The 57671-nt window shown below is 63.0% G+C and carries 40 protein-coding genes and 2 pseudogenes (1 of these 42 running past the window's edge); 16 read left to right on the top strand and 26 right to left on the bottom strand.

Annotation, left to right across the window (positions count from 1 at the left end; all coding sequences use genetic code 11):
• From BBIA_RS04530 to BBIA_RS04500, 7 genes are all read left to right on the top strand, one after another.
• A protein-coding gene (locus tag BBIA_RS04530; RefSeq protein ID WP_033493166.1) for a DUF3043 domain-containing protein crosses the window boundary here: on the top strand, positions 1-397 show its 3' portion. It extends 215 nt beyond the left edge of the window; only the last 397 of its 612 coding nucleotides appear in the window; its start codon lies beyond the left edge, outside the window; the stop codon is at positions 395-397.
• 138 nt (positions 398-535) lie between these two features.
• Positions 536-2125, top strand: coding sequence for an FAD-dependent oxidoreductase (locus tag BBIA_RS04525; protein WP_081892007.1), 1590 nt, complete (start codon positions 536-538; stop codon positions 2123-2125).
• Positions 2126-2231: 106 nt separating this feature from the next.
• On the top strand, positions 2232-3047 hold the full coding sequence (locus BBIA_RS04520) for a DUF4191 domain-containing protein (protein WP_033493163.1): 816 nt from the start codon (positions 2232-2234) through the stop codon (positions 3045-3047).
• 283 nt (positions 3048-3330) lie between these two features.
• Complete coding sequence (glnA, locus tag BBIA_RS04515) at positions 3331-4767, top strand: type I glutamate--ammonia ligase (RefSeq protein WP_033493162.1); 1437 nt, start codon at positions 3331-3333, stop codon at positions 4765-4767.
• Between the two features lie 203 nt (positions 4768-4970).
• The gene (locus BBIA_RS04510) at positions 4971-5408 is read left to right on the top strand and encodes a DUF3592 domain-containing protein (protein ID WP_033493160.1); all 438 of its coding nucleotides are present in this window, start codon (positions 4971-4973) and stop codon (positions 5406-5408) included.
• 209 nt (positions 5409-5617) lie between these two features.
• Positions 5618-7420: an ABC transporter ATP-binding protein gene (locus tag BBIA_RS04505; protein ID WP_081892005.1), complete on the top strand. Its 1803-nt coding sequence runs from the start codon at positions 5618-5620 to the stop codon at positions 7418-7420.
• A gap of 1 nt (position 7421) precedes the next feature.
• The gene (locus BBIA_RS04500; RefSeq protein WP_033493156.1) at positions 7422-9338 is read left to right on the top strand and encodes an ABC transporter ATP-binding protein; all 1917 of its coding nucleotides are present in this window, start codon (positions 7422-7424) and stop codon (positions 9336-9338) included.
• Between the two features lie 66 nt (positions 9339-9404).
• Here the strand turns inward: BBIA_RS04500 and BBIA_RS04495 are convergent, their stop codons facing one another.
• Positions 9405-10553: an Mrp/NBP35 family ATP-binding protein gene (locus BBIA_RS04495; RefSeq protein WP_033493155.1), complete on the bottom strand. Its 1149-nt coding sequence runs from the start codon at positions 10551-10553 to the stop codon at positions 9405-9407.
• Between BBIA_RS04495 and BBIA_RS04490 the strand changes: the two genes are divergently transcribed.
• Together BBIA_RS04490 and ligA are read left to right on the top strand one after the other, a co-directional pair.
• Complete coding sequence (locus BBIA_RS04490; RefSeq protein WP_162179164.1) at positions 10533-12278, top strand: hypothetical protein; 1746 nt, start codon at positions 10533-10535, stop codon at positions 12276-12278. The two genes, BBIA_RS04495 and BBIA_RS04490, sit on opposite strands and share 21 nt — an antisense overlap.
• Positions 12279-12349: 71 nt before the next feature.
• Positions 12350-15160 (top strand): NAD-dependent DNA ligase LigA, encoded by a 2811-nt coding sequence (gene ligA / locus BBIA_RS04485; protein ID WP_033493151.1) that lies wholly within the window; start codon positions 12350-12352, stop codon positions 15158-15160.
• A 208-nt stretch (positions 15161-15368) separates the two neighbouring features.
• On the opposite strand, the gene BBIA_RS14585 is transcribed toward ligA, so the two are convergent.
• Entirely contained in the window at positions 15369-18932 is a 3564-nt protein-coding gene (locus BBIA_RS14585) for a tetratricopeptide repeat protein (protein WP_420796680.1), read from the bottom strand.
• Positions 18933-19162: 230 nt separating this feature from the next.
• Between BBIA_RS14585 and BBIA_RS04475 the strand changes: the two genes are divergently transcribed.
• The 3 genes from BBIA_RS04475 (at position 19163) to BBIA_RS04465 (ending at position 24213) form a co-directional block, all read left to right on the top strand.
• On the top strand, positions 19163-21445 hold the full coding sequence (locus BBIA_RS04475) for a glycosyltransferase (protein ID WP_238548439.1): 2283 nt from the start codon (positions 19163-19165) through the stop codon (positions 21443-21445).
• Between the two features lie 145 nt (positions 21446-21590).
• Entirely contained in the window at positions 21591-23240 is a 1650-nt protein-coding gene (locus BBIA_RS04470) for an aryl-sulfate sulfotransferase (RefSeq protein WP_033493263.1), read from the top strand.
• Between the two features lie 169 nt (positions 23241-23409).
• On the top strand, positions 23410-24213 hold the full coding sequence (locus tag BBIA_RS04465; RefSeq protein ID WP_033493149.1) for an ATP-binding cassette domain-containing protein: 804 nt from the start codon (positions 23410-23412) through the stop codon (positions 24211-24213).
• A 135-nt stretch (positions 24214-24348) separates the two neighbouring features.
• On the opposite strand, the gene BBIA_RS04460 is transcribed toward BBIA_RS04465, so the two are convergent.
• The 4 genes and pseudogenes from BBIA_RS04460 to BBIA_RS04450 form a co-directional block, all read right to left on the bottom strand.
• A complete protein-coding gene (locus BBIA_RS04460) occupies positions 24349-25362 on the bottom strand; it encodes a pyridoxal phosphate-dependent aminotransferase (RefSeq protein ID WP_420796679.1) in 1014 nt (337 codons plus the stop codon).
• Positions 25360-25566, bottom strand: a pseudogene (locus BBIA_RS15170) (pyridoxal phosphate-dependent aminotransferase); the annotation flags it as partial. The gene BBIA_RS04460 and the pseudogene BBIA_RS15170, both read right to left, overlap by 3 nt.
• A gap of 76 nt (positions 25567-25642) precedes the next feature.
• Positions 25643-26407, bottom strand: a complete 765-nt coding sequence (ppgK, locus tag BBIA_RS04455) for a polyphosphate--glucose phosphotransferase (RefSeq protein WP_033493146.1) — start codon at positions 26405-26407, stop codon at positions 25643-25645.
• A 300-nt stretch (positions 26408-26707) separates the two neighbouring features.
• The gene (locus BBIA_RS04450) at positions 26708-28207 is read right to left on the bottom strand and encodes an ATP-binding protein (protein ID WP_051923778.1); all 1500 of its coding nucleotides are present in this window, start codon (positions 28205-28207) and stop codon (positions 26708-26710) included.
• A gap of 313 nt (positions 28208-28520) precedes the next feature.
• On the opposite strand from BBIA_RS04450, the gene BBIA_RS04445 reads away from it, so the two are divergent.
• Positions 28521-28703: a hypothetical protein gene (locus BBIA_RS04445; RefSeq protein WP_033493144.1), complete on the top strand. Its 183-nt coding sequence runs from the start codon at positions 28521-28523 to the stop codon at positions 28701-28703.
• A 33-nt stretch (positions 28704-28736) separates the two neighbouring features.
• On the opposite strand, the gene BBIA_RS04440 is transcribed toward BBIA_RS04445, so the two are convergent.
• The 14 genes from BBIA_RS04440 to BBIA_RS04375 all read right to left on the bottom strand — a co-directional run bounded on the left by BBIA_RS04440 (position 28737) and on the right by BBIA_RS04375 (position 45970).
• Entirely contained in the window at positions 28737-29903 is a 1167-nt protein-coding gene (locus tag BBIA_RS04440; protein WP_033493142.1) for an acyltransferase family protein, read from the bottom strand.
• The gene (locus BBIA_RS04435) at positions 29890-30774 is read right to left on the bottom strand and encodes a beta-1,6-N-acetylglucosaminyltransferase (protein ID WP_033493141.1); all 885 of its coding nucleotides are present in this window, start codon (positions 30772-30774) and stop codon (positions 29890-29892) included. The genes BBIA_RS04440 and BBIA_RS04435 overlap by 14 nt, the downstream gene beginning before the upstream one ends.
• A gap of 45 nt (positions 30775-30819) precedes the next feature.
• Complete coding sequence (locus BBIA_RS04430) at positions 30820-32340, bottom strand: oligosaccharide flippase family protein (RefSeq protein WP_033493139.1); 1521 nt, start codon at positions 32338-32340, stop codon at positions 30820-30822.
• A gap of 4 nt (positions 32341-32344) precedes the next feature.
• The gene (locus BBIA_RS04425) at positions 32345-33337 is read right to left on the bottom strand and encodes a DUF6625 family protein (protein WP_033493137.1); all 993 of its coding nucleotides are present in this window, start codon (positions 33335-33337) and stop codon (positions 32345-32347) included.
• A 34-nt stretch (positions 33338-33371) separates the two neighbouring features.
• Positions 33372-34373, bottom strand: coding sequence for a glycosyltransferase family 2 protein (locus BBIA_RS04420; RefSeq protein WP_051923777.1), 1002 nt, complete (start codon positions 34371-34373; stop codon positions 33372-33374).
• Positions 34370-35383: a nitroreductase family protein gene (locus BBIA_RS04415; RefSeq protein WP_033493135.1), complete on the bottom strand. Its 1014-nt coding sequence runs from the start codon at positions 35381-35383 to the stop codon at positions 34370-34372. Before BBIA_RS04415 ends, BBIA_RS04420 begins: the two co-directional genes overlap by 4 nt.
• Before the next feature lie 48 nt (positions 35384-35431).
• Positions 35432-36565, bottom strand: coding sequence for a polysaccharide pyruvyl transferase family protein (locus BBIA_RS04410; protein ID WP_033493133.1), 1134 nt, complete (start codon positions 36563-36565; stop codon positions 35432-35434).
• Positions 36566-36575: 10 nt separating this feature from the next.
• On the bottom strand, positions 36576-37868 hold the full coding sequence (locus BBIA_RS04405) for a glycosyltransferase family 4 protein (protein WP_241512777.1): 1293 nt from the start codon (positions 37866-37868) through the stop codon (positions 36576-36578).
• Positions 37869-37885: 17 nt separating this feature from the next.
• Positions 37886-38488: a serine acetyltransferase gene (locus tag BBIA_RS04400; RefSeq protein ID WP_051923776.1), complete on the bottom strand. Its 603-nt coding sequence runs from the start codon at positions 38486-38488 to the stop codon at positions 37886-37888.
• Positions 38485-39669: a hypothetical protein gene (locus tag BBIA_RS04395; protein WP_152600503.1), complete on the bottom strand. Its 1185-nt coding sequence runs from the start codon at positions 39667-39669 to the stop codon at positions 38485-38487. The genes BBIA_RS04400 and BBIA_RS04395 overlap by 4 nt, the downstream gene beginning before the upstream one ends.
• The gene (locus tag BBIA_RS14800) at positions 39666-41540 is read right to left on the bottom strand and encodes a glycosyltransferase (protein ID WP_238548437.1); all 1875 of its coding nucleotides are present in this window, start codon (positions 41538-41540) and stop codon (positions 39666-39668) included. Before BBIA_RS14800 ends, BBIA_RS04395 begins: the two co-directional genes overlap by 4 nt.
• Entirely contained in the window at positions 41537-42850 is a 1314-nt protein-coding gene (locus BBIA_RS04385; RefSeq protein WP_081891999.1) for a glycosyltransferase, read from the bottom strand. Before BBIA_RS04385 ends, BBIA_RS14800 begins: the two co-directional genes overlap by 4 nt.
• Complete coding sequence (locus BBIA_RS04380; protein ID WP_051923775.1) at positions 42847-44295, bottom strand: tyrosine-protein kinase domain-containing protein; 1449 nt, start codon at positions 44293-44295, stop codon at positions 42847-42849. The genes BBIA_RS04385 and BBIA_RS04380 overlap by 4 nt, the downstream gene beginning before the upstream one ends.
• A 127-nt stretch (positions 44296-44422) precedes the next feature.
• The gene (locus tag BBIA_RS04375) at positions 44423-45970 is read right to left on the bottom strand and encodes a sugar transferase (protein WP_238548436.1); all 1548 of its coding nucleotides are present in this window, start codon (positions 45968-45970) and stop codon (positions 44423-44425) included.
• A 310-nt stretch (positions 45971-46280) separates the two neighbouring features.
• On the opposite strand from BBIA_RS04375, the gene BBIA_RS04370 reads away from it, so the two are divergent.
• From BBIA_RS04370 to BBIA_RS04360, 3 genes are all read left to right on the top strand, one after another.
• Positions 46281-47324, top strand: coding sequence for a LacI family DNA-binding transcriptional regulator (locus tag BBIA_RS04370; RefSeq protein ID WP_033493131.1), 1044 nt, complete (start codon positions 46281-46283; stop codon positions 47322-47324).
• A 331-nt stretch (positions 47325-47655) separates the two neighbouring features.
• Positions 47656-48987: an MFS transporter gene (locus BBIA_RS04365; protein ID WP_033493129.1), complete on the top strand. Its 1332-nt coding sequence runs from the start codon at positions 47656-47658 to the stop codon at positions 48985-48987.
• 239 nt (positions 48988-49226) lie between these two features.
• Positions 49227-50804 (top strand): glycoside hydrolase family 32 protein, encoded by a 1578-nt coding sequence (locus tag BBIA_RS04360; protein WP_033493127.1) that lies wholly within the window; start codon positions 49227-49229, stop codon positions 50802-50804.
• 304 nt (positions 50805-51108) lie between these two features.
• Here the strand turns inward: BBIA_RS04360 and BBIA_RS04355 are convergent, their stop codons facing one another.
• From BBIA_RS04355 to BBIA_RS14395, 6 genes and pseudogenes are all read right to left on the bottom strand, one after another.
• Positions 51109-51900 (bottom strand): isoprenyl transferase, encoded by a 792-nt coding sequence (locus BBIA_RS04355; protein ID WP_033493125.1) that lies wholly within the window; start codon positions 51898-51900, stop codon positions 51109-51111.
• Positions 51901-51905: 5 nt separating this feature from the next.
• The gene (gene recO / locus BBIA_RS04350; protein WP_033493123.1) at positions 51906-52637 is read right to left on the bottom strand and encodes a DNA repair protein RecO; all 732 of its coding nucleotides are present in this window, start codon (positions 52635-52637) and stop codon (positions 51906-51908) included.
• Positions 52638-52771: 134 nt separating this feature from the next.
• Positions 52772-54481, bottom strand: coding sequence for an alpha/beta hydrolase family protein (locus tag BBIA_RS04345; protein ID WP_033493245.1), 1710 nt, complete (start codon positions 54479-54481; stop codon positions 52772-52774).
• A gap of 336 nt (positions 54482-54817) precedes the next feature.
• Positions 54818-56026, bottom strand: coding sequence for a flavodoxin-dependent (E)-4-hydroxy-3-methylbut-2-enyl-diphosphate synthase (ispG, locus tag BBIA_RS04340; protein ID WP_033493121.1), 1209 nt, complete (start codon positions 56024-56026; stop codon positions 54818-54820).
• Positions 56027-56205: 179 nt separating this feature from the next.
• Complete coding sequence (gene dxr, locus BBIA_RS04335) at positions 56206-57387, bottom strand: 1-deoxy-D-xylulose-5-phosphate reductoisomerase (RefSeq protein WP_033493119.1); 1182 nt, start codon at positions 57385-57387, stop codon at positions 56206-56208.
• Positions 57384-57671: pseudogene (locus tag BBIA_RS14395) on the bottom strand (hypothetical protein); the annotation flags it as partial. The gene dxr and the pseudogene BBIA_RS14395, both read right to left, overlap by 4 nt.

Genomic DNA, 57671 nt, shown 5'->3' with positions numbered 1-57671 from the left:
GGCGATGCAGACCGGCGACATCAACCACATGCCCAAGGCGGAGCGTCTGCCGTGGCGCGTGTACATCCGCGATTATGTGGACGCGCGCTTCAACCTCGGCGAATTCTTCATTCCGGTCGCGATCGTGATCCTGTTCGGCTCGATGATCGTCACCACCGTGTACCCGCAGCTGTCGCTGCCGCTTATGATCCTCATGTACGTGTACCTGTTCGCGGTGATCATCGACGTGTGGCTCATGTGGCGCAAGCTCAAGGTCAAGCTCGTCGAGAAGTTCGGCGAGAAGTCCGTGGCCAAGGGCATGCGCTCCGGCACGTACGCCTGGAGCCGCGCGATTCAGGTGCGCCGCTGGAGGCTGCCGAAGCCGCGCTACCCCAAGCGTGGTCATTTCCCCGAGTGATCGTTCATGGCTCCCCTGTGCGGGGAGCCATTTTTTGGTTCTTGGCCCCCTCGGCTGAGGGGGCTGGCAGCGAAGCTGACTGGGGGAGCGTCAAAGCCAAGAACGTTCCAAAACTTCTGACTACCCCTCAGTCATGCCATGCATGACGGCTCTCCTGACAAGGGGAGCCGAGAAGATATTAGGGAGGCAATCGTGGAACAGCATGAGGAACAGTACGACATCGCCATCGTCGGTGCGGGCCCCGGCGGCTATTCGACGGCGCTGCGCGCGGCGCAGCTCGGCCGTCGCGTCGCCCTGATCGAACGCGACGCGACGCTCGGCGGCACCTGCCTGAACCGCGGCTGTATCCCGTCCAAGGCGCTCATCACCGCCACGCACGCGATCGACACCGTGCATCGCGTGTCCGAGCTCGGCGTGAACGCGACCGTTGACGGCATCGACTTCGGCCGTCTGCACGACTATCGCCTGCACATCATCGACACGATGACCAAGGGCTTGGCCGGACTGCTCGCGCACCGCGGCGTGACCGTGTATCGCGGCGAGGTCGCCGGACTGTCGGCGCGCACGGCCAACGGCGACGGCAACGACGGCGACACGGCACGCTACGCGCTCACGGTCAACGCCTCCCCCACCGCGGACGGCGGCCAGGTCGAACGCTATGCGAAGGCCGGCGTCGGCGAACCTGTCGGCACAACCGTTTCGGTCACGGCGCACGACGTCGTCCTCGCCACCGGCTCGCGCCCGCGCCCGCTGCCCGGCGTCCCGTTCCACGCGGCCGTCATCGACTCCACGCACGCGCTCGAAATCAACGAATTCCCCGCCAGCGCCGTCATCGTCGGCTCCGGCGCGATCGCGCTCGAATTCGCGTCCATGTGGAGTTCGGCCGGCTGTGACGTGACCCTGCTCATCCGCAAAGACCGCGTCCTGTCCGGCTGGGATCGGCGCGCCGGCGTCACGCTCACGCGCGAACTCAAACGCCACGGCGTCAAGGTCGTCACGCACAGCCACGTCGCCGGCATCGACACCGGCGCGAACCTCGGCGCGACCGTGCACTACACGCGCGACGGCGAAGACGGCGAGCAGACCGTGTGGGGGCAGATCGCGCTGATCGCGATCGGCCGCGACCCGATCACCGACGCCGCGTGGATGCATGACGCCGGCGTGACGCTCGACCAGGCCGGCATGGTCGTCACCGACGAACTGTGCCGCACCAGTCTGCCCGGCGTGTGGGCCGTCGGCGACATCACGGAAGGTCCGGCGCTCGCGCACCGCGCGTTTGAGCAGGGCATCGTCGTAGCCGAGGCGATCGCCGGACTGGATCCCAAGCCGGTCGACGACGCGACCGTGCCGCAGGTCGTGTTCAGCGCGCCCGAAGCGGCCAGCGTGGGTTTGACGCTCGACCAGGCGCAGTCGCGCGACGATCTGGAATCGGTGAGCGAAACCGTGTATCCGATGCTCGGCAACGCGCGCATGCTCATGTCCGGTTCGGCCGGATCGATGTCGGTCGTGTCCGGCGCGTACGCATCCGATCCGGACGTGCCGGTCGTGCTCGGCGTGCATATCGTGTCGCCGCTCGCGTCCGATCTGATCGCCGAGGCCGAACAGCTGGTCGGCAATCGCGTGCCGCTGCACGATGCGGCCCGGCTCATCCATCCGCATCCTACGTTTGCGGAAACGCTCGGCGAGGCACTGCTCAAGGCCGATGGACGGCCGCTGCACACGCGCTAAACCGCGAAGTTCCGCGCCGCCGCTCTCCTAGGGTTCGCATGGCGGGGTGGCGGTGCTGGTAAAGTGGTGGAATAGTGTGTCCACCCATGAGCAAGTGAGGAATTACATGGCTGACAAGGCCGAGAAGCCGAAGAAGAAGGGCCTGTTCTCGAACATGGCCACCACCATCGAGCAGATCCGGAAGATCTACAAGTACACGGTTGCTGAGGACAAGAACCTGCCGTGGATGCTCGCCGGCGCCGGATTCGGCCCGCTGGTCGTGTTCATTATTCTGGGCATCGCGTTCCATTGGACGATTCTGTCGTGGATCCTGCTGGTGATCACCGCGATCATGCTCGGCATGCTGTTCGCCACGATGGTGCTCACCAACCGCGCCGACCGTGTCGGCTACAAGAAGATCGAAGGCCGTCCGGGCGCCGCTGTTAGCGTGCTCGGCAACATCAGCAAGGCCGGCTTCAGCTTCCCCGAACAGCCCGTGTGGATCGACCCGCGCACCAAGGACGCAATCTGGCGCGGCACCGGCTACAACGGCATCTACCTGCTCGGCGAAGGCGACTACAACCGCCTGCAGCGCCCGATGGAACGCCAGGAGCAGAGCATCAAGGGCGTCACCGCCGGCTCTCGCATCCCCGTCTACCGCATCTACGTGGGCACCGGCGAACACCAGGTGCGCCTGCAGAACCTGCGCAAGACCATCCTCAAGCAGAAGTCGTACCAGCCTAAGGCACAGCCGACCGGCTGGTGGGACACCATGTGGTACAAGATCAAGCCGACCACGCGCTTCATGCTCACCAAGGAGGAGCTGGACACGCTCAACGCGCGCCTCAAGACGCTGCAGGCCAAGGCCGGCTACGGCATCCCCAAGGGCATCGACCCGAACCGCCCGCAGCGCGTCAGCCGTCGCGCCATGCGCGGTCGCTGATCGCGAATCATGCGGCCGACCGACGCAACGCATCCGGCCTGCACGGCCCCGGCAGTCATCGTACTGCCGGGGCTTTTTCATGTCCGATCTCACCAATCGAACGCGACGCGGACGCGCGGCTTACCACGTCGTAACCAAAAAATCAAGATATTCCGCCGAATCGGTCCTGCAGACGCTTCGACTTCGCGCGTACGAAACATGCTCGTAACCGAAATGACGAGCGGGCGAAACGCTCGTTTCTAGACTGTAAGCCTGTAAGTTACTTCATGAAAGGAGCGGTCCCGTGACCGAACTCAAGTCCAAGGAAGACGCCGAGGCCCTTATCAACAAGGAAGGCATCGAGTATGTCTCCGTTCGTTTCACCGATCTGATCGGCGTTCAGCAGCACTTCACCGTGCCGGCGAGCGAGTTCCTCAAGGACGCGTTCACCGACGGCATGCCGTTCGACGGTTCCTCCGTCGAGGGCTTCCAGGCCATCAACGAGTCCGACATGAAGCTCGTGCCGGACGTCACGACCGCCTTCGTCGATCCGTTCCGCAAGCACAAGACCCTCGACGTGGCCTTCTCCATCGTCGACCCGCTGACCGACGAGCCGTACTCCCGCGACCCGCGTCAGGTCGCCGGCAAGGCCGAGGCCTACCTGAAGTCCACCGGCATCGCTGACACCGCGTCCTTCGCTCCGGAGGCCGAGTTCTTCATCTTCGACAAGGTCCGCTACGAGAACTCCATGCAGCGTTCCTTCTACGAGGTCGACTCCATCGAGGCCCCGTGGAACACCGGCCTCGACACCGAAGAGGACGGCACCCCGAACATCGCGTTCAAGAACCGCGTCAAGCGCGGCTACTTCCCGGTTCCGCCGATCGACCACACCCAGGATCTGCGCGACGACATGGTCGCCAACCTGCAGAAGGTCGGCCTGATCCTCGAGCGTTCCCACCACGAGGTCGCCGGCGCTGGCCAGCAGGAGATCAACTACCGCTTCAACTCCCTGCAGCACGCGGGCGACGACCTGATGAAGTACAAGTACGTGGTTCACGAGACCGCCGCTCTGGCCGGCAAGGCCGCGACCTTCATGCCGAAGCCGCTCGCGGGCGACAACGGCACCGGCATGCACTGCCACCAGTCCCTGTGGAAGGACGGCAAGCCGCTGTTCTACGATGAGAAGAACTATGGTGGTCTGTCCGATCTGGCCCGCTGGTACATCGGCGGCCTGATCAAGCACTCCTCCTCCGTGCTGGCCTTCACCAACCCGTCGCTGAACTCCTACCACCGTCTGGTTCCGGGCTTCGAAGCCCCGGTCAACCTGGTGTACTCGGCCCGCAACCGTTCCGCCGCCATCCGCATCCCGCTGGCCGGCACCTCCCCGGCTGCAAAGCGCATCGAGTTCCGCGCCCCGGATCCGTCCTGCAACCCGTTCCTGGCCTTCTCCGCCCAGCTCATGGCTGGCCTGGACGGCATCCTCAACCACATCGAGCCGCCGGAGCCGGTCGACAAGGACCTCTACGAGCTGCCGCCGGAAGAGCACGCGGGCATCAAGCAGGTCCCGAGCTCCCTGGCTGAGGCTATGGACGCCCTTGAGGCCGACCACGACTTCCTGACCGCCGGCGACGTGTTCACCGACGACCTGATCGAAACGTGGATCGACATCAAGCGCGGCGAGATCGACCAGGCCCGCCTGGCCCCGACCCCGCTCGAGTACGAGCTGTACTTCCACATCTGATCTTCAGGTGTTGAAAATAGCTTGATTCCGCCGGTTCTTAATGAACTGGGATACAGGCTGAATGCAAAAAGAACCCCCGCCATGTTGACGGGGGTTCTTTTTGCTACTCCATCTCAGTCGGCATCGCGGCCGCTTCTTCTTCAGGAGCCGGAGTGGGATAATGAGGGTATCGGTTTAACGAACGGGTGACAAGGGGGGCCGTCATGCTGTTTGGAGGCGCCGTCATGCTGGTGTCCGGGTTGCTGATGCTCTTCATATTCGTCGCGGAAATATTCGGCAAGTATCGGCTGACCAAGCGGGCCACTGCCATGACCAGCGGCACCGTGCTGCGCAGAGTCGAGGACAAGGACTCCGACGGCACGGTCATCGACCACCATTACGTGGTGCGGTACGAGGTGGACGGGGTTTCGTATGAGCTGAACACGCTCGGCATCGACTACGACCGCGAATACCACCCCGGCGATCCGATGGACATCGACTACGATCCCGACGACCCGAAAGCCGCGCGAGCCACGTTCAACCGACCCAGCGGGAACACCGCATGGAACATCTTCTTCGGATCGCTCTGCGGCGCATGGACCATCGGCGGCGTGTGGATCATCGCGGCGAACATTGGACCGTGGCTCGCCAAGTGGGAGTGATTCTTGCGTGTTGGATGCGTCCAATGCCGCAGACAAGTCACCTTGAATAAAATTAACGTTAATGTACATATCGCCAATGAAGACTATATAGCCGATATCCCGTCATAGGTTATCGATATATCAACTCCCGCATTTCTTCCCCACCGCTATGGCTATGCTATGCGTGCGCGGTCGAACCTACCGCGCACTTATGAGGGGAACATATTTTAATGCCTATAAACACATCATTGGGGGAACAACCGGTCAGCCCGGTCACAACGCGTTTTTTGGACGGACTGCGCGAAAAGGACACCGGCATCTACGCGCGATTCTGGAATGTGCTGCGCATCGCGCGACTGCCCATCGCATGGATCATCGGCTATCTGGCATTGCGGATCGTACTGGTCCACTTTTCGATCGACGTCACCACGTACAGCGCTCGCCTCTACACCGGCGACGTGGGCTTCGTGACCGTGGTGCTGCCGTTCGTGGCGTTCACGCTGGCGAACGCCGGCCTGACGGCGGTGTCCACGTTCGTCAGCTACGTCTGCTCGTCGCTGATCGACCGGCGCATGCGCCGCGCCGTGTGGCGCAAGATCCTCACGCTGCCACTGTCGTTCTTTGAACGCAACCGGCCCAAGGAGCTCATTTCCCGTGTGGTCTCGGATGTGGAGAGCGTCAGCCAGCTGGTGGTGAACGTGGTGCTGGAGCTCATCGTGCAGGTGTACTCGCTGTGGGCCGTGCTCGACACCGTCGGCACCTACGATCCGCGCCTGACCTGGGCGCTGGCCGCCACGCTGCCGCTGTTCGTGGCCGTCCACTTCGTGTTCGGCAAGCTCTCGTACAGCATTGCGGACCGCACGAACACCGCCAACGCCGAATTCACGCGCAACCTGTCGGAAACCGTGACGCATGCGGACGTCGTGAAGGCGAACGGGCGCGAATCCCAGGAAGCAGCACGCAGCGCCTCACGCATCCAGGACCTGTACCGGTACACCGTCAAGGGCAGTTGGGTCTCGCAGCTCAGCTCGCCGGCGTTCGCGATCGCCACCGCGATACAGTTCACCGTCGTGGCGCTCGTGGGACGATCCTTCCTCGCCTCCGGCGCCATCAACGCGCAGCAGTGGGTGGCGTTCTTCATGTTCTCCAGCCAGATCATCTCGCTGGTGTCCATCGGCTACTGGAGTTCGTTCAAAGGGGCGCAGGGTTCGATCAACCGCATTGCGCACATCGTCGAACAGCGTGGCGAAGATGACGGCACAGGCGTTCCGGCCGACGATCTGCACGGCAACATCGTATTGGACCAGGTCTCGTTCGCCTACGGCGACCGCCGGCCGCTGGACGGACTGTCCGCGACGATCCCGGCGGGAAAGGTCACCGCGATCGTCGGGAAGTCCGGTGCCGGCAAGACGACGCTGCTGACGCTGCTCGACCGTCTGCGCACGCCGGACTCCGGTTCGATTCGCGTCGCGAGCGAGGGCGCCGGCGCGGCGGGCGCCGCGACCGACATACAGGACTATGCGCTCGGTTCCTACCGCAATGCCGTGGTGTTCGTGCCGCAGAGCAACGTGTTTTTCGAAGGCACCATACGACAGAACCTGCTGTACGGCGCAAATCGGAGCATCAGCGACGATGAAATCGAACGGGCGATCGACGCCGTGGGCGCGGGCGGGCTGCTGCATGCGCTGGACGGCGGGCTCGACCACCGGCTCGCGGAGTCCGGTGCAGGCCTGTCCGGCGGCGAGCGCCAGCTGCTCGCGTTGGTCCGGGCCGCGCTGAAGCGCCCGCAGGTGCTGCTGCTCGACGAGGCGCTGAGCGATCTCGACGCCGACCGGCGCGAAACCGCATGGGCGGGACTGCGCGCGCTGGCCGAAGACGCGACCATCGTGACCGTCTCGCATGACGACGGCGCCCTGAGACGCGCCGACCACGTGATCGTCGTGGACGACGGACATGCCGTGGCGGAAGGCGCGCCGGACGAGGTGACGCGCGATGCGGACTACCGCAGGATCGCCGGAATCGAGGAGGACTGATATGACAACGACTGCAATCGCAACGCTTCCCGGCAACGCCGTTCCTGGCGGCGGCAACGCGACCGGCATCGGCAACGGGAACGAACGAGCCAAGCGCAGGGGACTATGGAGGCAATTCCTCACGTTCTATCGCACGCTGCGCATCCCATGGTGGCTGTACGCGATCAGCTTCGTCATCGGCATCGTCTACGGCGACCTGACCGTGCGCGTGTCCTCATACAGCGTCCAGCTGTACAACGGCAAGCTCGGCAACGGCATCATCATCGGCTACGTGGCATTGACCGTCGGCAATTCGATCCTCGCGCTCGCCCAAGGCATGACCAGTGCATACGCCGAACAGCGCACCACACGCAACGCCCGCAATCTGGTATGGGGGCGCATCCTGCGACTGCCGTTGCGCGTGATCGAACAGGACAATCCGTCCTCCTACGTTTCGGGCGTCACCACGTCCGTGACATGGGCCGGATACGCGATCACGAGCACCATCACGCTGGCGTCCTCGCTGTACGCGTTCGGCAAGGCGTTCATCGTCCTGTTCCAATACAACGCGCGGCTGACCGGTTTCCTGCTCCTGCTGGTGCCGGTGTTCATCCTGCTGTTCGTTCTGGGCGGCCGGCTGTTCTTCGCGGCGGCGAAGCGCTACTACGACGGCACCAAGGCGACCACCGAGTTCTTCTCCGAGCATCTGGCGAACATCCGCTACGTGAAGGCGCAGAACGCAGTGCGCGACGAAACCGCGCAAGGAGACGCCGCCATCGACGTCAAATACCGGGCCGGTCTGTTCATGGGCCTCATCTACGCCGTCATCGTGCCGATCAACACGCTGTACGGCACGATCAGCTCCATCGCCGTCGCCGTGTTCGGCAGCGGCATGATCCGGCGCCGCGAACTGCCGCATGACGGCATCAACGTGTTCTCCACCTACCTGGGCAACGTCAATACGCAACTGCAGCAGATCGTGGTGCAGTACCAGGCCATCAAGGGCGCGCAGGGCGGACTCGAGCATTCCGGCGACATCATGAGCCTGCCCGTCGAAACGATCGGAACAGGCGAGTCGGGCGATGAGGACGCGTCGGCCGTCGGAAACGCGGCGCCGATCGTCACGCCCAATGCCGCGACGCCTGATGCCTCGGCGGACGAAACGTCGGCTACCGCGACGGTCGACGGCGATCTGGTCGTCGACGACGTGACCTATGCCTATCCGGACGGTCGCCTCGCGCTCAGGGACGTGTCGCTGGTCATTCCGCACGGCAAGCGCACGGTGATCGTCGGAGGCAACGGAGCGGGCAAGTCCACGCTGCTCAAACTGCTGCTACGCCTGTACGAACCGACCTCGGGATTGATCGGGCTGCGCGACGGCAAGGCCGATGCGACGGGAGAGACGGGCTCGTCGGCGGCGGTTCCCGCAGCCGACATTGCGCTGGATCGCTATCGCGCCGCGTTCGGATACGCGCCGCAGCATCCGTACATCTTCGCCGGCACGGTCGGCCAGAACCTCGCCTACGGACTGGGCGGGAACAAAACGACCGATGCCGACGAACCTCTGCGGCAGGCCGCCGATCTGTCCCGGGTGCCCGCGTTTCCGGATGGGCTCGATACCATGCTCAACGAGGGCGGTTCCAACGTGTCCGGCGGCGAGGCGCAACGCATCGCACTCGGACGGGCCGTTGCAGGCGCTCCACGGTTCCTGCTGCTCGACGAGGCGACTTCCGCGGTCGACCACGAGACGGCGGCGCGCATTCTGTCCGATCTCGACGCGCGCAAGGACCGGTGGACCATCGTGCAAGTCACGCATGACCCGTCGCAGGCCCGTAGCGCCGATTACGTGGTGGTGCTGAACGGCGGCACGGTGGAGGCCGCCGGCGCGCCGGACGAAGTGGCGCGGACCAGCCCGTATTATCGTCGGTTTGCGGCGTGACGCGCCCGGCGGCAGGCGCCCGGTGGCAGACCTTGCCATCATCGGCGCCGCATTGATGCGCCGAGATCAGCGCATCAGCCGTTCGGCGAGCGCGCGGAACTCGCGGCCGATGCCGTCGGTCCGCAGCGCGCCTTCGGGCGTGAGCACGGCCGGCCGACCCGACTCCCCCGTCTCGCGCAGTTCCGGTTCGAGCGGCAGCTGCGCCATGAGCGGCACGTCGTAGCCGAGCGCATCGGTGAGCTGCTCGCTCACGCGCTCGCCGCCGCCTTCGCCGAAGATGCGCAGCTGCTCGCCCTTGTGCTCGTACCAGCTCATGTTCTCGACCACACCGCGCACCTTCATCGGCACTTGCAGCGCGACCAGCCCCGAGCGCACGGCCACGTCGGACGCGCTCGGCTGCGGGGTCGTGACGACCACAAGCTCGGCGTTCGGCAGCGCCTGCGCCACGGAGATCGCCATGTCGCCGGTGCCGGGCGCGAGGTCGAGCAGCAGCACGTCCGGCTCGCCCCACCACACGTCGGCGAGGAACTGTTCGAGCGAACGCTGCAATCGCGGGCCGCGCCATAGGATCGCCCGGTCGGCGCCAGCGAACATGCCGATCGAAATGAGCTTGACGCCCCACGCGGTCACCGGCATGAGCATGCCGTTCAGGTTCGTGGGCTGCGTGTGCACGCCGAACAGTTTCGGCAGGGAGAAGCCGTAGATGTCCGCGTCGATGGCCGCCGTGTCGTAGCCGAGCGCGGAGAACGTGGCGGCGAGGTTCGCAGTGACGGATGATTTGCCGACGCCGCCCTTGCCCGAGGCGATCGCGAAGATGCGCGTCTTGATGCCGGGCTTGTTGAACGGGTTCTGCTTGCGTTCGGCCTTGAGGTCGGCGACGAGGTCGGCGAGCTTGTCGTGGCTCATTGAGGTGACCTCGATGTGCGGGGTGAGCCGCGCGTCAGGATAGGAGGCGACCGCGCCGTTGATCTGATTGGTGATAGTCTCGCTCAGCGGACAGCCAGGCACGGTCAGCTCGACCTGGATGGTCACGTCATAGGTCTTGGCCTGTCCGTCGCCGCTCGTCTCGACCGCATCGGTCCCGCCGTCCGCCGGCACCGCGTTGATCGCCGCGATCATGCCCAGATCGGTGACCGACCGGCCGAGCTCGGGGTCGATGACCCTGCTGAGCCGCTCGTAGATGGCCGCCTCAATATGCCGAGTGTCTGCTGTCATGAATCATCCTCCTTATGTGCCCCACCTAGCCTAGCGTGCGATCGCCCGCCATGCCAGATGCAATCACCGCAAGCCGTGCCGGAACGTGTGACGATGTCACTCCTCAGCCGGAGAGCACATCAGACGGCAACATTCCTGTGCCGGCAATCGCAATGTGCGTCGCCGTGCGACGAACCGTCGGGACGATGTCGAGCGATGAGACGGAGGCGGGGCGGCTGGATGCGCGTTGATAGTATGACAACGTTGTCGCCAATACGGCCGTACGGGGTTGCCATGATTGCGCTAGATCTCATTGTCTGCCTGCTGATCACAGCAGGATTCGCCGTCTATCGCCGTTTCGGCCGCAGCGACTACGAGCGCGTGCTGCGCTATACCGAGCATCGGTTGAAGAATGACGGCGACGCCGATGACACGTCGCCCATCGCGCAATGGCATGATCTGGCCGCAAACGCGCACAATGCGCTCGTCGATCTGACGATCGCCATCGAACGCACCATCATCCTGTCCGGCATGATCGCGTTTCTGGCCGCGATCATCGCCACATGCGATCTGACCGGCGGCGTCATCGCCTGGCTCGCCACCATCATCCTGCTGCTATTGGGCACGATTGCATGGCAACTGGCCAAGTACGTTCCGCTGTTCACCGAAGCGAAAGCGATGCTTGCCGAGTTTGCTGTGCCGACGGCGCTGCTTGAGGATTTCACGCGATGGGATCACACGCACGACAGCAATCGACGGCGGCGTCGGAATGCATCGGAACCGACCCTGCACGCCGATGCCGGCAATCGAGACTACGCAGCCGGACAGGAACCGTTTGACGGCAACGATGCCATGTCCTCTCCGTTTGCCGCGGATGTCGGTTCCGATACCGAGGATGCCGGCAATGACGGGGATAACGGGGACGCAAACGATTTCATCGATGTCTCGAGCAAGCCGCTCTCCCGTCGCCGTCTCGCCGCGCGCCGCACCCTGACGCATTCACGCCTGCGCTGGCGCGACAGGCCGGTCGCGACCCGTGCCACCGCCGTATTCTGGATGCTGGCCTGCGTGTTCCTGACGGGCTTGTGCGCGCTGTGTCTGGCGGCTGGATTCATGTTCGGCGTCGATCACGGCTGGCAGGAACTGCGCCCGGTCGAACGCGGCTGGCAGATGATGACGCTCGGCGTGGGATTCGGGTTCACGGCATGGCTGGTGTGGTGGCGGATCGGGGCGCTGCTGTCGGATATGCCGCGATTGCGGCTCAGATGGCAGACGGATTGGCGGTTCGACGGATTGCGGCTGGGCGTAGTCAGCCGCCGCCTCGCCTATGTGCCGTCCCCGTTGGATCGCACGTTGCACCTCTCCCCCGACGATGCGAATCGGCTGGCCTTGGACGACCCGCTGCGCGGGCTGACGTTCGGCGTCTCGCCGTTGGGATTGCTGTCGCAGGTGAACGGCGATCCCGTGCTGCTCAATACGCGCGTGCATGTCGCAGAGGAGCACTGGATGCAATCCTCGCGCATGATGTTCGCTGCGGTGACCGACTCCTTCATGCTGATGTGGGAGCCGTTCGCGCTGACCGTCAGTGAACCCGGACTGGAACCGCGCGTGACGCTACGCCCCGACCGCTGCTGGGTGATCCCTCATGGGATCATGCGCCGGGAGAACGGGGATGCCTTCGTGATCGAGGGCGCGCAATCGCACCGTCCCTTCCGTATCCGCATGCGCATCGAACCTGAAGAGTGATGCTCCGGTTCCCGGGATTGTCCCACCCAATCCCGGGAACTGGTCACCGGTAGACTGGTGTGCGATCGATCATGTATGGAGGCCTTATGACGGACGAACAACTGGCATGGGATTTTGACACGCCCGTAAGCACGGATGGCGGTGACGACAGCAAGGCCGGCATTCCGGCCGTGGTGGACAACACCGGTCTCAACCGGTTCGCGCCGGGCAGCGACCAGTGGATCGCCGCTTTGCAGCCGGGCGACGAGGACGCGCTGCGCCTCGACCGGCTCGACGTGGACTCGCTGAGCACCGAAGCGGCCGCGCGACTGTGGGCGCGCGTCGCCGCATGGGTGGAATCCGATCAGATCGCCTACTACATCGACGACGCTCCCGTCTCGTCCGACGCGGCCTATGACGCGCGACTGCGCTGCCTGCAACGGCTCGAAGCGTCGTTCCCGTCGCTCGACTCGCCGCAGAGCCCCACGCATCGCGTCGGCGGCACGTTCTCCAACGATTTTGCGTCCGTGCGCCACCCGTCGCGCATGATGAGTCTCGACGACGTGTTCTCGATCGAGGAACTGCGCGACTGGTATGACAGCGTGATCCGCGATCTTGACTGGCCCGAGTCCAAGCCGCTGCCGATGAGCTGCGAGGTCAAGATCGACGGCCTCGCGCTCAACCTGATCTACCGCAACGGCGTGCTCGAGCAGGGGTTGACGCGCGGCGACGGCGTGACCGGCGAGGACATCACGCTCAACGTACGCACGATCGGCTCCATCCCCGCGAACCTGGGCGGCCCGGCCGAGGACATCCCCGAGTTCGTGGAGATCCGCGGCGAAGTGTTCATGCGCTGGGACGACTTCCACACGCTCAACGCCGAACAGGAGGATGCAGGCCGCGCGCCGTTCGCCAACCCGCGCAACGCCGCCGCCGGCTCCCTGCGCCAGAAGGACCCGCGCATCACCGCGACCAGACGGCTCAGCTTCTACGCGCACGGCATCGGCACGCTGCGTTGGGGCGCAGGGCGCGCGGAAGGCTCGCACGACGTCGTCAATGATCAGTCCGAAGCGTACGAACTGTACACCAAGTGGGGCGTGCCAGTCTCGCCGCACAATCGCACGGTCACGAACTTCCAGCAGATCCTCGACATGATCGACTACTACGGCGAGCATCGCGGCGACATCGAGCACGCGCTCGACGGCATCGTCGTCAAGGTCGACGATCTGGGACTCCAGCGTGCGCTTGGCGCGACGTCGCGTGCGCCGCGCTGGGCGATTGCGTACAAGTACCCGCCGGAGGAAGTCAACACGGAACTGCTCGACATCACCGTGCAGGTCGGCCGCACCGGCCGCGTCACGCCGGTCGCTGTCCTGAAACCCGTGTACGTGGCTGGTTCGACCGTCGCACGCACCACGCTGCACAATCCGTCCGAAGTCAAGCGCAAGGGCGTGCTCATCGGCGATACGGTCGTCGTGCGCAAGGCCGGTGACGTGATTCCCGAACTCGTCGGGCCGGTGCTGGAGCGTCGCAAGGGACGCGAGGACCAGCTGCGCGAGTTCGTCATGCCCTCGACCTGCCCGTCGTGCGGGGCGAAACTCGCACCAGCCAAGGAAGGCGACAAGGACATCCGTTGCCCGAACGTGGAAAGCTGCCCCGCGCAGCTGACCGAACGCATCATCAACCTTGCGTCGCGCAAGGCGTTCGACATCGAGCACCTAGGCGACCAGTCGGCCATCGCGCTGACCAATCCGGAGGAGAACCGGCCGGACTCGGTCGCAACCTACGCGCCGGGCGTGACCGAGATCGTGGTCAAGCCGGGCGAGGAGCCGGAACCGTACGAGCCGGTCGCCGGGCTGGAACTGCCGCCCGTGCAGACGCCGGTGCTCTCCAGCGAGGCCGGGCTGTTCGATCTGACCGCTGCGAATCTGCGCGACGTGCGCGTGTGGCGCGAGGCGGCGATCATCGAAGTGCATGAAACGACCGACGCGAACGGACGCAAGAAGAAGGTGCGCAAACGCGTCGGCGGGTCAGGGCTGTGGCATCAGGTGCCCGCGTTCTGGACCGCGCCGACCGCCGCGAAGAAGTTCACGGCCAAGCAGCTGGCCGAGCGGGCGACGGATGCGGTCGACGGATCAGCTGGCGCGCCGGGTACTGGGGAGCCTGCAGGATCGTTCGCTGCGGCCGCCGTTTCTGGAGACCATGTCAGTGCGAGCGTCGCTATCAAGACAGCCACCGCGTATCCCGACTACGACGTGCCGGCCGACGCGGTCGTCGTGCGCGTCGAGCACAAGACCACGCGTACGGGCGCAACTGATGTGCCGATCATCATCCGGCCAGGCGAGAATACGCGCAAGATGTTCGACGAAATGGACAAGGCGCGTCATGCGGATCTGTGGCGCGTGCTCGTCGCGCTGTCCATCAGGCGGCTCGGCCCGCCCACCGCGCGGCTCATCGCATCCGCGTTCGGCTCGCTGGACGCGATCGAACGGGCGAGCGCGGAGGATCTGTCGGCCATTGACGGCATCGGTCCGGAAATCGCCGAATCGGTGGTGAACTGGTTCGCCGAGGCGCGAGAACCCGGCAATTGGCGTGGTGCCGTTCTGGACGCATGGAAGGCGGCCGGCGTGGGCGTGGGGCATGCCGAGGTGAGTGGCTTGCCGCAGACTCTGGCGGGCAAGACGGTCGTGGTGACCGGCTCGCTTGAGGGCTATTCGCGCGATTCGGCCAAGGAAGCGATCATCGCGCGCGGTGGCAAGGCGGCCGGGTCAGTGAGCAAGAAGACCGACTGGGTGGTCGTCGGCGCCAATGCCGGGTCCAAGGCCGCCAAGGCCGAGGAGCTGGGCATTCCCATGCTCAATGAAGCCCAGTTCGCCACGCTGCTGGAGACGGGTGAGGTCTGATCTAGCCCTGTTGCCGGCTCCCGGGATTGTGGCAGGAAAATCCCGGGAACTGGGCATGTGCGATTGGGGATGTTGAAACCGCTGTTTTCCACCAAATCGCCATGTGCGATTGTGTGAAAATGTAAGGTTTCCAGTTCCCGGGATTTTCCAGCCCAATCCCGGGAACTGAAGAAAGAAGCGCCCAAAGAAAAACCAGCCGTCCCAAACCCTAGGCATTAAGAGACCGCAGGAACTGCGCCTGGATCACGTCGATCCCGTCGCTCTCGTCGTCGTTCATGCGCGCGCAGGCCACAGACAGCGTGCGGGCCGGCACGAACATGCCGTGGTCGACGCTTACGCGCGCCGCGTCGTTCACGATGCCGGCAACCTCGGTGTGCGGCCAGACCGGCAGATCATGCGCCATCAGCACGGCCTTGGCCGCGTCGACGCTGTCGGGCACGGGCACGCACTGCGAGTCGGCGCGCGCGACGAGTTCGCGCAGTTCGCCTTCCAGCGCCCCGATCTGTCCGGGACTGATATGGTCGCTCATCATGTAGGCGGCCACGGCCACGTCGAACTGGTCGCGCATCCATTCCGCGTACGCGAAGCGATAGTAGGCGAACGCGGCGTCGTCCCGGTCGAGCGCGACGCGCAGCGCGTTCAGGCATGCGGCGCGCGCCGAATCCCAGTCTTCGCTGCGTGCCAGCTGCATGGCGAGCTTCAGGTGCGAAAGCGGATAGGCGGGCGCGTAGGACACCATCGCGTTCAGGTGCGGCAGCGCGGCCTGGGCACCCTTGACCTGCGAGAGAATGTCGGCGATTTCCATGTGCGCGTAGAACAGGTCGTCGGGGATGAGCACGGTCTGTTCGCCGGGCGTGGCGAACAGGCGGTTGTAGACGACGCGTTCGGCGTACGAGTTGAAGTAGCGCGGCACGCCCGGATTGTTCGCGTACATGACGTCGAGCCGTTCGACTTCCGCCTCGATGACGTCGATCGCACGGTCGATCTGCCCGGAGAACAGCAGGTCGCGCGCCTTGCCGCGTTCGCGATTGAGTTCGTCGGACAGTTGGAACGTGATGTCGGGCGTGTCCCTGCCGTCGATGAGCGCGCTGGTGACCTGCGGCGCGAGCCGGCTGAGTTCGGGGTCGCCGATGCGGTCGATGAGCCGCATTGCACGCTGCGCCTTGTCGACGGACGGCAGCGAATCGTCGGCGGCGAGACGGTGGAATTCGGCGACGCCGTGCTGCAGCAGGTCGACGCGCTGGATGGACAGGTCGGCCGCGTCGCGTGCGCCGAGTACGCGTGCGACGGCGGGCGCGAACGTCGCTTCGGACAGTTCGGGTTCCTCCTGCGCGCCGGCGGGCGCGAAGCGGCTGTCGCGCAGGTCGAATCCGGCGTCGGTTTCGCGCAGTGCGCCGTGGCCGTCGAGCGTCATGTTCGCGTCGAACATGCGGTACGTGTCGGCGGGGTGTTCGAGCCCGTCCTGATACAGCCGTGCGAGCAGCGCGTCGCGTGTGAACGTGACGGTCGCCAGCGTGCGCACGGTCGGGTTGGCGCGCAGCGCGCTGAGCGGATCGCTTGGATCGGCTGGTAGCGCGACGTCGCCGTCCTGGTCGGGATCGTCGCCCAGATCGTTCAGCCCGCCCATGTCGTCGGCCGGGTCGCTCGTGTTGCCGGAGGGCATGTTGAACGCGACTTCGTCGAGATCGACGCCGCGCATGAGGTCTTCAAAGCGGCTGTCGACGGTCGCTTTGTCCGCGTGGTCCATGTCCGATGCGTCGCGACCGCTGTCGCCCGATGCGTCCGTGCCGTCAGCCGCCGTGTCGCCGGCGGTCGGCGCGGTCGTGTCGGCCAGGTCTGCGGCCGCACCGTCGTCCACCGACATGGGCGGCGTGCGTGACGGGTCGCCGTGCCAGTCGCCGTCCTTGGGATCGGCTTTGCCGCCGCCCAGACCGACGTCGCCGAAGCGCAGCCGGTCGAGCGTGTGCATCATCTGCTGGGCCATGTCGGAGATCGCCGAATCCTGTTCGGCGACGGCCTCCTCCAAACCGATCGAGTCGACGTGCACCGACACGCTGCGGACGCGATCGTTCGCACCGAACATCATGGCAGCGATCATCAGGCCGACGCGCAGATTGTACGAGGCGCTCATCGCCGCGCGTTCGTCGTCTGACAGCGCGACCCACATGTGCCGTGCGGCGTCGTAACGGCTCGACGGCATCATCATCGGACCGGCCGTGGTGAACCCGACCGCGGCTTCGCCGGACGCGAGGTTCGAACGGAACTCCACGTCGAAGCGGTACGGCAAGCGCAGCCGGCGCAACAGCGTCGACACGGTCTGCCGGTACAGCCATTCGGAATCGGACCGGCCGGCAGCATCGCCTGCGGCAGTTCCGGAACCGGCTCCGACCGTGCTGGCGGCACCCGGTTCGCCCGACGCGGCGCCCGCAACGGTACCGGCGGCAGGATCGGGATTGCGTTCCGCGATCCGCGCGGCCTGCGCGCGCGCCTCGTCGACCAGGCGCATCACCGCATGCCAGCCGTCGCGCCCGGCCTCGTCATCCGCGGCGCCGTTCGTCGCGTCCGAACTGGACAGCGCGATCAACGCCGGATCCTCAAGCAGCATCCAGTCGATCTGCGCGGCCTGCGCGCGCGTGACCGTGTCCTCGATCGGCGTGAGGCCCAGCTTCGCATTGCGTTCGAGCCAGGCGCTCACGGCCGCGAACCGGTTGAGGTTGCCTTCGATGCGCAATGATTTGAGCGCGGCAGGGAACTGCAATCCCGAATCCCAGGTGAAGAAGTAGTTGCCCGAATACGTGGATGTGTACAGGTGCATCGGCTCCGCGCCATGCACCGCCTCCAGCCCGGCGGTAGGTTCGAGCGCGCCGGCCTCGTTCATCAGGTCGGCGAAATGGTCTTCGAGCCCGGAGGCGCGCATACCATGGGCGCGCGCGTCGAGCGTGTCACGCAGGCAACGGCGGATCGCGCCCATCGGCGCCTCGCGGTTGAGCCGGCGGAAGATGTTGCCCGCGCCGAAGCCGATGAGCAGCCCGTGGTACAGCGGCAGCATGTATGCGGCGAAGAACGCGATCGCGATCGCATCGCGGTATTCGAGATCGAAGCGCATCGACGGCGGCAGGTCGGCACGCACCTGTTCGAGAGTGTAGCGGTTGCCCGCCTTGAGCCACGAGGCGAGCCAGATCATGCGGCCGGTTTCCTCGCGACCGACGATGCCGCCCTGAACCACGTCGAGCATGCGCGGCGAACGGCCATGTCCGGAACCGTCAATGCGGCCGTCACCGTGACCGCCACCGCGGCTGCTTGCACGGCCGGCGAGCCCCGAGCGACCGGCCAGACCCGCGATCCCACTCGCCACGTCGCCGGCCACGTCGCCCGCAATGCCTGCAAGCCCGGCGACGCCGGCAGCCAGTCCGTCAAGTCCGTTGTGACCGTAACGGTCGCTGAGACGCCGCCCGGCCGGACCGCCCGCCGCCGCATCATGGCCGAACCGTGGCCCATCGGGCAGTTTCAGATCGCTTTCCTTGCCAAACATGAACGCGCACTGCATGCCCTGCGTGTCCGTTTCCGGATCATGGCACATGAACACACGACCCTTGCTGTCGGCGAGCGCCAGCTGCGCGAAATGGTTGCGGTCGGCGAACACGCCAAGGGACAGCACGCTGCCCTGCTTGGAGGGCAGCTGCGCCCATCCAAGCGTGATGCCGTCCGGCACGCCGTCCAGGTCGAGCATACGCCGCTTGGCGAACGGCGAGAGCACGATGGCGTGTTCCATGAACGCTTTAAGCAGATCCTCGTCGCCGGCATGGTCGCCTGCGGTGTTGAGTGCGGCTTCGAACAAATTGCCGGACGTCGGCCGACGACCGCGCACGCGCGCGTCGAGGGTACGCACCAGCCGATCGATCATGGCCGGCACGCCGAGGCCATGATTATGGTGTGGTGTGTGTTGTGGCATGCCCCACATTCTTCCCGACCAACCCGACATGAAGCCGATAGAATAATGGGATGCCTTCCTCATTCCGTCAGTTCCGTCGTCCGATTGTTCGGCCGCGCACGTTGGCGTGCCTGTGCGCGTTCATGCTGGTGATCGTCGCGCTTGAATGCGCTGTGTTCAATCTGCCGTTTTGGACGACGCTCGCCGCGAGCACCGACACGTCGGCCGCCGCGAACACGCTCGGCCCGGGTTTGGAGCGTACGGAAAGCGGCATGTTGAAGGTCACGGATCCGACGCGGGCGTGGCTTGAGGTGAAGGCGGACGGCACGTCCGCGTACGCGCGCGTCGATCTGGTCGATGCAAGCGATGCCGGTAAGTCGGACAAGTCAAGCGAGGACAAGCAGGAGCGTCCTCTGTCCACGTTCCATCTGCGGCTTGCCGACACCGGCCACAAGGATCGTGCGAGCCGCGCGCAGGCGGTGTCGACGGCGTCGCCGCGCTCGCGGTTCGTGCGCACGGACGCCGCGTCGACGATCCGCGTGTGGGTCGAGGAGACGAAAGGTGCGATTGTGCCGATCGCCGCGGTGCGTGCGAACGTGCGCGTACCGTTCCAGTGGGATTGGCTGCGCGTGGCCGTGCTGGCGTTCGTGGTGCTGCTGCTGATGCTGTGGCGACCGGGTTCGCGTCTGTGGCGCACGAGGCTTGACCCGTCGGATGGCCGCCAGCGGCGGATGCTGGCGTTGACGCTGGCGGTGCCTGCCGTGATGACCCTGTGGGCGGTCGGCTGGCAGATTGCGAACGCCGCTCCGTTGTCGTTCCACGAGCCGGGCGGGTACACGTACGATTTCGACCAGTACGCGCAGACGGCCGACGCCCTGCTGCACGGCCATACGTGGCTGGATTTGCCGGTGCCGCAGGCATTGGCGGATGCGGCAAACCCGTATGACATCACGACGCGCAACCGGCTGCTGGCCGAGGGCGTCACGCCGATCTACTGGGATCATGCGTTCCATGACAGCCGTTGGTATTCGTATTTCGGCGTGCTGCCTGCCGTATTGCTGTTCGTGCCGTATCAGGCGGTCACGTCGCTGTGGGTGGACGGCGGCCTGAGCCTGCCGACCTCGGCCGCCGATCTGCTGATCATGTTCGGGTTTCTCGTGTTCGCATGTCTGCTGATCGTGCGTCTGCTGGCCCGGATCGCCCCGCGTACGTCGGTGGCGAGCGCGTCGATGATCGTCGTGTTTTTCCTGCTGGCCACGAATGCGAGTTATCTGTGGTTCCGCACGAATTTCTATTCGGTGCCGATCGCCGCGTCGCTTTTGTTTACCTGTTTGGGCCTGTGGCTGTGGTTGGGCGCGATTCAGCCGGCGCATCGTGTGGTCGGCGATGGCCGGCCGGACGGCGGTGTGACAGTAGTGGCCGATTGGACGGTCGCAGACGGTGCTCCCCTGTCGCTGCCGCATTTGGCCGGCGGCGCGGTGTGCATCGCCGCGAATTTCGGCTGCCGCCCGACGTTCGCACTGTCGGCGCTGCTCGCGTTTCCGCTGTTCTGGCCGCAGATTCGCGGCATTGTGCGCGGGTTGGCGTCTCGCCGCGTGCGCGTGTGCCGCGCGTTGCGGGCACCGCTGGCGATCATCGTGCCAGCGCTGGTCGTCGTCGCGCCGCTGATGGCGTACAACGCGGTGCGGTTCGGCGGCCCGCTCAACTTCGGCAGCGACTATCAGATGACGGTCACGGACATGACGCATTACCGCCTGCCGTCCGTCGACCTGCCGTACATGATCGTCTATTATCTGCTGCTGCCGTTGCGCTTCACCCAGTCGTTTCCGTATCTGTCGATCAGTCCGACGCCGATGCCGCAGTGGGCGTATTACGAGCCGATGGTGGGCGGGTTCTTCGTGTTATGTCCGCTGGCGCTGCTCGCGTTCCTGCTGCCGCGTCTGCGCCACCGCGTGCCGCGTCCGTATCGCGGCGTGCTGGTCGTCTCGCTCGCGTTGGCGGCGGCCATGGTGCTGATTGATGCGCTGGAGGGCGGTCTTGGATGGCGGTATATGGCCGATTTCGGCTGGCTGTTCGCTCTGTCCGCGATGCCGGCGATGCTGCGGCTGATGGAGGGCCGCGACGCGTTCGAACCGCTTGCCGACGATGAGGATGAGACGGACGATCCGAAGTATCGTCGCGTGCCGTTGCACCGGCGTGCGGTGCGGCTGCTGATGATGCTGGTGATGTTCGCGTGCCTGGCCGTGATGATCGCCTCGTGTTTTGTGCCGGGACGCGACGATTCACTGACCGCCAACAATCCGGGACTGTTCTATGAGGTACGTTGCTGGTTTGTCCTGCTGAATTTCAGCTGACGTCCAGCGACACGCCCGGTTTCTCCAAGTCTCGAGTCATACTAATGGACGATAGCGAATTCTTCATCCGCACGTTACCGACCATTCATCTTGCAGGAACCGAGCTAATCGAATCATGAATCAACCCACCCGTCCCAAGACCGTCATGTCGGGCAAACGCACCGCCGTTCGCATCGTCTCCGCGGCCGTCGCGCTCGTTATCGCCGTCGGCCTGTGCCTACTCTCGTACGACAACGTCGACGCGAGCATCAAGCAGCATCGCATCGAGCGTCTCAACGCGCAGATCGCAAACGTATACACCGCCGAATATCAGCAGATGGCCGAAGAGAAACTCGTCAAGGCGCGCGACGCCAAGGAACGCACCGTCGACGACATCTACGTGCAGGACAACCCGTACGGCACGAACACGACGTCGCTGTACGTGTACTTCAACTCGCAATACGAGACCAAGGTGACGTACACGGTCTCCGCCGACGGCTATCCGGACTTCACGGCCACCGCCTATCAGGACAAGGAGTACCAGACCGAGCACGAGTTTCTGGTGCTGGGCCTGATCCCGGGCGTCGAGAACACGATCAAGTTCACGCTCACCGACGACAACGGCCTTTCGCTCGACTACACGATCACGCATCAGGGTCCGAAGCTGCTCGGCACCGAAGCGGTCACGCTCGAGCAGACCGTCTCCGCGAAGGACGGCGAGGACCTCGGCAACGGCCTGTACGCGATCCTCGGCAACGACAGCAACGAGCAGGACTTCATGTACTACTACGACACGAACGGCGTGCTGCGCGGCGAAGTGCCGGTCAAGTACTATCGTTCGCACCGTCTGCTGTTCGACGATGACGGGCTCATGTGGTTCTCTGCGTCCACGCACACGATGGTCGGCATGAACCGGCTCGGCAAGCTCGAGAAGATCTACGATCTGGACGGCGACTTCATCCTCCACCACGACTACGCGCTCGACGCGGACGGCAACATCGTGCTGCTCGCCACCGACCTGAGCCGCTCCGACCACGCCGTGCAGGACCAGGTCGTCAAGCTCGACACGAGCACCGGCAAGACGACGCTGCTCGTCGACTTCGGCGAAATGTTCGCCGACTACAAGTCCACGACCGACCATTCGGGCATCGACGAATCCGATCCGACCGCCACGAACCGCTGGGACTGGCTGCACTGCAACACGATCCAGCTGCTGCCCGACGGCTCGGCGCTGTTCTCCGCGCGCGAAACGTCCACGATCATCAAGGTCAACGATCTTGAGGGCACGCCGACGCTCGCCTACATGATCGGCGAGTCGAGCGTGTGGGACGGCACGTCGTACGCCGACTCGTTCCTGACCAAGGACGGCGACTTCGGCGACACCGGCGGCCAGCACTCGATCACGTACGTGGCCGACGATTCGCTTGCGGACGGCCAGTATTACATCTACATGTTCGACAACAACTTCGGCTACGCGATGACCCGCCCCGACTTCGACTGGACCGTGATCAGCGGCATTTCGACCGCGCAGTCGAGCAAGGACAAGGACTCGAACTCGCAGTACCGCAAGTATCTGGTCGACGAGAAGGCCGGCACGTACAAGGAGGTCACCTCGTTCGACGTGCCGTACTCGCCGTACGTGAGCTCCGCGCAGGTGCTATCCAATGGCAACGTGCTCATCGACTCGGGCATGCAGGGCCTGTTCGGCCAGTATTCCGCGGACGGCGACCTGCTCGTCCAGTACAAGATGGAGCTCAACACCGCGTACATATACCGTGTCTACCAGTACGACTTCAAGGGCTTCTACTTCGCCTGATGGCCGAGGCACCCAGTATGTCAAGGTTCACGCTGCTGCGTTCCTTGTTCTCGGCGCCCCTTGTCAGGGGAGCTGTCACGAAGTGACTGAGGGGTAGTCCGAACCATCACATCATGTGATGGCAAACAGTCCCATGCCACTTGCACTGTAGAGACTACACTGTGGAGGCATGGGACTGTTTGATTTTCTAGGTGGCAAGGGCACGGCGGACAAGCCGTCGTCCGTCACGTTCACGGTCAGCGGCGCCGGCCACCGCTACGACGACAACGGAATCGGCCTGCTACCGGTCGACCTCACGATCGGGCCGGACACGCGCCGCGTCGCAATCATCGGCTTGAACGGCTCCGGCAAGACGACGCTGCTGAAACTGCTCGACGGCGCGCTCAAGCCGTCCGTCGGCACGGTGACGGTCACGGCCGGCGACGAGACGCTCGACACGGCGAACCGCCACGACCTGAAGCGCATCGAAGATCTGGTCGGCCGCGTGCGCCGCGAGGAGATTCCGGAAAGCTACTATCAGGCCAAGGACATCCGCGAGGCGATCGACCAGCCGCTCAAGAAGCACAAGGTGCCGGAGGCCGCACGGCAGGAGACGATCGGCGCGCTGTTCGCGCACTTCGACCTGACGTCCGTGGCGATGCAGCCGGCCAGCGCGCTCGACAGCGAGAAACGGCATCTGCTCGCGATCGCGTCCGCGCTGAGCTTCGCGCCGGCGGCGATCGTGGCCGACGAGCCGACCAAGGGACTCGACGAGATCGGATCCGCGCACGTGGCGCGCGCCCTGTTCAGCTACGACAAGCAAGTGGTTTTCGCCACGCACGATCTCGAGCTGATCCAGCGCCCGGAGTACGCGATCGACCGCACGATCGTGCTCGACGAGCACGACGTCGTCTTCGACGGCTCCCCCGCCGACGCCGCCGCGTGCTACACCGATCTTGTCCGCCGCAAGTACGAGGAAGCCAAGCAACGCTAGTAAACGCGTGAAGAGCTGGCGGAGCCTCGGCTCCCTCGGATGAGGGAGCTGTCCGCGAAGCGGACTGAGGGAGCGTCTGCGGCACGTCCGCGCCGCTATCAACACAGCATCACGCAAAGCGTGATACCACTACTGTTACCCCACTAGTCCGTTGACCGTATCGAGCACGGCGCGCACGTTGCGTTCGAACCCGTCCGGCTCGGGCAGCAGCGAAATCGCAAGATATCCGTTCGACGTCATGTCGAAGAAGTATCCCGGCTGGCCGCTCAGCCCATGCCGTTCGATCATCGCGAGTACGAGCTCGTTCTCGTCGATCACGCTCGGCACGCGCAGCAGCACGTTCCAACCGCCCTCCGCGCGCAGCACGCTGACCAAGCCGTGCTCGTCCGCGTCAAGCAGCCGGTGCAGCGTCGCGAGATTGCCGCGCACACGGGCGCGCACGCGGTCCGTCTGGCTGCCGGCCGCGTCGAGCAGCGCGGGGATGTCGCGCGCGATGATGTCGCTCATCGGCAGATAGTCGTCGGCGATCACGTCGAGCCGTCGCTGTGCTTCGGTCACGTCGTCGGCCGGGCCGGACACCTGGATCCAGCCGACCTTCGCGTGCGGCGCGGCGAGCATTTTCGAGAACCCGTCCAGCGCAAACGTAAGCACTCTGCGCTCCCCCGCCAATCGCGCGTTGCCGGCGAACGGTTCGAGCGTGTAATCGTAGAACACCTCGTCGGCAATGATCGCGACGCCGCGCTCGCGGCACAACGTCACGATCCGCTCGCGTTCTTCCGGCTTGACGTACGAGCCGGTCGGATTATTCGGGTTGATCAGGACGAGCGCGCGGATGCGATCGCCGACGGCCGGGTCGTCCAGCAGCGATTCGAGTTCGGCGACGTCGATGTACCACGATCCGTCGAACTGCAGCTGGTATTCGACCGTGTCCACGCATTCGAGCCGGGCGATCGATTCGATGAGCGGATAGCCGGGCTTGGGCGCGAGCACGGCGTCTCCCGCGTCGCACAGCAATTTGATGAGCCACGAGTACGCTTCGGACGTGGAGCTGAGGATGTAGAGGCGGTTCGGGTCGACCGGTTCGGTGTTCGGTTCAGCTTCGGATTTCGTCTCCTCTTCCGCTTCCGAGCAGCCGTAGGTCGCGGTCAGGAACGCGGCGAGCGCCTCGCGCGCGATGCGCGGTCCGCGCGGGTCGGCCGTGTAGACCTCCGGCACCAGCGCCGGGGCCAGACCGTGGCGGGTCGGGTTGGAATCGTTGAGCTTGCCGAGCGCCGTGCCTTGGGCTTTCGCGGCCGCCTCCGCCGCGGCGATCGGATTGGGCGCGCTGATGTCGACTCGTGAGGAAAAACGCATGGCTGCAAGTCTAGCCGCGCAACAAGAAAAGCTCCCCCGCCGTTGACGGGGGAGCTTGTCATGATGCGATGCAAGGTCACTGCTTGGTGCTGGCGTAGTAGGCAGCACCGACGATGCCGGCCTCGTTGCGCAGCTTGGCCGGGACGATCGGCGTCTTGATGTCGATGTACGGCAGGAACTTGTCGCTCTGACGGCTCACGCCGCCGCCGACGACGAACAGGTCCGGGTTGAAGTACTTTTCCATCAGGCCGTAGTACTTGGTGAGTCGCTTGGCCCACTTCTTGTAGCCGAGCTCCTTCTGTTCGCGCACGCCGGACGACGCGTACTTTTCGGCGTCGAGGTGCTTTTCGTCGAGGATGATGTGGCCGAGCTCGGTGTTCGGCACGAGCGTGCCGTTCATGATGAGCGCGGTGCCGATGCCGGTGCCGAGCGTGGTCGCGATGACGAGGCCGTTCTGTCCCTTGGCCGCGCCGTACTGCTGTTCGGCCAGACCGGCGGCGTCCGCGTCGTTGACGACGACGACCGGGCGACCGCACGCTTCGGAGAAGACTTCGGTCACGTCGACGCCGATCCACGACTGGTCGAGGTTGGCCATGAAGTCAAGCTTCTGTCCGGGCTTGATCGGGGCCGGGAACGCGATGCCGACCGGCGCGGAGTCCGGAACCTCGAAGTGGTCGAGCTGCTGGCGCACGATCGCGGCGACGGCCTGCGGGGTGGAGACTGCCGGGGTGAGGATCTTCAGGCGCGGCTCGGCGAATTCGCCCTTTTCCAGGTCGACCGGCGCCGCCTTGATGCCGGAACCGCCGATGTCCACGCCGAACGCTTGTGCCGTTTCAATCATCATTGACCCCTCTCTGTGAGTTGGCCGGAATCTGCGGCCGGGTATATGCAATCATTGGCATTGTATAACGGAACGCCATCGACACGCGGCACCGGTCTTGCCCTGCGGCCCCCGCGGGACGGTGTGCCACGGCGGAGCGGACGTTCTTCCGCTCCGCCGTGGCGCCTTCCCCCAGCTCAAGACCCGCGCTCGCAGACACAGCCGAACCGTCCGTCATCATCCACGAAGCAAATACCAGGCAAATAAATTTTTGGCGGAATTCCAACGATTATTGAACTTTCCTCACCTGAGAGGCATCATTCAGGCAAATAAATTCTGCGCAATATCCGCAGCCGTTGAGACACCCGCCCATGCCGGTAGATACTGCCTCTTTTTGTTTGCCGCATCCGCGTCAGCTAGGCGGATCAGTCCCGCTTCGATGCTTTCCGATATCAGCCGCGAGATTTGCGAGCTGGACGTGGCCGGAAGACCGAAGCGCATGCGCAACGACGCATTGGTCAGAAAATCGCCATTGGCATACTGCACGCACGCGTGCCAATAACACGCCTGCATGCGTTCAGCTACTGTCAGGTTGCGGTAAGGCCGACGCTGCATGAGTCGCACTCTCATACTGGGGGCATCTCCACGTGTTTCCTGAATCTCCGGAGCCGGAAGCTGCATAAGTTCGCAGGAACGTATGATCTTGTCCCATCCGGAACCGGCTTCCTCACACATGTTCAGTCTCCGAGCCAGTTTTGCCAGCTTCGGATTCCGTGATTGCGGCGGATCGTTGACCAGACGCGATACCTCGATCAGAGAAGATCCGGGGTTGGAGAATTCCACACGATCTTCGAAGATCTCCACCAAGGGTCCGCTGCCCCTCACCGTGAGATCCTGATGAATGAGCATGTTGCCTAATAACTCACGAATCGCAAGCTCAGGATATCCTTGCACGGTTACGCGAAGACCACGGTCAATTTCTTCCCGTTCCGGAAGCAGCGCCTGCAGGTAGTCCAGTATGGCGTCGATGTCCGCGTATCCTCCGGGGAATGTCTTTGACCGGGTTGCGGATAGCCGATCCTTGCCTGTGTACCGGATGATGCGGATCGCCTTTCTGGAAACGGTTTCAAAATCGTCCATTTTCACGGCGAACAGCAATGCGCCTAAATTGGTGATAGCGTATTGTCCGCTGTCCAACGGCTTGACTATCGAATCAGCAATCAAATAGTGCAGTATGCCCGACCCGCCTTCCGGCAGGGGAATGCCGGTTTGGGTGAAGTATCTGGCCCAATTCAGTTTGGACAGTACTTCATCGCGACTCAGCCACCGCATGGCGATCTGATCCTCGAACGCGCCGGTTCTCGTCAAATCCCAAAGTCGTTGTTCACGTTGCGTGTTCTTCTGCAACGGCTGTGTGGACGTTCCCGATCTGATGTATTCGACGTTGTCGAAGGAAACCGGATATCCAATGGCCGGCCAGATTCGCAGCACCACAACGGTTTTCCCGTCAATTTCCACGGGAATGAACTGAAACTCCGCGTTATCGGACAGCTTCACGCGAAGCCAGATCTCCAACTCCTGATTGCCGCGCTTGGCGGTCAGCGGATTGAATGATGTTCCAATGACCGCATGACTGGAATCGTCGATTCCCCACACCATATAGGCATAATCCTGACCTTCCACTACAGCGGAATTCGCCAAGGCGGCGATATCACGTCCGATCATCTCAAATCGAGCGTTGGAATCCTTGAACTCTATCGTCTGCGTTTCCGACACGGATTGCGCCAGTCGAATCACCAGCGCCACGTAATCTTCGGGCATCGGCCCCACCTACTTTCCGTTCGACACTGACAGACAATGCCTTCAGTGTATCGCCGCAACATACGGTAAAGCAAATACCAGGCAAATAAATTTTTGGCGGAATTCCAACGATTATCAGTGTTTCCCCACCTGAGCGGTATCATTCAGGCAAATAAATCGCCAATGCGGAGCGGAACCGGACGAGTGAGGACGGACGGGAGGAATTCCGCAACGACGACAAGACGCAGAACGCCGTCGCGATGGCCGTGGCGTGCATGGGAGAGCACGTCACAGGATTGTCTCGCACGTTCACAAACGCCGAGCCGCAGACCGAATGGAAAGCGATTGCCGGCAGAACCGGATCGTGCACAACTGCGACGAGCTTGATTTCGCGCGCCTATCTCAAACCGTCACGCAGGAGTCGCCGCAGATGATCGCCGTGCCGCAGCCGTACGTTGACGAACCGCAGCACGTTGTACCGCGCACCGATACGCTGCTTGACGTGCCGCAGATTTGATGCGGACGTGATTGTACGCGTATCGCAGATACATCATGATCGAAGTTTGAGCAGGCGCTGAATCGGATGCACGACGATTGCGTCATACATGAATGCCGCAGCGGATAACATGACGAACAGTCCCGCCGTAATTGCGACGGTCTCGACGATTACGCCCGCCGTGTTCCCCGGAGCGGGGATCAATGCGCCGAGGGCACGCCACAGGTTTGCACGGACGTATGGATTCTCGTGAATCAGATATACGCCGAACACACTTGAGCTTATTGTCATAATGACGTGGCCACGTTTTTCACTTTTCACGTTGCGAACAGACTGTCGAAGACTCGCAGTCATCATCAACAACATCGCGGCAATAGCTAGCTCCAGCAGAGGAATCACTCCGAACGTACGACGTTCATCCGAACGCAACCAATCCCAAAACCCAAATCGCAGCGAAGCATACACAAATGCAGACAACATGGCGTAAGCCGCTACAACGTATATGACACTCATCTGCCAACGGCAGTTGAAACGCACACGAAGATCGACACCGTACAAGCGCATCCATCCGCCTATCAGATACACGGTGATCGCGTAAGTCCACGTGGTCCATACCGATGGAGACAGTGATAGCACCGGCATCATGCTGACAGCCAATAAGAGGACGATACAATTCCGTGATGACCGTTCCGAGTCGTGGAGAATCCGGTTGAGATACGGCGAGGCCAGCATCATCAGGACATATGCAGTGATGAACCAGTATGTGCCGTTGAAGACTGGCAGCAACGATGAATACAGCGTATGAAACAGCTGGCCCTTGGAAAACATGGCGGAAATACCATCGCTCGGGTGAATGGCCAACAGCACAGCCTGCAGCGCGATGACCGGAGCCGAATACAAAAACGTCTGCACGACGACTGACAAGATTCTGGAGGCACGGAATGTTTTATTGACCAGAAAATATCCGGACAGCAAGAAGAATATGCACACGCCGATTTGTCCGGCGTATTGGTCCCAAGCAATAGCGAACGCGCGAGACACCGTGTCGCCGTCGTCTTCCAGATTCCACGGTATATTAGCGACTACATGGCAGCTGACGATAAGCAGCATCGCGACGATGCGCATTACCTCAAACCTGGGGTCACGCGTGAATTGTCCACCATTCACTGCAATCTTTTCGCAGCTAACGAAACTGTGCGAAGCATCATCAACTCGGGTCATATCCCAACCTTTTCAGCAAGCCTTCCGCAATTGTTGAGTCGATCTTTCGAGCAAAGAAGCAATCCGACGACGTGATCTTGTCATAATCCGATTCATCCAAATACGCCGGCAAACTGCCATTGCGCCGATTCCAGTCCATATATCGCAGGTGATTCGGCACAATACGATCCGAGAACGGCGAATTGACGAGTATCGTCTGGAAGAGGAATTCCTCGGGAATCTGCGCCTGATAGAGATCCTTCATGAATTTCGGATGCGCGTCCACGTAATCAAGGACGTACCGGGCAGCCTCCTTCGGCAAAGACAGCCACACCAATCCCTGCGCTAAATTACTTTCGTCACCGAAACGATCGTTGACGATATGCAGGCTCTTCTGCAGCGTAAGATCCACGTTGCGCAGTGCATGGACGATCTTGTTCCAATAATTGAAGCGCCAGAGCCTGTTCTTCAGCTGGTACATGCGTTTCTGGTGCGGCTCCATCTGATCGATGGTTCGACAGTCCATGTATACATGCGTGTCACCAGCGAAGAATGCATCGAATTCATCATTGGACCGAACCGGAATGTCCTGTCCGGAAATCAGGTGGATATATCCTCCGTCCACCGTGGACGCGACCGCACGACGTAGCAAGCCCAGTAACGCCAGCAGGTGTTTGTAACTGCCCCAGGAAATCGCATAGCGCTTTTCCGCATACACGTTTGGCATGCCGTTCCATTTCGCGACATCGTCATCCGACAGCACTGAGGAGGAGCTGTCGACATGAATGAACATGTTGTATCGTTCGCCCAGACGGTTGACAAGACGGTCCAAATTCTTCTTGTCCTTGTATGCGCTAATCACTAATGATTGCCCAGTATTGTCGTTGATCATATATGCATCCTTGTTTCGTACATTCCCTATAGGTTATAAAAGAGGTCATCGCCCGCCACGGCGAATCATTCCCACTACTCGTATCCGTTCGGCTGAATTCAGAGCAACGAACATGCAGATCACTCCGGACAGGATGGCGCATACGGCTCCCCCCGCAAAAAAATCCAGCCAGCTGTCGATAGCCACCAACCGGTCGTAGACGAGGCATACGGCAATGACTGGCATCAAACAGCAGATGCCTCTCAGCACCGGCAGAAAGATCGTGCGGAAAGAATATCCTAGGCACCGCGATGCGTACCACGGCACAAACAGGAAATTCTTCAGCGAATCAAGAATGCCCTGCACCAAGATGATGGACCAAATGCCGGCGGATGTCCATAGCAACAGCGGTATCACCAGCACAATGTTCAGGATTCCGCACACCAGAAAAGCTATGGCGGGTACTTTCAGCTTATCGGTGATAATGAACGCGTTGTTCAACACCATGCTGCCGCACGAGAACAACGTGGGAATGAGGATCAGTACAGACATGGCCTGCAAATGGGCGGCATCCTGCGTGGGAACCCACAATTCGAAAAAATGACGACCAAACACTACAAATAAACCGACCGGTAGGGCATAGGCCGTGGCCGACATTTTCAAAGAAAACAGTAAGAACTTTTGGAATTCCGAACGTCGATTCCGCGCATAGTATTGCATCAGCTGCGGAGCAAAAACCGACACCATTGTTCCGGCCAAAGACAGCAACACCGCAGGAACCGTCTTCGCGAGGGAAAAATCTCCACCTATCGCCGGCCCCAAGAACACATTCGCCAAATATAATCCAAGAGCGACCAGCAGAGTGTAGCTTAATGAATCAACCGAGTTCCAAAAACCAGACGAAAGCAGTTCCTTGACCGATGTCATGCTGAACCGTCCGGCACGAACGTTGAGTTCCGGAGTCAGTTTTTTGGTGTAATACACGTTCGCGGCATTGGTGTAGATCGCCACGATCAGCATGGTTGCGGTCAGATAGTAAATCTTCGCAGGCAGCATCATGAACAGCAGTATGAGTACTCCCGCACGAAGCAGATTGCTTTCGATGTTTCGTACCGAACTTTTCTCCAACCGGTTTTTCACGTAATACACGCAACCGTATACCGACAGCATCAATGACAGTTCCGAACTCAGCACCGCAAACAGGAATGCCATACGCACGTCCTGCACCAATTCAGCGGGGATACGCATGATCCATTGCGGAAACGCAGAGAACAGAAATCCCGGAACCGCCAGCGCGCATGCGATGATGAGATTGGCAACAAGAACTGATCGGAAATACGTGTTGGCTTTCTCGTAGTTGCCGCGATTGTATTCCAATGCGATGTATCGGCTGGACATGGAGTTCAAGGCCGCCGTCAGAATGCCTGTATATCCGATGATAGTGTTGATCAGAGGAATGAAACCGTACGCCGTCGCACCGAGCGTGCGCACGATGTACGGCGTCAGCAGGAAATTGACGCCGAGCTGTACCATGACGGACACTGCGGTGGCCGTCATGTTGATTAGCAAACGCTTCTTCTCGCCCATGCGGCTACCCCTTATTCATACGAGCATTGATCACGCCGGCGATGCGACTCTTCCAAAACTTGTATTCGCCGCGGCCGATGTTCACGCGATGTCGCCACATATCGGCCGTGTTTTTCCACGGGATAGACCGGAAGTTTTCTTTGGTCACATGCTCCACCGGCAATGGCTCAAACGAACCAGGTAAGATCTGATACCTGTCCGATTGCATGGGACATGCAACACGCATGTCTCGTCGTTGGAAGTGCATGTACATGAGCTCCTGTTGCATAAAGGTACCGAGTCTCATGAAACTACGTGTGATGTGACCGTGTTCCCAGACGTACACAGCGCGCATGGCAGGCTCTGAAAGGAATGTGCCGAGCTCTGCGTCATAGCGCGTAATGCGGAACGTCTCGCTTTTTGCCACGGTGTTCCCCGAATGGTCACGCATGTAAATCGGGAATCCGTACGTCTGATAGATACGGTTGATGTTGGTCGACAGATAGCTTTCGTCGAAGGTGTAGCCACGCGACGATTCAAGCACCTCGCGATAGATCGGCCGACCGTCCAGATCCAGCATGAACCGACGGTTGTTCTCCTCGGTATTGCGATACAGGGCCAGGTGGCCGACCGGGAAGATCTTGTCGTACGCGTTCAGCAGGTCATCGGTGATAAACCGGCTGAGGTCGCCGAATACGAGGTCGCAGTCACAGTGTCCCCAAAATTCGTAATCTGCCAGATAATCCTTAAAAACATACCCGTACATGGGACGTAAGTCGCATAGTTTGTACGGTTGTTCGATCACCGGGCGGAAGTCGAAGGCGTCCCGCACGCGAGCCTGCATGTCAGCAAACGTCTCATACTGCACATGCACATTGACCGGATAGTCATACTCCGTCCTGTCATCGGTGAAAATTAGCCAGTCAAAATCACTGTTGACAGCACATGAGTTCAAAAACAGCTGGAAATAGTTGGGAAACTTGCCGTAGTACGGCAAAATAATGGCGCAGCGATTCATGTCAATAGTTCCTTGCTTATGAAGATATAGAGAATTACTTGGCTTTCGATTGCATGGCGACGTACAGCTTTGGGCAGTGAGATAAGAAGAAAATTCTCGTTTTCCGTCCAAGGGACAGCGACCGGTCGGCATATACAGGCCGAGCAGTCGCAGCCAATTGCCTGCGGCACCGTTCAATCACTGTTCGATCGGCCTGTTTGCCGAGCAGATCATACAGCACGTCGTACCAGCCCTGCATACGGCAGTATGCGAGCGCCGCAGTATCGGCATAACCGCGTGTTTCCAAGTACTCGCAGCACAGTTCGGCAATTCGGGCCTTGTCGAAGCTGTGCTCGTTCACCGCCGCCGTGGTGATCGAATTGCGGCGGATCCGGTACCGGTACAGCGGCATTGGGTCAAAACGCAATCCATTCATGCGGTCGTACACCCGGCTGAGCACAAAATAGTCTTCGCTGTTGAGTCCTTCGGGGAAACGCACGGCATCCGGCCCGCGGAAAAAACTCGCATCGAAAAGCTTGTTCCATACTGCGCTGGCCATGCGTTCATAATGGTAGAGGAACGAGCGCAGCGCGTTGTCTCGGCTGAACGTTTTGGCCGGCAACGTGGCATCGATGTGGTTCTGGCTCCCATCATCGAACATTTTCACGGTACCGCACATCGCCACGTCGACATGATGGTCCGTCAGCGACCGCCACAGTCGTTCGATCATGTCCGATTCGATCCAGTCATCGCTGTCCACGAAGGCGACGAGTTCACCACGCATGACATCGAGACCGGCGTTGCGTGCGGACGATAGTCCACCGTTCGCCTTGTGCACGACGCGGATGCGCCCGTCCCGTGCTGCCCATTCGTCGCATCGGCGCGGACAATCATCCGGGGAACCGTCGTCAACAAGGATGACCTCCAGCTCTCGGTAGGTTTGCGCGACGATGCTGGACACGCATTCGTCAAGATATTGTTCGACCTTATACACCGGCACGATCACACTGATCAGCGGTTGCGTCCGATCGGCGTTCGCCGTCGCTCCCCCGCTCATGCGATCACCGTGGCGATGTCGGATGCGGTAAATCGCTGCGAATGACAGGTTTTCGATTCCGGCAGGAAATGTCCGACTGCGATGTACATGACGAGGAATTCGCTGTCGAGAAGGTGCAGCAGCCTGCGCGTGGCATCGTCGCGCTTGGCCGGGAGCATGGTGTTGAGAGGGCACGCGGCCAGTCCCGCCTCCTCCAGCGCGAGTAGCAGCGACATGCCAAACAGTCCGCCGTCGACAAATCCTTCGTTGCGCTCGTCCTGGCTCATGAAGGCACGGTTGTCGGCGGTGATGAGCACGAGTGCCGGCGGCATGGCGTAACCGCGGTAGCCTCCCTGCAATGGCATGGCCTTGGCGATCACATCGGGATTGGTGATGACGTGCACGCGGGTCGGCTGACGGTTGCACACGGACGGCGTACGCATGGCGACGTCGATGCATCGCATGATCTCTTCCGCCGACACACGTTCATCGGCGAATTCGCGCAGCGAATGACGGCTTTCAGACAGTTCGCGAAACGTCTTGGACGCATTGTCGGCCTTGTCGGCGGACTTGATGACCAGTATGCCTCCGCGCTTGCCATCGGCCTCGCCGATCATGTTCCAGATGTCGGGGTCGAACAGCGCGCGCACGGCAGACAGGTCCTTGCCGGCCCGCTCATGCTTGACCCGGTATTCGTGCAGCGCGTCGATCGCGGACGCCCACACGGGATTGGCCTGCACGTTGGGATCCATGCTTTTGAGCTGCTTGAGCAGCGGGGCGAACTGTTCCAGCACCGTCCGTCCGAACCCGTAGCGGAAGTGCTCGTGGCTCAGGCCCTTTTCGATCTGATGGGTGAAGAAGATAAGCCGGCTTTCCACCTGCGTCTTGCCGTTCGTGCCGCGACGTGCGTAGTTGCGGCGGAAGCGGCGCATCTGCCGCATTGTCTCATGGTAGAGTTTCAGGTCGGATTCGGCTCCGCGCAGCCATGCGATGACCGGCTCCGGGGTCAGTTTCTTCAACGTGTTCTTCATCGTCGTCTCCTTGCGTCTTGCCGTTCGCCTGTTCGGCGGTTCGGCAGTTCAGCTGTTCAATGCCATTTCGAGGAAATCGGAGCAGCGTCGGCGTTCGACGTCCAGTCGCGGCCGCACCATGCCGTAGTCGACAATGGCGTCGCTCCACGCTTCGCCTTCGATGAGGTTGCGATCGTCCAGTCCGCAGGTCGACAGCAGCGAGCTCATGCGGTCGTCCATGTTGACCTTGCCGTTGCGCTTGCCACGCACCACATGGAACTGCTTTTCGAACAGGATCGAGAACGCGGTGCCGTGGAAGGACGCGGTGAGCACATGCTCGGCGTTTTTGATGAGGCTCAGATAGTGGTTCGGCGCGGCAACCTCTAGCAGGTGGAATCCGTACTTCTTCAGCCCGTACGACTTGTTGCCGGTGAACATCACGTAGACGGGCAGCCCCTTGGACTGCGCATACCGCTGCACAGCCTTTGCTGCGCTGTCGTTCAGTTCGATCGAGTCGATCGCATAGTAGAAGATGTACGGCTCGTCGACCAGTCGCGGCGCGGTGATGTCCGTGTAGTCGTCCTGCTTCAGCAGCAACGTCGGGTCGATGACCTGCGTGACCGGCTTGTCGATGATCGGCATGAGATATTCCTGCGCAGTTCTTTCGCGAACGGAAATCGCGGAATAATCGGCCAACAACTTGCTGTATCGGTCTGCGAGTTCCTTGTCGCCGCGCTTGTCGAGGATATGCCCGCCCATGCTGGACGCATAGGAGATCTTGGGCTTGTCGTATACGAACGACAGGAAGTAGGCGTCGCTGTAGTCCCATGCGTCCATGTTCCAGATCTGGTCGCTGCCGGAGACGAACACGTCATATTGGTTTTCCAGATCGCCCATCTGCGAAAGGTCCTCGTAGAATTTCGGGGTCAGGGACAACGCCGAATGGATAAGCCGGTCAAAGTCGTCGTGGCGACGCTGGATCAGTTTGTGATGGAACAGCGCGTAGGCGTTCTTCAGCACGTCCTTAGGTCCCGACACTTTCTTGTATACGTCGTACAGGTACTGCTGCCTGGGCGTGGAGAAGTCGATGATATCGCACTTATGGCCAAGCTGCTGGATTTTGCGCTGCGTGGCGAATGCCTGCAGGAACGAGCCGTTGTTGTGTGCTGCATGGTAAGTGATCAACGCTACGTTTTTTGTCATGTTCTTATCCTTACTTCTCACATATGGCATGACTGTTCAGTAATGCCGACCATTGGCGAACGATCAAAGCTTTGCTGAATCGATCCGCATCATCCCACGCATGTATCGCATAGCGCACACGGCGTTCCTCATCGTCAATCAGCAGGTCGATGCGGCCGGCCATGTCGGCGATATCGCCGGGGGCAACCAGTTCACCGTTCACACCGTCGGTCACGATCTCGGCGGGGCCGGTTTCGCAGTCGAAGCTGACGATGGGCAGCTTGTGGGCCTTGGCCTCAAGCAGGACCATCGGCAGCCCCTCGAAACGGGAGGTCATGACGAACATGGCGGCCTTGCGGTAGTAGTCGGCCATATTGTCGACGCGGCCGGTGAGGATAAGCTGCTTGCCGAGATTCGCCTGAGTGATCTTCTGCTCGAGCATCGGCCGGTCTTCGCCTTCGCCGAGGATCAGCCACCGCCAGTCGGGATGCTGCGGCAGGACGCGCGCGGCGACGTCCACCAGCATGTCGAAGCCCTTCTGGTAGGTCAGACGGCCGGAGCTGATGATGGTGCGGGAGTCCACGTCGTACACCGGTTCGGGCGTGATCCGCTGCATCGGATTGGGGATGGCGATGACCGGGCACTTGGGATGCGTGTTGCACTCGTACAGCTTCCTGTCCGCTTCGGTGAGCGTGACGATGGCGTCGGCCTTGCGGGCGGCCCAACGACGGGTGAGCTTGCGGTAGGGCACACCGGGATTCTGGTGATAGTTGAAATGCTCCCAGGAGATGACCTTGACGCCGGTGGAACGCTTGAGCGGCAGCGAATACATGTCGAGAATGCCGTCGATGTCGACGAGGATATCGACGCGCTGTTCCTTGACGATGGTTTTCAAGCGCCTGACGGTATCGAAATAGTGCTGGATGCCGTGGGTTACGGTCGGGTAGACCGTGTGGCGGGTAACGCGCGAGTCGATTGGGAAGAACGGCTTCGGGTTCTCTTCAAACAGGCTGATGAAGCTGAGCTTCAAAGGTGGCTGAGTGTACGCTCCCCCAGTCAGACTATGGCTGACAGCCCGTTCTGCAATTCCGGACGCGCTACGCGCGGCATTGTCTGACTCGCTGTCGCTCGTTCCTCGCCTAAAAACACCTCCGGCGTTTTCTTTACGGCTCGGCCCAGCCGAGGGGGCCGAGGCTCCGCCAGCTTCCTGACTGCTTGTCTCAGGCAGCAAGGCTTCAGACACTAGGGCGTTGGCGAGCATGATCGAAACGTTTTCGGTGCCGCCGGAGCGGGTGATGTCGCCGGAGAAGAAGGCGACGTGCACAGACTGCCGAGGACTGGTCATCGGGCGCCTCCTTCCGTTACGGAATACTCTTCATCGGGAACCAGTTCGGGGACGAGATTGTGGCAATAGCCCTGCGTCGCGTTCTCGCGATGGATGATGCGGGCCGGATTGCCGACGACGATGCTGTGGTCGGGCACGTCAAAATTCACGTACGCGTTCGGCGCGATGAGCACATCGTTGCCGATATGGATGCCGCCGACCACGACCGCATTGGAACCGAACCACACGCGATTGCCGATCTGCGGCACGCCGGCGCGACGGCCGCGGTTCTCCTGTCCGATCACCACGCCGGGACTCAGGTTCACGTTGCTGCCGAGCCGGGCCTCGCCGTTCACGATTACCGTACCGCGATGGCCGATGAACAGTCCGGCATCGACATGAGCGCCGTATCCGATCTGGAAACCGGTCTTTTTGGACAGTCTCAGTAACCGGAATCGATACCACACGTGCAGCGGGCCAGTGCGATGAGCCAAGGCCTTGCGCAGCATTGTCGTGTACCGGAAACCTTCCTGGATCATGCGCGTTTTCAGCATGTCCTTGCGCGAGGATGCGGCGGCATAACGGAAGCAGTCGGAACGAATCAGCTCGATGACGTTCATGAGTCGAGTCCTTTCACGAGCAGACGCTCCTCTTGGGTGAGCGGCACTTTCTGGTACCGGTTGAGCACCAGCAGGTGCAGCACGGGGAACGTGGCGGCCTCATGCCGGGTCCACGAACCGAAATCCGGTTCGAAGATGAACGAGCCGAGCGCATAGCCGAGAAACACGCACAATGCGAGGAACAGCGTGGGATCGTTGATCCTGTTGATCTGGCGCAGCAGGTTCACCATGTATGCGGTCACCATGCACTGGAACGCGAAGAACGGCAGATAGTAGGCGCCGCGCATGGCCAGTTCGATCGGAATCATCATGCGGAACGCGTTGATGACGTAATTGACCATGAACAGCGGCAGACCGTCGCCGGGAATGAGGTTCAGAATCAGCGTCGCCGAATCGGCGCTGTCGCCGAACGCGATGTCGTACCCGGCGCGCAGATTCATGATCTGCTGGTATTCGTCCGGCATCATGCTCTGCGAGGCCACCATCATCGCGTAGATCACCGCGAACAGCAGCGCGACGATCACCAGCAGCGAGACGAATCCCAGCTGGCTGCGACTGCGGAAGAACATGAGAATCACGTATACGGCGAAGATCAGCGCGGCGATGAGTATGTAGTACGCGCGGAAAAACGTGCTCTCGTAATACAGCACGCCGCAGCTGAGCAGCATTTTGACCAGCGAATTATTGATCGGCAGCAACAGCACCGCGTACACGGCGAGGAAGAACGAAAACTGGATGATATCCTTGCCGATCGTAAAAATGTAGATGTTGAGCAGGCCGACGGTCGCGAGGATGAACAGCGACTGCAGAAAGTCAGGCGCGTCGGCTCGCAGGATCATCAGCACCACCAATGCGGTGAACACGATGCCCAAACAGATCGACCAATCGACCATGGTTCGCAGATCGGCGAAATTGATGCTGCGAAACAGGTTCGCGGCGATCTCGTAATTGCCGCCCCATGCACGATCGCCTGCGGTGCCGAGCATCATCATGAGCATACGGTTGTTGTCGTAGAAGTACTTTGGCGGCAGCACGTACGCCACCATGATCTTGGCGGCGATCATCACCGGCACGACGAGCGCGAGCAGCGTATTCTTGTTGCGCGTCTCGAGGGCGAGTTTGCGCCGGCGACGCTCCGTGCGAGTCATGCCGCGAATGGCGGCTGGGGTAACGAAGCTCATCGGCGGCTCGTTCCCGTATGGGCGGTCGAATGGACGCTTCCCCGTCCCGAACCGCGTTCCGCCGCGGAACCACGCTCCGCCTTGGCCAGTTCGTCCAGATAGAACCGCTGCAGCCACTCGGCATTGGCCGTGATGTCGAAACCGGTCTTGGTGACCAGTTCCGGACCGCGCCCGCGCTTGGCCGCGTACGCAGCACCATCACCGGTAGCGGTCGCATCGCCCCCGTAATACGATTCCGCCTGCGCGAGGATGCGCTTCGCCCACTCTTCGGGGGCAGCATCCAGCGCCACGACCTGCACGTTGCCGGTGACGTCGCACTGGACCGGCACGCGGTCGGAGATCGTGCACGGTAGACCGGCGGCCTGCGCTTCGATCATGGTGACGGGCAGTCCCTCGAACAGGCTGGGCAGCACGAACGCGTCCATGCCCTGCATGATGCGGTTCACGTCCGAGCGCACGCCGAGGAACCGGACCGCGTCGTCGAGACCAAGCGAGGAGACCTTCTCGCGCATGCGGTTCTTCAGTTCGTCGTTCAGTTCGCCGCCGCCGACCAGCCACAGTTCGCTGTTCGGGCGGATCCTGTGCAGCGCGGCGAAGATGTCGATGAGGAACTCGTGGTTCTTCTGAGGGAAGAACCTGCCGACATGGCCGAGCACAAACGTATCGGAGGCCGCTCCGAATTCGGCGCGCACTTTAGCGGCGACCGCCGGATCGTACCGGTAGAGCGACGTGTCGATGGCGTTGCGCTGCTGGATGACGCGACCGCGGTTCTTCGCGCCGAACAGCCAGTCGCCCGCCTCCTCGCCGCATGCGAACATGTGCGTCACGTAGCGCGGCAGGCGCAGGCGGAAGTATTCGCGGAACACGGACTTCACGTCGAAGCCGACGGGACGGTTGTGTGCGTGGGCGATGCGCACGGGCACGCCGAGCTTGGCCGCCTCGCGCAGACCGAAGTAGCTGCGCTCCTCGAGATTGGAGTGAACGATGCGATACTCGGGATGCGCTTTGAGGAACGCTCGGATCTCCTTCTTGTATCGGCCGAAGTACTGCGGGTACATCGGGCACATGCGGTACACGCGCCCGCCGAGCGCCTCGATCTCGTCCTCGTAGGCGGCCCGGTAGTCGCGGTTGACGAGGAAGTCGTAGGTGACCTTGCTGCGATCCATGTGGCGCAGGTAGTTCATCATCATGGTTTCGGCGCCGCCGCGGTCCATGACGGTGTCGAGCACGAGCACTCGGGTGGGGCTCTGGGCCGCGGAAGGCAAGGAAGACACGGGAGTCGGCGTCGCGGAGGAAGCCTCGGAAGAAGCCTCGGCGACGGCTGAGACGGCGGGATCGACAGCACCGGGCGTCCCCTCGGCCGGCTGGGCAGCACGCACCGGGTCGATGTGCAGCGTGGTTTCCGCGCGCACCACGGATCCGGCCGGAATGTCGCCGCTGATCACGCATCCGGCGCCGATCACGCAGTTGTCGCCGATGCGCGCGCCCTTGAGGATGGTCACGTTGGAGCCGATCCAGCAGTGCGAGCCGATATGCACCGGAGCGGTCGAATACCCCTGTTCCTTGATGGCGAGCGTCGGGTCGGCGAAACGGTGGTTGTGATCGTAGATGCGCACGTTTTCACCGAAGATCGTCTCGCTGCCGATGGTGATGGACTCCATCGCGTGCACGGCGCAGCCGTTGTTGAAGAACACATTGTCGCCGATCACGATGTCGCCGGTGCGTCCACCGTCCGCGCGGTCGCACGTGGCCTGGAAGCCCTTGCGCATGTGGAAGTTGCGCCCCCAGCGCATGTGCCGGCCGTACACGAGCTTGTACAGCGCCTTGAGCAGCAGGCCGGTGAAGTGGTACCAGAGCTTGAACAGGATCATCGCGGGTCCTTTCCGTCGTTCGCAGCATCAGCCTCATCCACAGCGTCGCCGTCAACGGCAACGCCGGCGCCGTCGTTCGCAGCGTCGCCGCCGTCGGCCGTGGTCTCCCCCAGATAATGCGCGCTGATCGTGTCCAGCATCCGGTCCACGGTGAATCGGTCGAGATACGTCTGCCGCACCTGCTGCTTCGGCAGCGGATGGTCGATCAGGTCGACCACCACGCCCGCGCCGATGTCGGGGTTGCCGACCGGGAACAGCATGCCGTTGACCATCGGCTGCACGATCTCGTCGTTGCCGGCCGTGTCGGTCGCGGCTATCTGCACGCCGGCGCGCAGCGCCTCGACCAGCGAATACGGCATGCCCTCGTACAGCGACGTGAGCAGGTACACGTCGAACGCGGCGACGATGTGCTCGGCGTCGGTGCGGTATCCGGCGAAATGCACGCGGTCGCTGATGCCGTGCGCCGCGCAGTAGCGTTTCATCTCGTCCTCGAACGGGCCGTCGCCCACGTACACGACGTGTGTGTCCGGGCGCAGCGCGATCACCCGGCGCACCACGCCGAGCGACGTCATCGGATCCTTCTGCTCGACCAGTCGCGCGGTCACGCCCACCACGGGCGCGCCGTCCGGAATCACGTCGGCCAGGCCCAGCGCCGCAAGCGCTTCGGCGCGTGACGGCACCGGCTCGTCGGCGATGCCGTTGTACACGACCTCGAACTTGTCCGGGCGGTCGACGTGCTTGGCGAGCGCGGCGTCCCGCTCCCCCGACGACACGTTGAACGTCGTGTCGGTGATGCGCCGGCTCATCCAGCGTTCCAGCGCCACGAACACCAAATGCTTGGATCCGCTGAATTCGGGCGCCTGGAACGAGTAGGCGTGCGGCGTGTAGAACACGCGTTTGACGCCGTAGAACCGGCCGCACATGGCCACGGCGGCGCGTCCGATCACGCCGGCCTTGGAGCTGTGGCAGTGGACCACGTCGGGGCGGAATTCGCGCATGACGCGCGCCACGGTCAGCACCGCCCGCATCTCGTGCTTCGGGCTGATGTCGCGCACGAGATCGGAGCACGGGATCATGCGCGCGTGCTTCGACATGCCGGGCAGTGCGGCGCGGTAGTAGTCGTCGATGCGCGACGTGCCGTAGATCACGGTCACGTCGAAGCGTTCCGGGTCGAGTCCGTTGACCAGATCGACCACGTGCCGTCCGCAGCCGCCCATGGCCTCCTGGATGAGCAGCACGCGCGTGCGGCCCGTGTCCCGGCTGGCGTCCCGGCCCGCACGACCAGTGTTTTGGCCCTTGCCCCGGCTCATGACTTGTCCTTGCCGAACGACGGCAGTTCGAGGCCCTTATGGCCCTTCCCCTTGCCGGAGTAGCTGTAATAGTAGTAGTAATCGTCGCCGCCCTTGCGCGCCTGCATCTGGTTGAACACCGAGCCGACCACGGTCACGTCGATCATGGCGAGTTCCTGCACGGCGTCCCTGAGCTGGCGCTTGATGGTGACGCCCTGGCTGGCGACGAGCAGCATGCGCGCGCCGTCCTTGGCGAAGACGGCGGCGTCGTTGGCGACTCGTAGCGGCGTGGTGTCGACGATGATGTGGTCGTACAGTCCGGAGACCTTGTCGAGCAGCGTCTTCATGGCGTTCGAGTTGATGAGGATGCTCGGATTGGTGGTCTGTTCGCCGGCGGGCAGGATGTGCAGGTTCGGCTTCCAGTACTGCTGGATGGCTTCGGACGAAGAGACCTGTCCGGTGAGCAGGTGGCTGAGGCCGACCGTGCCGTCGAGGCCGAGATGCTTGGCGACGGACGGCTTGCGCAGGTCGGTGTCGATGAGCAGCACTTTGGCGCCGTTTTCGGCGAGCGCGGCCGCGAGGTTGACGGCGATGGTGGTTTTGCCTTCGTTGGCGCCGCTGGAGGTGATGACGATCACGTTGGACCGGTTGGTGCGGTCGGGCGAGATGAATGCGAGGTTGAGCGCGAGACGGCGAATGCTTTCGGAGGCACTGCCGGAGGGGTTGGCGACCACGACGGGCTTGTCGGCGCGGAATTCGGGGTCCTTCATGACGGTGCCGAGCACGGGCGCGTCGGCGATGCGCTGCAGGTCGGCCATTTGGCGCAGGCGGTTGTCGAGCACGTCGATGGCCATGCCGACGCAGGCCGCGGCGACCAGCGCGATGAGCGCCATTTTGAACATGAACGACTTGACGTTGGGCGAGCTGGGCGCGCCGGGCGCAACGGCCTCCTTGACGACGGACAGGTTGAGGTAGCTGAGCACGTACGTTTTTTCGGAACTGTACGAATCGTCCGACAGCTGCGTCTTGAGGCTTTCGCCGACCGCGTTGGCGATGTCGGCGGCGCGCTGCGCGTCGGTGTCGTTAACGGCGATGTTCACGAAGTACGAGGACGACGTGCCGATGGTGATGCGCGAGGCGAGCGCGGTCGCGGTCGTGTCGAGCTTGAGCTGGTCGATGACCGGGTCGAGCACGGCCGGCGTGGTGACGAGCGTGGGCAGCGTGCCGAGCATGGAGGTCACGTAGTCGGATTCGGACTGGATTTGCGTGAAGCCGGGCGTGGGCGTGTCTTTGGAATCGCCGCTGCTCACGTTGTGGTTGAAGCTGGCGAACATCTGCGCGGTGGCCGTGTACTGGGGCGTCTGACGGCTGACGTAGACGAAGCCGCCGGCCAGTACGACGAGCAGCACCACAAGTTCCGCCGCGAGGTGCTTTTTCAGCGTTTGGAGGATGTCTGCGATGGTCACTTGCTGTTCCTTACTGTTGCGGGTTCCGTGTTGCATGTCGTTGATTCGTTGAAGGTCGTTGGGGCCGCCGGTGCCGGTGGCGCGGTTCGGATGGGTCGGTGCATGCCGTGCGATGCTGTGCGATGCGCTAGTACGCTCCCCGCTGCATGGCGACGGCCGATACGGTGCGCATCATGAGCACGATGTCGCCGACGATCGACCAGTTCTGCACGTAGGAGACGTCGAGACGCTCGCTTTCCTCGGCGCTCAGGTCGGAGCGCCCGGATACCTGCCATGGGCCGGTGATGCCGGGTTTGACGAGCATGCGCGTCGCGTAGATCTGGTTGTAGCGTTCGTGTTCTTCCGGCAGCGGCGGCCGCGGGCCGACGATGGACATGTCGCCGCGCAGGACGTTGATGAACTGGGGCAGTTCGTCGATGGAGAACCTGCGGATGAACTTGCCGACGGGGGTGATGCGCGGGTCGTCCTTCATTTTGAAGATGAACCGGCCTTCCTGGCCGCTTTCCTTGGCGAGCTGTGCCTTGAGCGCATCCGCGTTGACGACCATGGAGCGGAATTTGATCATGTTGAACGGCTCGCCGCGCAGGCCGACGCGCTTCTGGGTGTAGAAGACCGGGCCGCCGTCGGTGAGCTTGATGGCGATGGCCACCGGAACGGTGACGATGGCCGAGGCGGCGAGCGCCACGATGGAGAGCACCACGTCGAAGATGCGTTTGACGACGCGGGTGGGGACCGAGTATTGGGGCAGGCGCAGCGTGAGGATGGTGGTGTCCTGGATGGAGCGGATCTGCGTTTCATGGCCGGCGGCGTCCGCGGCGGAGGTGATGAGCGCGACCTCCATGCCCATCGATTCCACGCGTACGGAGAACGTGTTGAACGCGTCGGAGAAGCGGTGGAGCACGTCGCAGACCATCACGGTCTGCACGCCGGCTTCTGCGAGTTTGCCGGTGAACCGGGTGGACGCGTATTCGATGATGGCGACCGGGGTTCCGTCCGCGGCAAAGTCCGCCGCGTCGTACGAGCGGTCGGCTTCGATACGCTTGGCGCGTTCGTTCCAGCGGATGGGGCAGACGACGACGGGATGGTAGTTGAGCTGCTGTCGCTGCCCGAGGAAGCGCAGCGTGTCGCGAATGCCTTCGGGGGAGCCGACCACGGCGGTGGCGTAGGAGAACATGCCGCGTTCCCGCCGGCGCGCGATGATGGGTCTGAGCGCCATGCGTTCGACCATGGTGAGCACCACGCCAAACACCAGCGCGAGGTTGAGCCCGGTCAGGGCGAGGTCGATGTCGGTGACGAAGCTGAGCGCGCACTGGATGAACCAGCAGATGATGCCGGCCTTGAGGATCATGACGTTGACCTGATATCCGTCGCCCATGACGTGGCGGTGGTAGATGCCGGCGACAGACAGGCTGATCACCCACATGATGGCCGCGCACAGCACGCCGGCGACCATGGGGATCGACCAGTCCACGCGAGCAGCGCTCAGATCGCGCAGATCGCCGCGAATCATCTGCACCGCGACCACGGCAATCACGTACATCAGCGCGTCGGCGACCATGAACATGACATTGACCATGGATCGCCAGTACAGGGTGCGGGCGAGCCTCCGCTGGGCCGCGTCCATGAAGTCTTCGGCAATGCCGGACGCGTATCGAACCGGTTTGTCAGCAGCCACTTCGAGCACCTTCCTCTCCTAGTTACTGCACACCCCATACACCTCAAGAGGAAGGGGCCTATCCATGGTATCGGGAGCCCTACACGCGCGCGATAGCAGCGTGTCGTGACATAAACGCCGTATTGCCATCATTTTCAAAGAATTCTTTTGTGAAACGTGTCACGTTTTTATATTATTCAGCGAATACGTTCGCACACTTGCCTCACTCCGAAACAAGCGTCCGCGATGTGCGAAAGCGCCTCCACGACACGCGCCGCGATCGCACCGCCGCGCGTCCGCAATCGAACATCATCGGTGTATCGTTTGACCTATGACGACGATGAAGGAAATCGCGAAACAAACCGGCGTTTCGGTATCCACCGTGTCCCTCGTGCTCAACCATCGCGACGAGGGCCGCGTCAAATCTGAAATCGCCGCGACGATACGTGAGACGGCGACGAGGCTCGGCTACAAGTCCAACCCGCTCGCGCGTTCGCTGCGCACCGGCAAGACGCGCATCCTCGGCTTCGTCAGCGAGCAGATCGCCACCACGCCGTACGCGGGCGGCATCATTCTCGGCGCGCAGGACGCGGCCAGCGCGCTCGGCTACATGCTGCTCACCGTCAACACAGAGGGGCGCGCGAACGAGGACAGTGAGATCGCCGCGCTCAAACGCTACGGCGTGGACGGGTTCATGTACGCGAAGATGTCCAACCGGTACGCCGACGTGCCGGACGTGCTGCGCGACTATCCGCTCGTGCTCGTGGACGCGACCGATCGCGCCGGTGTCTATCCGAGCGTGGAACCGGACGAGTTCCGCATCGCATACGACGCAACGACGCGGCTTGTTCAGGCCGGCTGCGAACGCATCGCATACGTCGGCTGCGCGGAGAACATGATCGCACAGACTGGACGCGCGGAAGGATACCGCCGGGCGCTCGAGGACGCCGGACGCGCGTACGACGAGTCACTCGTGATCAGCGTGCTCAACAACGGGCCGGCGCTGCAGGCAGTGAGCGACCTGTTCGACCGGGAGCATCCGGACGGGTTCTTCTGCTTCAACGATGCGCGCGCATGGTACGTGTACGAATGCGCGGCCCGGCGCGGACTGACCGTGGGCCGCGACATTTCCGTGGTCGGCGTGGACAATCACCGCGTGTTCGCGGAGACGTTCTATCCGCAGCTGACGACGGTCGAGCTGCCGCATTACGAGATGGGCTACTGGGCGACGATGAAGCTCGTGTCGCTCATCGAAGACCGCGATCTTGCGGATGTCGCCCTGCCGAAGACCACCGCTCCCCTGCCGCCGCTGGACGCGCCGATTCCGGCGAAGATCCACTGCACGCTGATCGAAAAGGGGTCCGTGCGCGGCTGACCCCAGTGCCGGCCGACGACGTCCGCCAACCAAGCCGACACCGTCGGCACCATCGACCCGTATCAGACGCGCGCGCCGCGTCCATCGTCGTCACGCAATCCCGGCGGTCGGGATCGTCGTCGGCGCAACGTTGCATCTCTCTCGCAGCAATACGACACGCCGTACGTCAATCGATTGACGTAAATCGTTTGACGTTCTATCATTGTAAGTGTAGCGCACATGCACGAGCGGCACGGAAGCCCGCAAGCGCAAACCGCTACGGCAGTATCCAACAAACACGGTACGGCGACGGAGCGCGCGGCAGCGGGCCGTCTCGGGGGAAAGAGAAACAATGGCAGCACAAAACCGTGCATGGAGGAACCCCTCCTATCTGCAAAGCTCGTTCGGCATCTTCATGTTCTTCTGCTCGTGGGGCGTGTGGTGGTCGTTCTTCCGCATTTGGCTTGAATCGCTCAACCTGGGCGACACCGAAATCGGCTGGATCTACTCCATCAACTCCGTGGCGACCATGCTCATCATGTTCGCGTACGGCGCGATCCAGGACCAGCTCGGCATCAAGCGCAACCTCGTGATCGTCATCTCCGTCATCGCAGCGCTCGTCGGCCCGTTCGTCCAGTTCGTCTACCATCCGATGCTCATGGCCGGCGGCGCGGTGCGCTGGATCGGCGCGCTGATCGGCGCGATCGTGCTGTCATCCGGCTTCATGGCCGCCTGCTCGCTGCTCGAGGCCGTCACCGAGCGATACAGCCGCAAGTTCAACTTCGAATACGGCCAGTCGCGCGCGTGGGGCTCCTTCGGCTACGCGATCGTCGCCCTGTGCGCCGGCTTCATGTTCAACGTCAACCCGATGATCAACTTCTGGGTCGGCTCGATCTGCGGCCTCGCGATGCTCGGCATCTACGCGTTCTGGGTGCCCGTCGAGCAGAAGGCGGAACTCCAGAAGGCCGCCGACCCGCAGGCCGAGAAGTCCGGCCCGTCGTTCAAGGAAATGGTCGCCGTGCTCGGCATGCCGACCCTGTGGGTGCTCGTCGTATTCATGCTGTTCACCAACACCTTCTACGTCGTGTTCGACCAGCAGTTCTTCCCCGTCTACTACCGCAACCTGTTCGCCACGCCGGAAATCGGCCAGGCCACCTACGGCACGCTCAACGGCTTCCAGGTCTTCCTCGAATCCGCGATGATGGGCGTCGTGCCGATCATCATGCGCAAGATCGGCGTGCGCAACTCGCTGCTGCTCGGCGCGTTCGTCATGTTCGCCCGCATCGGTCTGTGCGGCGTGTTCCACGACCCGGTCATGGTCTCCATCGTCAAGCTGTTCCACTCCATCGAAGTGCCGCTGTTCTGCCTGCCGGCGTTCCGCTACTTCACGCTGCACTTCGACACCAAGCTGTCGGCCACGCTGTACATGGTCGGCTTCCAGATCGCATCGCAGGTCGGCCAGATCGTCTTCTCCGCGCCGCTGGGCTGGTTCCACGGTCAGATGAAGACGCTGCTGCCGAACAACGACATGGGCTCGCGCGTCACCTTCTGGCTGATCTCGCTGATCGTGCTCGCGGCGCTCATCTACGGCTTCTTCGTCATCAAGAAGGACGATCAGGATGTCGGCGGCGACCCGTTCCACACCGACCGCCAGCTGCGCGCGATGGCCGCGGCCAAGGCCTGACACCGACGGCGCGCCGCACACAAGACTTGGCGTCCGGGCTTTTTCCCCCTTCTAGCCCGGACGCCATCACAGGCGGCGAATCCCGCGTCCCCTTGTCGGCTCGGCCCGCGCCATAACCCGGACCCGGCCGGCGGGACTCGCCGCCTTCCCCAAACCCAACAAAAACCACCTACAATCCAAATCAGCGGCCTTCCCGGCTTCGACCGGAACCGCCGCACACAAGGAAAGGACACTCAACGATGAGCGCATTCGAACCCACCCTCACCCCGATCCGCGACCACGACGCCGAACTCGCCAAGGCGAACGCCAGCCTCGCCAAGCTGGCCGAAACCCGCAACGACCGCTGGTACCCGAAGTTCCACATCGCCTCGCAGGCCGGCTGGATCAACGACCCGAACGGCCTGAGCTACTACAAGGGCCGCTGGCACGTCTTCTACCAGTTGCACCCGTACAGCGCCCAGTGGGGCCCGATGCACTGGGGTCACGTCTCCTCCGACGACATGGTCACGTGGCGCCGCGAACCGGTCGCCTTCGCCCCGAGCCTCGAACAGGAGAAGGACGGCGTGTTCTCCGGCTCCGCGGTGATCGGCGACGACGGCAAGCTGAAGTTCTACTACACGGGCCACCGCTGGTGGAACGGCAAGGACAACACGGGCGGCGACTGGCAGGTGCAGATGCTCGCCGAGCCGGACGACGACAACCTGACGCACGAGACCAAGCGCGGCATGCTCATCGACTGCCCGACCGACAAGGTCGACCATCACTTCCGCGATCCGAAGGTGTGGAAGACCGCCGGCAAGTGGTGGATGACGTTCGGCGTGAGCTCGGCCGACAAGCGCGGTCAGATGTGGCTGTACGAGTCCGACGACATGGTCGAGTGGACGTTCAAGACCGTGCTGTTCGAGCACCCGGATCCGAACGTGTTCATGCTCGAATGCCCGGACTTCTTCCCGATCCGCGACACCGAGGGCAACGAGAAGTGGGTCATCGGCTTCTCCGCGATGGGCGCCAAGAAGCGCGGCTTCGAAATCCACAGCACGTCGGCCGCCGGCTACATGATCGGCTCGTGGACGCCGGGCGAAGCGTTCGTGCCGGAATCCGAGTTCCGCCTGTGGGACTGCGGACACAACTTCTACGCGCCGCAGTCGTTCAACACGGTGCCTGGCGACACCGATGAGGTCGCGGGCACGGGCCGTCAGATCATGTACGGCTGGATGAGCCCGTTCATCGAGCCGGTCCCGATGCAAGACGACGGTTGGTGCGGCCAGCTCACGCTCCCCCGCGAGATCACGCTCGGTTCGCGCTGCGGCGACATTCACACCGCACCGGTCGCGGAGGTCGAAGGCCTGCGCGAGGACACGATCGATTTCGGCGCGGTCGAACTGCCGCAGGACGGCGAGAAGGTGCTGCTGGACGACGCCGAGGCCGTGGAGATCGAGATGACGATCGACCTGGACGCGTCGACCGCGGAGCGTGCGGGCCTGCGCGTGCATGCGACCGGCGACGGCGCGTACACGGCGATCGGATTCGACGAGCAGATCGGCCGCGTGGTGCTTGACCGCGGCGCGATGCGCAATGGCGACCGCGGTTATCGCGCGGCCCCGCTCGACGCGGACGAGCTGACCGGCAAGCTGGAGCTGCGCGTGTTCGTGGACCGCGGTTCGGTCGAGGTGTACGTGAACCACGGCCATCAGGTGCTGAGCTCCTACTCCTATGCCTCTGAAGGCCCGCGCGCGGTCAAGCTGGTCGCCGAGTCCGGGTCGCTGAAGGTGGACGCTCTCAAGATCCACCACCTCAAGTCCATTGGGCTGGAGTAGTCTCCCCGCTCAGTTCTGGTTCCCGGGATTTCCTGCGAAAAATCCCGGGAACTGGAGCGTGTTCATATGAACATGTCAAAGGCCGGAATCACGCCAATGTGGTTCCGGCCTTTGTTCGTTATTGTGAGGTTTTCAGTTCCCGGGATTGTCAGCCCAAATCCCGGGAACCAGAAAACTTGCAACCTTTACCACTTTATCGGGTTGAGACTGCCACATTTCTTTTCTCGGCTCCCCTTGTCAGGGGAGCTGTCACGAAGTGACTGAGGGGTAGTCAGAACCCGTCGCGTTAAAAGCCACGCAACCCCTACTTGGTCACTCCTCCGAACCGCCGGTCGCGGTGGATATAGTGATCAATGGACCGCCACAGCACCTCGCGCCCGCAGTCGGGGAACAGCTCGGGCACGAAGTCAAGCTCGGCGTAGGCGGCCTGCCACGGCAGGAAGTTGCTGGTCCGCTGCTCGCCGGACGTGCGGATCACCAGATCGCAGTCGGGCACGTCGGGCAGATAGAGATGATCGGCGATCATCTTCTCGGTCACGCGGTCGCCGGAGATGCGCCCGTCGCGCACCTCTCGCGCGATCGCCGCGCACGCGTCCGCGATTTCGGCGCGTCCGCCGTAGTTGATGCAAAACACCACGTCGATGACCTTGTTGTTCTTGGTGCGCTCCTGCGCGACCTCCAGCTCGTCGATGACCGACTTCCACAGCTTCGGCCGGCGGCCCGACCAGCGCACGCGCACGCCCCACTCGTCCATCTGCGCGACGCGGCGGTGGATGATCTCACGCGAGAAGCCCATCAGGAAGCGCACTTCCTGCGGGCTGCGCTTCCAGTTCTCGGTCGAGAACGTGTACAGCGACAGGTAGCGCACGCCCGCCTCGATCGCGCCGGCGATCGTGTCGAACACCACCGGTTCGGCGGCCTGATGCCCGTTGGTGCGGATCATGCCGCGCTGCTTGGCCCACCGGCCGTTGCCGTCCATGATCACGCCCACATGGCGGGGTACCTTGTTCTTCGGAAAATCGGGGATGATGGACGGATCGGAAAAGGGCGCCGCCGGAATGTCAAGCGACGTGTAGTCGACGTTCTCAAAAGCCATACCCGCTAATCTAGCAAGCGCAGCGAACGAATCGGCCGTTCCATGTAGTACTCGCTCCACTCCTCCACCAGCCGTCGCGTGGCCGGCAGCAGCGCACCGTCGGTAGGCCCGTCCAGCACGCTCCAATCGCCGCGCACGAGCGCCGTGAACTGGCGCAGCACAGTCGGTTCGACCCGGTATGCGTCGGGCGTGTGGTCGCGTTCGCACATCACACCGCCGGACGCGACCGACATCCACGCGGGAGTGCCGACCGGTTCCCCGCACACGACGCACGAGACGAGCCGTGGCGACCAGCCGGCGAGCGCGAGCGCACGCATCACGTACGAGTCGCCGATCGTCTGCGGCGCGTGCGCGTGTTTGGCGAGCGCGTTGAGCGCGCCGATGAGCAGCCGGTACTGTGCCGGCACGCGTTCGTGTTCGGTAGGCACGAGCCGGTCGATGGTTTCGACGATGACGTTGGCGGCCACGTACGCGTCGTAGTCGGCGGCGATGGGCGCGGCGTAGGCGGCGACCGATTCGGCTTGGGAGACGACGTCGAGCGAGCGTCCGACGGCGACGAGCACGTCGACGCGCATGAACGGTTCGAGCCGTGCGCCGAAGCGCGACTTGACCTTGCGCGCGCCTTTGGCGACGGCGCGGATTTTGCCGTTGGAGCGCGTGAGCATGGTGATGATGCGGTCGGCCTCGCCGAGTTTGGCGGTGCGCAGGACGACGGCTTCGTCGCGGTACAGCGGCATGCGGATGGCTCCTTTCCGACTTGTCTCGTCTTGATTGCGTCCGTTCTGTCTCTTGTCTGTCTCTTGCTTGGTTCCGTAGGATTTCTCGACTCGGCTTCGCCTCGCTCGAAATGACATATTGCAGTGGCCCGCACTCAGTAGACGAACAGTCCCCAGAATGCGAAGAACAGCAGCACGGTCAGCATGGTCGCCGCGGTGATCCAGAACAGCACGCGTCCGAGCCGCGTGGAGGCGAGCACCGGTTCGCGCCCGCTGACCACGGCGCGGATTGAGCCGGCCCGCGGCGGCCATTGCAGAATGCCGCGCGAGGCGGCCACTTCGATGAGCCGTGCGAACACGCCGCTCCACGCCCACACGACGAGCGTACACACGATCTGGATGACCGGCCAGCTCCAGCGCATGATGCCCGGATCGTCGGCGGGCGCGCTGCCCCAGGCGAGCCGCACCACGCCCATGACGACCTGTCCGAGTCCGGCGGCGAACAGGAGCAGCGTCGCCAGCGTTGTCAGGGTGAGGGTGAGCAGCGCGTTGCCGAATCCGTGCGCGAAGCCGAGCGCGTTGCGCCGGCGTCGGCGGCCCAGCCGCGCGCGCAGCGTGACGGTTGCGGCCGCGATCGTCGTGATCAGGTCGACGAACAGCATGATGATCATCGACGCGTGCAGGATCAGCCCGTATACGGTCATGCCGCGGCGCGCGGTCAGGTCGTCGGGTACGGCGATCGACTGGTAGAGCGAGTCGCCGGCGACGCGTTCGCTGGTTTGTGCAAGTCCCACGACGGTGCCCGCGGCCCAGTCGGTCAGGTCGCGCGTGTAGTCGTCGGCAAACGGCGTGCCGGGTTCCTCGTCGCTGCCGAGCCGCATGACATGGTTCGCAATCGGATAGGCGCGCACGGTCACATTCGTGTTGCCGGCCCGCCGCGCAAGGTCGAAGATCGTTTCGGTGCCTTCGACCTGTGCGGTCATCACGTCCTTGGACCCGTAGGCGACGAACGTGGGGATGGAGTAGGCGGCCGCGTTCGGCACGTCGGGAAGGTCGAAGTTGGTCAGGCCGATCACGGTCGCGTCCGCGCTGAACACACGCCGGACGATCGACTGATAGCCATCGTTCGCACCGACGAGCGCGAAGTCCTGCGCGGCGAGGAATCCGAGCGAATGCCGCGGCGTGTACACCATCGGGCTGAGCAGGATCTGGAACGCGATGTCGGGGTCGAGTTTCAGCAGATACGAGGAGATCCACGTCGATTCGCTGGTCGCGTAGATGCCGACGTGCGCGGAGTCCACGTTGTTCAGCCCGCGCAGCAGTTCGACGACCTGGTCGTATGCGGCGGCGGACGCGGGATAGTCGCGCGTCACGTCGTTCGTGGACCAGATCGGCTTGTCGATCACGGCCGTGACGAATCCGGCCGACGCCATTGCGGTCGCGACGTCGCCGAACGAGTCGTCGGGCGTGCCGCCGTGGCCAGCTCCGTGCATGAAGACGACGCCGGGCAGATTGTCGAGCGACGATTGCGCGGTCGTCCCGGACTGCGAGTCGTTCGCACCGTCGCCGCCGTCCGCATCATTGCCGCCCGTCGCCTGCTGCGGTTCGCGGATGAGCACGCGGATGCGCTGTTTCTCGCCGGTCGCGGGCCGCGTGGCCGTGACGTACATGGTACGTTCGGTCACGTCGTAGTCGCCGACCTGATGCAGCGTGACGTGGCGCGGATTGTCGAACGTGACGGCGGTGTCGGCGGACAGCGATGCGATGGTCTGCCCGGTCGGCTCGTTGTTCCACGATACGGTCGTCGCGTTGGACACGTAGACGAGGATGCCGAGCAGGATCACGAAAATCGGCACGCGCAGCATGAGCCTGCGCCCGATGCCCAACGATTGCGCCGGCTGCGTCGACTCCCCCGTCTTCTCCCGCTGCGTCACGCGTTCCATCCCTGCATCTAATGCCTAACCCTGTTGTTCGTTCGATGCCATCAATGCTGGCGGAGCCTCGACGTCCTGCAATTATAGACAGCCTTCGGCTGACTGTGTTGCTGGCTCGCTACCGCTCGCTCCTCGCCTGCAAACGCCTCCGGCGTTTGCTTGACGGCTCGGCCTGGCTGAGGGAGCTGTCAGCCGTAGGCTGACTGAGGGAGCGTCATGGCACATCGTGCCAAATAAGACAGCACCGCGCATAGCGCGGTACCGCTCCTACCGGTTCGGATGCTGGATCGGCACGACGACCGGTCCGGTGGAGCCGGCCGGCACCTGGCCGTCCGCTTCCATCTGCGCGGCGATGTCGTTGGCGATCGTAAGCAGCGTCTCGACGATCTGGTCCTCGGGCACGGTTTTGACGACCTTGCCCTTGATGAAGATCTGGCCCTTGCCGTTGCCGGACGCCACGCCGAGATCGGCCTCGCGCGCCTCGCCCGGTCCGTTGACAATGCAGCCCATGACGGCCACGCGGATCGGCGCGGTGATGTTCTTCAGCCCTTCGGTCACGGCGGAGGCGAGCTGGATCACGTCCACCTGCGCGCGGCCGCAGCTCGGGCAGGAGATGATGTCGAACTTGCGCGGGCGCAGTCCCATGTATTCGAGCAGCTTGCAGCCGACCTTCACCTCTTCGACCGGCGGCGCGGAGAGGGACACACGGATCGTGTCGCCGATGCCCTCGGCCAGGAGCGCGCCGAACGCGAGGCACGACTTGATGGTGCCCTGCCATGCCGGTCCGGCCTCGGTGACGCCGAGGTGCAGCGGCCAGTCGCCCTTCGATGCGAGCAGGCGGTAGGTCTGCACCATGGTGATCACGTCGTGGTGCTTGACGGAGATCTTGAAGTCGTGGAAGCCGACGTCCTCGAACATGCGGGCTTCCTTGAGCGCGGACGCGACCAGCGCCTCCGGCGTCGGCCCGCCGTACTTGGCGTACAGGTCCTTGTCGAGCGAGCCGGCGTTCACGCCGATACGCAGGCTGATGCCCGCGTCCGTAGCCGCCTTGCAGATGTCCGGGCCGACCTGGTCGAACTTGCGGATGTTGCCCGGGTTGACGCGCACGGCCGCGCAGCCCGCGTCGATGGCCTGGAATACGTACTTGGACTGGAAGTGGATGTCGGCAATGACCGGGATCGGTGACTTGCGCACGATTTCCGGCAGCGCGTCCGCGTCGTCCTGGCTCGGCACGGCAACGCGCACGATGTCGCAGCCGGCGGCGGTCAGTTCGGCGATCTGCTGGAGCGTGGCGGGCACGTTCGCGGTGAGCGTGTTGGTCATCGACTGCACGCTGATGGGCGCTCCCCCGCCGACCGGCACGGGGCCGACCATGATGCGGCGCGACTTGCGGCGCGGATGCAGCGGCGATTCGCTGGTCAGTTCGACCGGATCGCCGGTTTTGCGGAACGGTTTCTCGGCGGTGTTCAAGCTCATGCCTTTCTCTTCGCTCGGCCTGTGTCAGCCGAGGAACCTCATACGACAACATGTCCACATAACGAAGGGGTAGCCAAAACCCGGACGACCGGTGTGACTACCCCTCGGTCTCGCTGTGCGAGCCAGCTCCCCTGCTGCATGCACGGCAAAGCGCGGCAGGCGGAACCACAAGAAGCCGTTTACCTGTTTATCAGATCGTCCGCGCGGCGGCGGGCTTCCAGCTCGACTTGGCTCATTTCCTCCACGGATGCGAACAGCGGCGCGCCGCGCAGTTCGGCGTCCATCTCGTCAAGCACCTCCTTGACCGTGTCGACGATGCCGAGATACGGCAGTCGGTGTTCGAGGAACGCGTGCACGGCCTGCTCGTTGGCGGCGTTGAGCACCGCCGTGTGCTTCTCCGAGGCAGCAAGGCAGTGGCGGGCGAGCGACACGGCGGGGAACGCCTCGTCGTCGAGCGGCTCGAACGTCCATTGCGCAGCCTTGGTCCAGTCGCAGGCGGCCGCGACGTCGCCGAGACGGTCCGGCGCGGACAGTCCGAGCGCGATCGGCAGGCGCATGTCCGGCGGCGACGCCTGGCAGATCGTCGCGCCGTCTCGGAATTCGACCATCGAATGCACGATGGACTGCGGGTGCACAGTCACGTCGATACGCTCCGGCGGAATGTCGAACAGACGGCTCGCCTCGATGACCTCAAGGCCCTTGTTCATGAGCGTGGACGAGTTGATCGTGACAACCGGACCCATGTGCCACGTCGGATGGTTGAGCGCCTGTTCGGGCGTGATGCCGGTCATATCGGCTCGCTTCCACCCGCGGAACGGTCCGCCGGACGCGGTGACGACCAGCTTGCTAACCTCGGCGTGCGTGCCGGCGCGCAGCGACTGCCAGATCGCGGAATGCTCGGAGTCGACCGGGTTGATCTGATCGTCGCGCGTCTGAGCGCCGAACAGCAGGTGGCCGCCGGCCACGACGGACTCCTTGTTGGCGAGCGCCAGCTGGGAGCCGGCCTTGAGCGCGGCGATGGACGGTTCGAGGCCGATGGAGCCGGTGATGCCGTTGAGCACAACCGTGGCGCCGCTACCGGCCAGTTCGATGATGGCTTCGGGACCGGCCTGAATGGTGGTGTCGCGCGCGCCGGCCGCGTCGAGTGCCTCGCGCAACGGCTGGGCGGCCGTCTTGTCATACACGGCGACCTGCGGCACGTGGAACTGCGCCGCCTGCCGGGCGAGCAGGTCGACGTGCGCACCGCCCGCTGCCAGGCCGGTGACGACGAAGCGTTCGGGGTGGCGCGCGATGACGTCGAGTCCCTGCGTGCCGATGGATCCGGTGGATCCGAGGATGACGACTGTCTTGAGCTGGTTCACTGCGCCTTCTTCTTCGGCTGGTCGTCGCCGTACAGCGACGGGAAGGACAGATCCGGGATTTCCACGTCGATGTTCTCTTCGATCTGCGGGAACAGCGTGTGCAGTCCGGCGTCGTGCTGGGTCGTGGTTGCAGGCTGCACGACTGGCGGCTGGACCGGAGTCTGCGGCTGCTGCGGCTGGGCGGCCGGGGCTGCCGGAGCCTGCTGCACGACGGGCGCAGCGTATGCTGCGGACGGCGCGGGCACGGACTCGCGGTTGACGGCGGGAGCCTCGGTCGCGGCGGA

It is taken from the genome of Bifidobacterium biavatii DSM 23969 (assembly GCF_000741165.1).
Taxonomy (GTDB): Bacteria; Actinomycetota; Actinomycetes; order Actinomycetales; family Bifidobacteriaceae; genus Bifidobacterium; species Bifidobacterium biavatii.
Note: the sequence above shows the minus strand (reverse complement) of the source record. Positions and strands in the feature narration are given on the sequence as shown.

What these genes read in the sequence shown, in the direction of transcription:
- BBIA_RS04525 (WP_081892007.1), top strand. Translation starts at nt 536, where the DNA reads ATGCATGACGGCTCTCCTGACAAGGGGAGCCGAGAAGATATTAGGGAG.
- BBIA_RS04520 (WP_033493163.1), top strand. Translation starts at nt 2,232, where the DNA reads ATGGCTGACAAGGCCGAGAAGCCGAAGAAGAAGGGCCTGTTCTCGAAC.
- BBIA_RS04510 (WP_033493160.1), top strand. Translation starts at nt 4,971, where the DNA reads ATGCTGTTTGGAGGCGCCGTCATGCTGGTGTCCGGGTTGCTGATGCTC.
- BBIA_RS04505 (WP_081892005.1), top strand. Translation starts at nt 5,618, where the DNA reads ATGCCTATAAACACATCATTGGGGGAACAACCGGTCAGCCCGGTCACA.
- BBIA_RS04500 (WP_033493156.1), top strand. Translation starts at nt 7,422, where the DNA reads ATGACAACGACTGCAATCGCAACGCTTCCCGGCAACGCCGTTCCTGGC.
- BBIA_RS04490 (WP_162179164.1), top strand. Translation starts at nt 10,533, where the DNA reads ATGCCGAGTGTCTGCTGTCATGAATCATCCTCCTTATGTGCCCCACCT.
- BBIA_RS04495 (WP_033493155.1), bottom strand. Translation starts at nt 10,553, where the DNA reads ATGACAGCAGACACTCGGCATATTGAGGCGGCCATCTACGAGCGGCTC.
- ligA (WP_033493151.1), top strand. Translation starts at nt 12,350, where the DNA reads ATGTATGGAGGCCTTATGACGGACGAACAACTGGCATGGGATTTTGAC.
- BBIA_RS14585 (WP_420796680.1), bottom strand. Translation starts at nt 18,932, where the DNA reads ATGGAACACGCCATCGTGCTCTCGCCGTTCGCCAAGCGGCGTATGCTC.
- BBIA_RS04475 (WP_238548439.1), top strand. Translation starts at nt 19,163, where the DNA reads ATGCCTTCCTCATTCCGTCAGTTCCGTCGTCCGATTGTTCGGCCGCGC.
- BBIA_RS04470 (WP_033493263.1), top strand. Translation starts at nt 21,591, where the DNA reads ATGTCGGGCAAACGCACCGCCGTTCGCATCGTCTCCGCGGCCGTCGCG.
- BBIA_RS04465 (WP_033493149.1), top strand. Translation starts at nt 23,410, where the DNA reads ATGGGACTGTTTGATTTTCTAGGTGGCAAGGGCACGGCGGACAAGCCG.
- ppgK (WP_033493146.1), bottom strand. Translation starts at nt 26,407, where the DNA reads ATGATTGAAACGGCACAAGCGTTCGGCGTGGACATCGGCGGTTCCGGC.
- BBIA_RS04450 (WP_051923778.1), bottom strand. Translation starts at nt 28,207, where the DNA reads ATGCCCGAAGATTACGTGGCGCTGGTGATTCGACTGGCGCAATCCGTG.
- BBIA_RS04445 (WP_033493144.1), top strand. Translation starts at nt 28,521, where the DNA reads ATGGAAAGCGATTGCCGGCAGAACCGGATCGTGCACAACTGCGACGAG.
- BBIA_RS04440 (WP_033493142.1), bottom strand. Translation starts at nt 29,903, where the DNA reads ATGACCCGAGTTGATGATGCTTCGCACAGTTTCGTTAGCTGCGAAAAG.
- BBIA_RS04435 (WP_033493141.1), bottom strand. Translation starts at nt 30,774, where the DNA reads ATGATCAACGACAATACTGGGCAATCATTAGTGATTAGCGCATACAAG.
- BBIA_RS04430 (WP_033493139.1), bottom strand. Translation starts at nt 32,340, where the DNA reads ATGGGCGAGAAGAAGCGTTTGCTAATCAACATGACGGCCACCGCAGTG.
- BBIA_RS04425 (WP_033493137.1), bottom strand. Translation starts at nt 33,337, where the DNA reads ATGAATCGCTGCGCCATTATTTTGCCGTACTACGGCAAGTTTCCCAAC.
- BBIA_RS04420 (WP_051923777.1), bottom strand. Translation starts at nt 34,373, where the DNA reads ATGAGCGGGGGAGCGACGGCGAACGCCGATCGGACGCAACCGCTGATC.
- BBIA_RS04415 (WP_033493135.1), bottom strand. Translation starts at nt 35,383, where the DNA reads ATGAAGAACACGTTGAAGAAACTGACCCCGGAGCCGGTCATCGCATGG.
- BBIA_RS04410 (WP_033493133.1), bottom strand. Translation starts at nt 36,565, where the DNA reads ATGACAAAAAACGTAGCGTTGATCACTTACCATGCAGCACACAACAAC.
- BBIA_RS04400 (WP_051923776.1), bottom strand. Translation starts at nt 38,488, where the DNA reads ATGAACGTCATCGAGCTGATTCGTTCCGACTGCTTCCGTTATGCCGCC.
- BBIA_RS04395 (WP_152600503.1), bottom strand. Translation starts at nt 39,669, where the DNA reads ATGAGCTTCGTTACCCCAGCCGCCATTCGCGGCATGACTCGCACGGAG.
- BBIA_RS14800 (WP_238548437.1), bottom strand. Translation starts at nt 41,540, where the DNA reads ATGATCCTGTTCAAGCTCTGGTACCACTTCACCGGCCTGCTGCTCAAG.
- BBIA_RS04385 (WP_081891999.1), bottom strand. Translation starts at nt 42,850, where the DNA reads ATGAGCCGGGGCAAGGGCCAAAACACTGGTCGTGCGGGCCGGGACGCC.
- BBIA_RS04370 (WP_033493131.1), top strand. Translation starts at nt 46,281, where the DNA reads ATGACGACGATGAAGGAAATCGCGAAACAAACCGGCGTTTCGGTATCC.
- BBIA_RS04365 (WP_033493129.1), top strand. Translation starts at nt 47,656, where the DNA reads ATGGCAGCACAAAACCGTGCATGGAGGAACCCCTCCTATCTGCAAAGC.
- BBIA_RS04360 (WP_033493127.1), top strand. Translation starts at nt 49,227, where the DNA reads ATGAGCGCATTCGAACCCACCCTCACCCCGATCCGCGACCACGACGCC.
- BBIA_RS04355 (WP_033493125.1), bottom strand. Translation starts at nt 51,900, where the DNA reads ATGGCTTTTGAGAACGTCGACTACACGTCGCTTGACATTCCGGCGGCG.
- recO (WP_033493123.1), bottom strand. Translation starts at nt 52,637, where the DNA reads ATGCCGCTGTACCGCGACGAAGCCGTCGTCCTGCGCACCGCCAAACTC.
- BBIA_RS04345 (WP_033493245.1), bottom strand. Translation starts at nt 54,481, where the DNA reads ATGCTGCGCGTGCCGATTTTCGTGATCCTGCTCGGCATCCTCGTCTAC.
- ispG (WP_033493121.1), bottom strand. Translation starts at nt 56,026, where the DNA reads ATGAGCTTGAACACCGCCGAGAAACCGTTCCGCAAAACCGGCGATCCG.